Origin of the sequence: Flavobacterium algoriphilum (assembly GCF_048158655.1) — a bacterium.
In the GTDB taxonomy this organism is placed as follows: domain Bacteria; phylum Bacteroidota; class Bacteroidia; order Flavobacteriales; family Flavobacteriaceae; genus Flavobacterium; species Flavobacterium algoriphilum.
Genome location: NZ_JBLNKY010000006.1, coordinates 173,015 through 230,685, shown reverse-complemented (window position 1 = coordinate 230,685; position 57,671 = coordinate 173,015). Strand labels below are relative to the sequence as shown.

Here is a 57,671-nt window from a genome sequence, read left to right as displayed (position 1 = left end):
CGTTTCGCATCGGCAATTGTGAAAATATCCGGATAGGTTGAATTAATATAATTGATTGTTTTTTGCAACGACATCCACCCTTTTATTCCATAGGCTTCATAAAAAGCAGTATTGGGCTTGTAAGCTACGGCTAAATCGTGGGTAGCATCAATTATCGCTTTATTAAATTCGAAAATAGGATCTTCCAGTTCTAATAAATGGGGTGGAATTTTATTTAAATCAACATCGAGTCCTACCGCTAGGAATGATTTCTTGATTTTGATTTGGTCGATAAGTTGTTGTGTAGTCATTATTTAAATTATGAGCTGCAAATTTATGAAAAAAACCCCAAAAGGACTGGCGGTTTTATAACTTAAAAATAAGTGAATATACTATATTTTACTGCAATTCATTTTTTTTAAATCGGTACTGCAATAGATTGACAGAACAGATGCTGAAATAGTATTTTCGCCTCAAAAGAACTTGATTCTTAAATAAATAAGAGTAACTTATCTAATAAAAATGAATTTATATAACAAATAAAACCAAAAGATATACCATCTTTGCAGTATTAATCTAACAAAATATAAACCATGAAAAAAATTATTTTATCAGCAACTTTAATTGCGACTACGATTTTGTTTGCAAACCCAAAAGAAAAAAAGGAGCCAACAACAATTTCACAACAACAAAAAATTAAAATTAGCAAAACAACAAATAAAACGGTGTATTTCTGGGAAATAAACACACCAACTGGTTATGCAAGTGGTTATACTTTTTCTGAAGCTAAAGCAAAAAAAGCAATACAATTAATGGCAACAAATGACATAGTAACCTATAGAATTATTGAAGCCTATAAAAGTTTATAAAAAAAGACCATGCTAGATTAGGTAGCATGGTCTTTTTTCTTTTTATTCCAAAATCTATTTTCTTTAAAAAACTTCGCTTGCTTCTTTCAATTTTTCCATGTTGTTTACTAACGCTAACTCATCAACAATTTTCTGAATGTCACCATTCATGATGTTTCCTAAATCATATAACGTCAAACCGACACGGTGATCCGTTACACGACCTTGTGCGTAATTGTAGGTACGAATTTTAGCAGATCGGTCACCAGAACTTACCTGAGACGTACGTGTTGTTGCATCTTCCGCTTGTTTTTTAGCTAATTCCTGTTCGTATAAACGGGAACGTAAAACGCCAAATGCCTTGTCTTTATTTTTATGTTGTGATTTTTGATCCTGACATTGCGCCACCAATCCGGTTGGAATGTGCGTCAAACGAACCGCTGATTTGGTTGTATTTACCGATTGTCCACCTGGTCCTGACGAACAGAAGAAATCCACACGTACATCATTCATATCAATTTGAACATCAAATTCCTCTGCTTCCGGCAATACCATAACAGTCGCTGCTGATGTGTGAACACGTCCCTGCGTTTCCGTTTGCGGTACACGTTGTACCCGGTGAACGCCCGCTTCAAACTTCAAGGTTCCGTAAACATCCTCACCGGTAACTTCAAAAATCACCTCTTTGAAACCACCCGAAGTTCCTTCGTTCATATCCACAACAGATGTTCTCCAACCTCTGTTTTCACAATATTTCGTGTACATACGGAATAAATCCCCTGCAAAAATACTCGCTTCATCCCCACCCGTTCCGGCACGAATCTCCACCATTACATTCTTTGCATCTTCCGGGTCTTTAGGAATCAACATAAATTTGATTTCTTCCTCTAATTCCGGCAATCTTTCTTTCGCTTCATCAAGTTGCATTTTGGCCATTTCGGTCATATCTGCATCACTGTTATCCGCAATTATTTCGTTTGCTTCATCCATATTTGCCATGAGAAGCACGTATTCATCGCGCTTTTCAGCCAAAGCTTTCAAAGTTTTATACTCTTGATTCAATTGCACATAACGCTTCTGATCCGAGATTACATCCGGCTGAATAATCAAATCCGATATCTCATCGAAACGTTGTTTTACTATTTGAAGTCTATCTAACATTTTCTTAGTCCTTTATTTAGAGTGCAAAATTACGAAAAAAGTATTCAGTTTGCAAGGTTCGTTTTTGGTGTATTCCTTGCTGCGAAAAACTTTTACCTACATAAGAGATAGCTTCATCAGCAAGAACACAAAAAACACTTAAAAAACTTGAATTTTCAAACCTTACACATTAAACTTTTTCAGAAGCTATTCCTGCTATCCGCTTTATCTTTTCCTTGCTAAAGAAGCAAGAAAAAGGATGCCGCTGCTATCAGGGCTAGGGCATTTTATTTAAAATTGCGTTTTGAGGTTTCCCGTAAAGTTCTTCACATAAAAGGAATTAATTTTGGGAGATAATTATTTCAGTTGTCACTTATGGTATTTAAAAAATGTACATTTGATAACAATCAAGTACGAAACAAAACATCAATTATTCACCAAAAATAAGTAGTAATAATATAAATAATAACGTATTAAATTACTTGTAATTATTATAAAAATATCTCAAAACATCATGAATGAAATCCAAAAGCTTAGAATTAAAAGCGCTATGATATTTTATGAACTTGAAAGTTCATTAGGAAATTATGTTATAGAAAATGAAATTTTAGATAATATTTCTGATAAAAGTAAAAAATCAATATTAAAAAGAGACATTCAAAACTACAAAGGATCAAATGACGACATATCATTTTTAGTAGAGTCTAGTTACTTAGACGAGGTATTCAATTTGGCAATTGACGTTACCGCAGGAACATCGCTAAATAAGCATATGATTGATTTAAAAGACTTATGTACATATTTAGGAATTTTTGATATTCGTAACGCAATAAGCCATCCTAACAGGCCTTTTCCTGATTCTTATTGGTTTAAATCGGCTACGATAGCTAGCGACCCTTTAATTGAAAAATTAGGATTAGAAAAAGTTAGACAAGCATTAAATGCCGCGCTAGCTGAAAACCTACATTCACCTCCGGAGGATTGGTACAATGATGTAAAATGGGCTATTCCTAATAATTTACCAAATTCATTTGACCACGAAATAACAGGCCTTTTAGGTAGAGATAAGGAATTTAAAGACTTATATTCAACTATCTCTAAAGTAAGAAATAATCTTATTGCTGTTGTCGCTCCTGGTGGAATTGGTAAAACAGCATTAATTCTTCAATTTTTGAAAGAATTAAGCCTCACACCCACATTTAGTAAACAAATCAGTTCGATAGTTTTTTGCACACTCAAAAATGAAAGACTTACTGCAGATGGAATCGAACAAATTGAAGCTATCAACGGAATTGACCAAATAAAGGAATCTCTTTTATTAGATTTAAATATTTTATATGACAATTTTAACTTTGTTTCCTTCGATGACGCGTGTGACAAACTAGAAAACGAAAAAGTTTTAATTTGTATTGACAACCTTGAAACTCTTTTAATGAATTCACAAAATGAATTCATAGATTTTAATCAATCATTACCTCAACAATGGCGTGTAATAGTTACATCTAGAATATCCGTTGATTCTGCAACAACAGTTCCATTAGAACCCTTAGTAAAAAGGCACGCTATTAACTTAGCAAGAAACTACTTTAGAAAGCGAGGTGTGCAAAATACTGAACAACTAACACTTGAAAACATTGCAGAAATGGCAAATAATAATCCATTAGCAATAAGATTAACAATTGACTTATTCAACAAAGGTGTAGATATTTCAAAATCAATTAACCAATCGCAAAAAAACATAGCTTTATTTTCCTATAAAAATTTAATAGAATCACTAAATCAGAACTCTATTGCAATTCTTGAAGCAACATACATTTTAACTGAATCTACAAAAGTAGAACTTACTGAATTTTTACATTTTAGCAATGAAGAGGTCTCTGAATCAATAAACGAACTTTCAAAAACTAGTTTAATTTTTAGAGCAACTAATGACTTTGGCATCGAATCATATAAATTAAGTGATTCAATTAGAGACCTATTACTAATTAATCCCAAAAACATAGAAGTAAGATCTAAAATATCTGAAAGTTTAAAAAAATTAAAGGAAAAAATTCAACTTCAAAAATCAAGAGACGAACAATCAGGAATAACAGAATTCGAAGAAAATTATATTGAAGATCGAACTGATAGATCAACCTTTGCACTAATTGTTGATTTAAACAAATATTTTACAACAACAAAAAACCACAACGAGCTATCTAGCTTAAAAACACGCTTCACTGATTTACTTGGTTATAATTCTAAAGACAATCAATTAAAATACCACTATTCTCGTGTTTTAAAAGAACTTTCAGATAAGCCAGGTGAGTTAAAAGTACTTGAACAATCACAATTAATCAATCCTAATTCTCCAAGAACTATAATAGCAATTGGCAAGCATCACTTTTATAATGGCGACTATCCCATTGCTATTGAGGTATTTAATCAACTACTTGAAAAAAAGTATGATAATCCAAATATTTCATCTCGTAGTTTTAGCCATACACTTACAAAATTAAATCTACTTTGTTTATTGTATTTAAATAAATATGACAAAATTCTTGAAATTACCAAAAATTGGGAAACCGAACAAAATTGGCGAACAATTTATGGAACGTATAGAGCTTCAACATACAAAAGACAATCGGAGCAACTTAAAGGCAACTTAACTAAAAGAGAACTGGTAATTTCTAATTCACTTGATACATTTGACCTGCTTTTCAGAGACAAAGATTACCCAATATTTGCATGTATAGAAGCAAATAAAATAATAAAAGAATTTGATTTTGTTTTAAATAATGATTATTCACAATCAATTACTTCCAAATATGCAACATTTATTTCAAAACATTATTTCAATATAATATCACAATTAAGAGGAGAAAGTATAGAGTCAAAAGAATCAAAAGAACTTCTAGATAAAATCTATAATGCTAATATAATTTCAAACCCGTTACATTCAGTAGGATGGTATTCTGAAAAACACATCACAACTTATGATCAAGAACATATAAATGAATTGATTTCAGAGGGCTACATCATTGTCGAAGTATATAATATACCCGAAAAAGATAAAGGTTTATCAAACTTTATCTTTGCAAAAGACAATAATGAAAACCAGTTCTTTTTAGTTGTGGCTAATTACAAAGGCGGTTGGAATGGTTGGGGATTTATCGAAATCGGAACAAAATTAGCCATTAAACATAACATCGCCCCTTATGAGAATGAGAAAGCAACACCAGCAACTGAAATTGTCGAAATTGATCAATATTTAATTTAACAAAAAAACGCTACCACACGAATCCTTTCGTGTGGTTCGCATAGTAAAAACAAGATTTCTAAATCTGCTACCCCGCTGGCGCGAGCGTCCCGTTCGTGAACACAAACATAAGCACATACATTATAAATTCTAAACGGCATGAGCAGGACGCTCGCGCTAGCATTTGAACACCCCGATCGCTCTGATATGCACAATCGTTCGCGCAGTCTTGCAAACTTTGACCCGACCTCTCTAATATCCAGAATCGCTCGCCCCGATCGGTCGGATATCTACACCCCGCTGGCGCGAGCGTCCCGCTCGTGAACTCAAACAAAAGTAAAGACACTATAAATTGTAATGGGCACGAGCGGGACGCTCGCGCTAGCCTTTACTGAAAAACACTGTGATCGATACCCCGATCGCTCTGATATGCACAATCGTTAGCGCATTCTATGATAAAAAACAAGTAAAAATTTAAAAATTAACAGGCAAATTTATATGTATTTATGTAGGGAGTTTGTCTGTTAATTACAGAGAAAACCCGATCGCTCGGATATCTATAATAGTTAGCCCCAGATCGCTCGGATATTAACAATTGATAGCGCAGAATTGCATTCTGTGCCCATAAACAAGGGCAGTTAAAACAAGTCAGAAAGTTATAAAAACATCCGATCGCTTAGATATCCACAATCGTTAGCGCAGTTTTGCAAACTGTGCCCACAACAATGAGCAAGTAAAATAATAGACCAACTGGATGGGATTGCTTCGTTCCTCGCAATGACTTAATCCTACCCGTTCCCCCGCTGGCGCGAGCGTCCCGCTCGTGAAGTCAAACAAAAGTAAAGACACTATAAATTGTAATGGGCACGAGCGGGACGCTCGCGCTAGCCTTTACTGAAAAACACTGTGATCGATACCCCGATCGCTCTGATATGCACAATCGTTAGCGCACTTTTGCAAACTGTGCCCACAAAGGAAGCAAATAAAATAATAGATAAACTGCAAAGGATTGCTATGTTCCTCGCAACGACTTAAACAAGTTGCTCGGAAATAAACCCGATCGCTCTTGTAACCACAATCGTTAGCGCAGTTTTGCAAACTATGCCAACAACGAGAAGGAAATAAACAATTGATAAACTAAGTGAGATTGCTTTGTTCCTCGCAATGACTTAAGCAAACTGGTATAAGCTTTCTCCTCACGAACGTAAACAGATGAAAATGCATTAGTATTGGTATTTCGCATTATTAAAGCGCTTGTTTTGGCTTTTGCTGATCTTTTTTTTTCGTTATTATGGAAGTAAAACGAAATCTTTAGCCCTGATGGTAGCGGCATCCTCGAAGCGTAGCGCAGAGATACAGCGGACAGCAGGACGATTCGTTCTTGAAAAGACTATTAGTTCTGCTCCTTAAAAAACAACGCTCCTACCCGTTTATAACTCCTATTGATTTCATTTTAATACCCGATTGCTCGGATATCCACAATCATTGCCGTAATTTTGCAAACTGTGCACACAACGAGCAGCAAATAATAGGAATGAGATTATGTCGTTCCTCGCAATGACTTAATTCAGTCGCCCACAAATAAAACCATCTAAAATGAAAAAGATTCTTATTATATTTTCAATAGTTACATTCTTTGTTTCTTGTAAAGAAACAACTAGCAAAAAAGCGGCTGAAGTTAAAAATCAACAAGTTGACAGCACAGCAAATCAAGTGATAGAAGTTGCTGCGTTCAAAGGGCAACAAGTTACCGGAGTCACACTTACTGATGCCGGGCGTATTTTTGTAAACTTTCCGAGATGGAGAAAAGGGGTTGATGATTCCGTCGTGGAAATAACAAATACGACCGTTCAAAAAAGCTATCCCGATGAAAATTGGAATTCTTGGGAGATTGGACAGCCAGTTGTGGCCAACAAATTTGTTGGAGTGCAATCAGTAGTTGCCTTTGAAAACCAATTATATGTTTTAGACACCAGAAGCCAATTATTCGAAAATGTATTGGATGCGCCTCGTCTTTTTGTTTTTGATCTAACAACTGATAAATTAGTTAAAACCTATATTTTAGATAAAAACAGCTACCACCCTGATTCTTATATCAACGATCTTAGGATAGATAAAAAAAGTCAAAAAATCTATCTTACTGACTCAGGAAACTCTGGTATTGTCATCATAGACATTAAATCAGGTCGTTCCAGAAGAGTTTTAGACAACCACAAATCAACAGCTGCCGAACAAAACTTTTTAACATTTGGAGATAAAAAATGGAAAAATACCATTCATTCTGATGGAATAGCCTTAGACACTGTAAACGACCGACTTTATTTTCATGCCCTTACAGGATACAGCCTCTATTCAATTGCAACAAATATGCTTGACTCTAAAGATGAAAAAAGCATGGAAGAAAGTGTTCGATTTGAGGCAAAAACTGCCGCACCAGACGGCATGCTATTTGACGACAACGGCAATTTATATTTTGCCGATTTAGAAAATAATAAAATCCAGTATCGAAAACCAGATGGCAGTATTCACACTTTGGTAGAAGGTGATAAAATAAAATGGGCAGATACATTTAGTATATTTAACAACTACTTGTATTTTACAAACTCAAGAATAAATGAGGTTACAGCTGATATTTCAAATTTGACTTTTACTTTAAACAAAATCAAATTAGCCAAATAATAAAAAAAGTTTCTTAACAAATAAAGCATTTGTAACGGATACAAAGTTTACCGATTTGAAACAATCGTTTATAGTTTCAATCTATGATATAAAATGGGTTTTATTTTTCGGACCCATTTTTTTTATCAAAAAAAATAAGTTTCACAACTTTCACTACTTACAATGGCACAGCAATAGTTGTGCAAAAATGGAATTGAATGTCAACAGCAAAAAAAGATGCCAATCGCTTCGAGATCCACAGTCGTCAGCGCAGTATTACTTCGCCCGATCGCTCGGATATTCACAATCGTTAGCGCAGAATTGCATTCTGTCCCCATAAACGAGGGTAGTATTATAAATGGTAAATAGCGTCATGCCACATAAATTCGGATGAATAAACGTGGGTTTACATATTGTAGAGATTACATGCAAGTTATCTCCAACTTCTCATCCAATCCTCTCATCCAATCCTCTCATTTGCACTTAAAGCGCAGTAAACATTGACTTTGTAAATTTAAAAAAAGCAGAATAAAGCACTTAAAACAATAAATACTCGTTTACTTGAAAGCCATGTTTTCAACTAAGAGCTAACCTCTAATGGTTGCTAGCAAATCATGTGGATAACCTAAAGAAACGGCACTTAGCTCATCTAGTTTTATAATATGATCAGCAGTTAATTGAATAGATGTCGCTTTTAATCCCTCATTAAAATGATGAATTGTACGTGCTCCAACTATTGGAAAGGCTCCTTTCGATAAAACCCAAGCTAAGGCAACTTGGCCAGGAGTAGCATCAAGTTCTTCTGCAATGATAAAAAGTTGATCCAAAATTGTTTTTGTATTCTCATTTTCTTGGTAACCAGAAGTTGAAGTAAGAGTTATGCGTCCAGTTTCACCTTTTCTGTACTTTCCTGTCAGCAAGCCACCTGCTAACGGTGAATAGGTCATTGTACCTAAACCAAATTGTGCAGCCATAGGTATAAATTCACGATCTGCAGTACGCTGTAATAAGTTATATTCAATCTGAATCGCAGTTAATTTTGTTGAACTGGCGACAGTGGCCGCTTTCCATGCAGGGAAGTTTGCTAAACCTGTATATAAAACTTTTCCGCTATATACCAAATCTTCCAAGCCTCTTACAATTTCATCAAGCGGCGTTACGCCATCATCAAAATGCGGCATATAAATATCAATGTAATCTGTCTTTAGTCGTTTCAAGCTTGATTCTATTGCTTGCCGCATCGCTTTTCGATGATTTCCAAAATTACTGATTTTTGGATCTGCTTCACTACTTCGTGTGTATTTGGTACAGATAATGAAGTTATTGCGTTGATTTTCAATAAATTTACCGACCACTTCTTCGGATTCGCCAAGTTGGTATTGATCGGATGTATCTATAAAATTCCCTCCTGCATCTGCATAAGCAGTTAATATTTCCTTGGCTTCCTCGGGATTTGTTCCGAAACCCATTCTCGTTCCAAAATTGGCTGTTCCTAATATAATCTCACTGGAATATAGACCTGTGCTTGTTCCAAATAACTTATGTTTCATAATATTCTGATTTTTATAATGCAAAATTAACGATAGCTACTAAAACATACAAGTACGGCTAAATTTAGCTATATTCAGAATTACATTTTTATAGCCTATATTTGATAATTAATTTAATTTGTGATGTACAAAATAAATACCAGTTTCTCTTGATTGTGCGCTGCATTTATTTATGGAAATAAGTAATGGGAAATGGAACATTAGCTTGGTTTGGTGTGTTTATTCAGGAATAAAGCGCCCTGGTAAACTGCAGCGAAAAATGCATAAAGCATCTCGAAGGGTTTTGGATACACAACTAAATCAGTTAATAAATCATGGTATTCTAACGAAAATCACTTATGATGAACGTCTTTTAAAAGTCGAATATGAACTGACCCTTTTCGGAAAAACAGTAATCTTTGTGGTCACGGATTGCAAATCCCCATAAACGAGGGCAGATAAAACAGGTCAGAAAGTTATAAAAACATTAAAAAACCAAACTGATGAAATTACTACTTACAACCTTAATTTTAATATTCAATCTGACTATATTCGCGCAATCGAATGCATTTATTGGTGATTACAATTCTACTTTTAGCACCGAAGTAGATCATTTAATTGAATATAAATTGACCTTACACCAAGATGGAACATTTTTATTTCATTCCTATTCTAAAATCAAAAACGGATTCCTACCTGAAGTAAATAAATACGGAAAAGGAAAATGGACTGCGAAAGACAACGTAATTACTTTTTCTTCGAACAAACAAGAAGACTTTGATGAAAAATACACATTGAATTTTAAAAATTCCAAGGCGAGATTTGTCGCTAAAAATCCTAGAGATAAAAGTGACCGCATCATCAAGACCAAACTTACATTTGTAGAGTTCGAAATTCCCTGGGTGCAAAGACTGGATTTTTTTAAAATATAAATAGGCAGTACAAATCCCCTACTAGCATTCGTTTGCGACGACTGCCAATTGTATTTTTTTATTTGATCTTTAAATAATTTCAAAAAATGAGTTGCAGCACTCCAGATTCATAAAAAAAAGTCCCCGCTGGCGGGAGCGTCCCGCTCGTAAAGGTAATCAGAATCATCTATCCATTCATTTTTCGTTGTAGACACAAGACACTATTGTGTTCACGAGCGAGACGCTCGCGCTAGCCTAAAAACAGGGAAAATAAAACTCAAGTTACAGAAAATGGAAAATAAATTGAAAATAAATTTATGATTGAACAATATTAAGATAATCCCAATGGTGCCCCCTTTGCAACGAGTACCAATTTTAATTTAGAGCACAATTATAGCGTTTTCAACGCGGTTTTTTAATACTTTTATAAAACCAAAACCTCCTTTATTTTTTAAAAGTTAATAAAAATGAATCCCAAAGTTGATGATTTTATAAGCAAGGCCAAAAAATGGCAGCCCGAAATAGAGCAATTGCGACTTTTGCTGCTCGATTGCGGACTAATCGAAGAGTTTAAGTGGCGAAATCCTTGTTACACTTTTCAAAGAAATAACGTTGCTCTTATAGGTAGTTTTAAAGAATACTGTGCGCTTAGTTTTTTCAAAGGGACTTTGTTACAAGACAGCAATGGACTTCTAAGTAAACCGGGAGAAAACAGTCAGGCCATGCGCTTCTTTAAGTTTACGAATTTGGAAGAAATCACAGAACTGAAATCCATCATAAAAAACTATATTTATGAAGCCATTGAAATTGAAAAAGCGGGCTTGAAAGTAATTTTCAAAAGCAATACAGCACTTGAATTGATAAAAGAATTGCAAATTGCTTTAGACAAAAACCTTTCTTTAAAAATAGCTTTTAAAGCCTTAACACCGGGACGACAACGAGCCTACAATCTGTATTTTTCGGCTGCCAAACAATCCAAAACTCGGGAAACGAGAATAGAAAATTACATTCCACGAATTCTTGACGGAAAAGGATTCAACGATTGCATTTGTGGGTTGTCTAAAAAAATGCCCAACTGCGACGGTTCACACAAATACATTCGAGGAGAAAATAAATAACAAGCTACAGCATTTTTTGATTTGGTAATTCTGAAAAGGGAACGGAATCAATAGCGCTGATGGAAGCGGCATCCTCGCAGCGTAGCGCAGATATACAGCGGACAGCTGGACCGTTCGTCCCTGAAAAAACCATTCGTTCTGCTCCTAAAAAATAGCAACCCCCACCCGTTCATAACTCCTACCGATTTCTTTTTAATACCAATTTCTAAATTCCTAATTTGCGCCCTTAAATTAGAAGGAGAAAATGAAGGTCTGTATTGCCGAAAAACCAAGTGTAGCCCGCGAAATCGCATCCGTTTTAGGAGCTAATACCAAACACGATGGGTATTACGAAGGCAATGGCTATGCTGTAACCTATACCTTTGGACATTTATGTACCTTAAAAGAACCTAACGATTACAAACCCCACTGGAAAAGTTGGGATTTGAACAACCTGCCTATGCTTCCCGAGAAATTTGAAACCAAAGTGGTCGGAAATTCGGGTATTCAAAAGCAATTCAAAATCATAAAAAGCCTGTTTGACAAAGCGGAATTGGTCATCAACTGCGGGGATGCCGGGCAAGAGGGAGAACTCATTCAGCGCTGGGTGATGAACGAAGCCCAGTACAAAGGCGAAGTAAAACGCTTGTGGATCTCATCACTAACCACCGAAGCCATCAAAGAAGGTTTTGAAAACTTGAAACCATCCGCCAACTACGATAATTTATACTACGCCGGATTTTCCAGAGCTATTGGCGACTGGTTGCTGGGTATGAATGCCACGCGTTTGTACACCGTAAAACATGGCGGATACAAGCAAGTATTGTCTATCGGAAGGGTACAAACCCCAACCTTGGCCATGGTCGTGGACCGATTTAAGGAAATTGAAAATTTTAAACCGCAACCGTATTGGGAGTTGCAAACGGTATATCGAGAGACGCTTTTTAGTTACGAGGAAGGACGTTTTTTGAAGAAAGAAGATGGCGAAATTTTGGCCCAAAAAGTCAAAGAAAGTGATTTCGAAATAGTTTCTGTCGAAAAAAAGAATGGCAATGAGTTTGCACCTAAACTGTTTGATTTAACAGGCTTACAAGTGTATTGCAATACCAAGTTTGGCTTTACGGCAGATGAAACGCTTAAAATTGTCCAGACTTTGTACGAACAAAAAGTAGTCACGTATCCCAGAGTCGACACCACGTTTTTGCCGAATGATATTTATCCAAAAGTGGCTGGTATCCTGCAAAATTTAACCAATTATGCCGCGTTGACGCAACCACTTTTAGGAAAAAAGATTAAAAAATCGACCAAAGTTTTCAATGACAAGAAAGTAACCGATCACCATGCGATTATTCCAACGGGGATTCAAAGCAATTTACAATACAATCAGCAACAGGTGTATGACATAATTACCAAGCGTTTTATTGCCGTTTTTTATGACGATTGTTTGGTTGCCAATACCACCGTAATCGGGAAAGCCGCCGATTTAGCTTTCAAAACCACCGGAAAAGAAATCTTAAAAAAAGGCTTTCGAATAGTCTTCGAAGACCCAAACGCCAGAGAAAAAGAAGCCGATATATTACCCAGTTTTGTTGTAGGCGAAAAAGGGCCACACGAACCCTCGTTTCTAGAAAAGGAAACCAAGCCACCCAACCAGTATACGGAAGCCACTTTATTGCGCGCCATGGAAACTGCGGGCAAACAGGTGGACGATGAAGATTTACGCGAATTGATGAAAGAAAACGGTATTGGGCGTCCATCCACACGAGCTAATATTATCGAAACGCTGTTTAAACGCCAATACATTGTTCGGAACAAGAAACAGGTATTGCCAACGCCAACGGGAATTCAGCTGATTGATACCATTCAAAATGATTTGGTAAAGTCGGCTGAACTTACGGGTTCCTGGGAAAAGCAGTTGAAAGATATTGAAAAAGGAATCTTTACCGCCAGTTCGTTTATTCGTAACATGAAACGCATGGTAGAAGCCTTGGTGTATGAAGTACGAAGCGAAACCAGAGGCGCCAATATTTCGCATGTAGGAAGCGTTCAAAAAGTAGTGGCTAAAGTTGAGAAAAAGAAAGCGGCAGGAATTTTGGCGGAAGCCTGTCCGAAATGTAAAAAAGCGACACTCATCAAAGGAAAATCTTCTTATGGGTGTGGCGATTATAAAGCAGGTTGCACATTTCTATTGCCCTACACTTTTGCGGAGAAAAAAATATCCGAGAACCAATACTTGCGATTGCTCCAAAAAGGATCTACCGTAAACTTGAAAGATTTTAAAACCGATTCCGGTGTTGTGGAAGGTTTGCTTCGGTTTGATGAGAATTTCCAGCTCAAATTAGAACCTAAGAAAACGGAGGCGAAAGCCATTCCAGACGAATTAGCCTGTCCAAAATGTAAAAAAGGAACGGTTCTTAAGGGAAAAACCGCTTATGGTTGCAGTAACTATAAATTGGGATGTGATTTCAAAATTACTTTTGAGGTGGTCAGAGCAAAATTAAAAGATCAAAAACCGACTAAAGAATTGGTTTATACTATTTTGAAAGAAAGCGGAAATAATTGCTAATTTCTGATTTGGGTTAAATAAATTAGTAGATTGTCAATTTAAGAGATCTATACTATCTGAAATGCTTCGCCAGTTCGCTATCGCTCGGGTCAAAAATCGTTAATCTAAAATCAAAAATCTTTCTATTCTATTTTTTCATACTTTAGCTTTTCAAAATAAACTCAATATTTACACCAATGTTTCAAAAAACGACTCTTATACTGCTTTTGTTAGCTCTTGTTTCTTGCAAAAATTCTGATTCAAACAAAATTGAAAAAATCAAAGCAGCAAGTTGGCTTTTGGGTAATTGGGAAAACAAATCAGCAGATGGCAATCTAACGGAAAATTGGAAAAAAGTAAACGATAGTACTTTTCAAGCACAATCCTATTACATTAAAGAGAAAGATACGTTACATTTTGAAGCTATCACATTACAACAAAAAGGAGAAGAGTTGACTTATAATACAGCCGTAAAAGGACAAAACGAGGACAAACCGGTTTCTTTTAAATTGACAACTGGAACCGAGAAACAATTGGTTTTTGAAAATCCAAAACACGACTATCCTCAAAAAATCAGCTACACCCAAATTACTCCTGATAGTTTGGTGGCTAAAATTTCGGGAATGCAACAAGGAAAACCAAGTTCTGAACAGTTTTCGATGAAAAAGACCAAATAAAACATACCATTTCATATTGAAATCACAACCTTACTCTAGAAAAGCAAGGTTTTTTTATGCCTAAAATAATGAAAATCATCTTGTTAAAATATTATTTTTAATTAGTCTAAATAATACTTGTTACATAAAAATTAAATTTTATTTTTGCTTTATTCTTATTTGTTCTAAATAAGCATTAACTCATTTAATTTTTAACCATGAACTATTTAAAACAACGAATACCTCAATTTATTTTTCTCTCTTGTTTATTACTACTTTCTATACCCACCGCATTTGCCCAAAACGCCGGTAGTGTAAAAGGAACCATTTTGACTAGCGACAACAAACCAGCCGAAGGAGTTTCAGTTTCTATAAAAGGAGTTAACAAAAATACTATTGCGGATAACAATGGAACTTTTATACTAAAAAACATATCCGAAGGGGTACATAATCTAAAAATTACTTTGGTTGGGTATAATGACTTGGAGCAAGAGGTAAAAATTACTACTGGAGAAATTACTACCGTAACATTAAAACTTACCTTATCAAACAATGAGTTGAACCAAGTGGTTGTTTTAAGTAACAAAAGTGCTTTCAAAACCAATCGTGTTTCCTCAACACTTCGCTTGCAATCGCCTATTATTGAGATTCCGCAAAACATACAAGTTATAACAGGAAAACTTATTCAAGACCAACAAATTTTTGATATGCTGGAAGGGGTGACCCGCAATGTCAGTGGCGCAACAAGAGTGGAACACTGGGATAATTATGCCAATATTACAATGAGGGGCAGTCAAGTGGCCGCTTTTAGAAACGGTATGAATGTCAGTTCCACTTGGGGCCCACTTACCGAAGATATGAGTATGGTGGAACGTATTGAATTTGTAAAAGGTCCTGCAGGATTTATGCTCGCAAACGGCAACCCGAGCGGTTTTTATAATGTTGTCACCAAAAAACCAAGCGGACGAACCAAAGGCGAAGCAAGCCTAACGCTGGGAAGTTTTGATCGGTATAGAGGTACCATGGATTTTGACGGAAAACTGACCAAAAACGGAAAATTATTGTATCGCATCAATGTAATGGGCGAAAAGAAACAAAGTTATCGTGATTTTGATTTTAATGATCGCTACACATTTGCTCCTGTATTTAAATATTTGGCAACCGATAAAACAGCCATTACACTGGAATACACGCAGCAATTTTCCAAAGTAAATGCAGTAGGCGCCAATTATGTTTTTTCACACCGAGGATATGCTGATTTACCAAGAAGTTTTTCTACATCAGAAGCTAATTTAGATCCTACAAAAATGACAGAAAGAAATATTCTTGCCATTTTAGATCATAAAATAAGTGATAAATGGAAGTTTACTGCTCAAACATCCTATCTTAATTACCAACAAGAAGGAATGTCATTATGGCCCACTGGCTTTGACCCAACCAACGATGCAATTCTTAAACGTGCTGGGGGAAATTGGGATATTTTAGGAAAAATATATGTTGGACAAGCTTTTGTAAATGGTGAAGCTACAACAGGATCAGTTACCCACAAAATACTATCGGGATTGGATTTAAGTGACAAAACATTTTTTCATGACTGGTCACAATATTTTACTATGCCAGATTTAGACATCTACAATCCGGTACATGGAACACTGGCTGCTTCCCCTACTTTCGACAGAAGTAAAAGACTGGAAGATAGAGGCGTAAAATACCAGAACAGTTACAAAGCACTCTATGTACAGGACGAATTGGGTTTCTTTGACAATAAACTTAGATTAACATTGGCAGGAAGATATACGATACTTAAAGCGTATAATGTTTACTCTGGTGGGACCAAAAATGAAAAATTCACACCAAGAGTTGGTTTGAGTTATTCTATTGATAAAAACACGGCTGCCTATTTTGTAAACGACCAATCTTTTAAAGAGAACTACGGTACGAACTGGCAAGGCCAATCTTTTAAACCTGAAACTGGGGGAAATATAGAATTTGGTTTAAAAAGAGACTGGTTGAACGGAAAATGGAATTCAGTTGTTTCGGTTTACCAAATCACCAAAAATAATGTACTGACATTAGATCCCGAACATTCCTCCGGAACGCAACAATTCAGTAGAGAAAGCGGACAACAAAAAACAAAAGGTTTTGAGGTCGATATTAGAGGCGAAATCTTCAAAAACTTAGACCTTATTGTTAACTACGCCTTTACTGAAGGAAAAACAACCAAAGATACTGATCAATCACTTGTGGGAACTCAAGTTGCAGGAACTACAAGACACATCCAAAATGCCTGGTTGAATTATAAAATAGATCGAGGAACGCTAAATGGAGTTGGTTTTTCATTAGGATACCAATACCAAGTAAAAAGAGCACCATGGTATATTTCGCCTGATAATAGTGGCATGCTTCCAGACTATTTCCGATTGGACGGAGGAGTTACATACCAAAAAAACAAAATAGCAGTCAACCTTGTTGTCAATAATATCTTGAACAAATACTTGTATTCTGGAGGATATTATAGCTATAGCGATATGTATTACTGGCAAGCAGAAGCGGGAACCAACATGCGCTTATCTGTTGCGTATAAATTTTAGAGTTAGTTTGTTTAACTAAACTCCTCATTTCGGTGGGGAGTTTTATCCATTTTTAATGAAAAATAATTTAAAAAAAGGAATTGGAAAAATACACTTATGGCTTGGTTTATCATCGGGCATAATCGTTTTTATAATTGCCTTAACCGGTTGTTTGTATGCTTTTCAAGAAGAAATACAAAATATCACTGAAGAATATCGCTTTGTAAAAGAGCAGGATGTTGCTTTTTTACCTCCATCAAAATTAGCTGTAATTGCTCAAAAAGAACTTCCTGATAAACTGCTTCATGCGATAAAATACTACGAAAAAAATAATGCGGCTGAAGCTGAATTTTTTCATTATGAACCCACCTATTACTATACAATTTTTATAAACCCGTATACAGGACAAGTTTTAAAAACAGTAAACAATGAGGAAGGGTTCTTTCCTTTTATATTGGACGGGCATTTCTACCTTTGGTTGCCTCATGAAATTGGGCAAACAGTTGCAGCGTCGGCGACATTAGTATTTCTGCTACTGCTAGTTTCGGGTTTAATCCTTTGGTACCCAAAAAACAAGAATGCAGCCAAACAACGCTTTTGGTTCAAATGGAAAAAAGGCACAAAGTGGAAAAGAAAAAATTATGATTTACACAACATCACCGGTTTTTATGTACTAATCATCGGAATTATTTTCGCTATTACGGGTTTAGTATGGGGATTTCAATGGTTTGCCTACTCCTATTATAAAGTATCCGGCGGTGAAAAATCGTTACTATATGAAGAACCGCTTTCGAAAATAAATGCAAAAGCAACTACTCCTACAATCGCAAACCCATTGGATAAAATCTGGTATCAAATGCAAAAAGAATATCCCCAGGCGGAATCCATTGAAATACATCCGCCAGAAAAAGCTACTTCTCCAATAGCTGCCAATGCTAATTCGGACAAAGGAACCTATTGGAAAATAGATTACCGTTATTTTGATCAATACAGCTTGAAAGAAATAAATGTTTCCCATGTGTGGGGCAGACAGAAAGATGCTAAAATTGCTGATAACCTGATGAAAATGAATTATGACATTCACACCGGAGCAATAGTAGGTTTACCGGGGAAAATATTCGCGTTCCTAGTTAGTTTATTTATTGCAAGCTTACCAATTTCTGGATTTTACATTTGGTGGGGACGAAATAAAAAAAAGAAAAATACAACAACTTCCCCAGTTTAAAACAATATAAAAAAGCATAATTAAAGAATTTAAGTAATGGCATTAAACCTTTCCGTTATTTTTATATCTAAATAAAATAATTGAAAAATCAGTAGTGCTTTTTTGAATTAAAATATGGCAGATAGGCAAAAAAAATACAATAAAATTTTCTCTTTATTAGGATAAATAATAATTGGTATTATACTATTTCTTTTTACATTTGCGTTATTTTTATTTATTCTAAATAATCAAGGTTAAATAAACCCACGTACCCTATTAATAAGAACCTTTATAAAATATTTATGAAACAGCATCTTTTTATTTCTTTGGCCTTAGTCGCTTCTTTATTTGTTAGTGCGCAGCAAAAAAACAAACTTTTGGAGCAGTCTTTTTGGAAAACAGCCCCAGATGTCAACGCAGTTAAAGCTGAAATAGCAAAAGGAAACAGCCCGTCAACATCTACCGCAAATGCTTTTGATGCAACCGTTATGGCAATTAATAATGATGCGCCTGTAGCCACTATAAAGTTTTTATTAGAACAACCCGGAAACGAAGTCACTAAATCTACACACGATAACCGCATTTATTTACACTGGGCTGCTAATAAAGGAAATATAGAAATCATAAAATACCTGATAGCTAAAGGATCAGACATAAACTTAGAAGACAGCCAAGGAACAACCCCAATTACATTTGCAGCCAATAGTGGTCAAAACAATACCGCTGTTTACGAGACTTTTTTTAAAGCTGGAATAGACCCTAATAAAAAATACAGAGACGGAGTAAACCTGTTGCTTATGGCTATCCCTTTTGACAAAGATGGTACACTTTCTACCTATTTTGTTTCGAAAGGATTGTCCCTTGCAGCTATTGATTCCGATGGTAATACTGCCTTTAATTATGCTGCAAGAACTGGTAACGTAACACTTTTAAAAACGCTATTAGAAAAAGGAGTAAAATACAATGATAATGCGCTAATTATTGCCGCACAAGGTTCCCGTAGAGAAGCAAATAATATTGAAACTTACAAATACTTGGTAGAGGAATTAAAAATTAAACCTACCGCAACGAGCAAAACAGGAGAAACTGTACTTCATTTTCTAGTCAGTAAACCAAAACAAACTGAAATCATCAATTACTTTTTAGCCAAAGGAGTAGACGCCAATAAAGCCGATAACGAAGGGAATACTCCATTAATGGTTGCTGCCGCATCCAGAGAAACTGCAGCACTAGAACTGTTATTGCCAATTGTAAAAAATAACAATCCGCAAAATAGCAAAGGAGAGTCGGCATTGACAATGGCTGTAAAGTCAGGAACTCCGGAAGCCATAACACTTCTTTTGAGTAAAGGTGCTGCTGTCAACGTTGAAGACAAAGATGGAAACAACTTGGGATATTACTTAATACAGTCGTACAGACCGCAAATGGTAATGGGGAGTGGACCAGAAGCGGCTAATGCACCAAAACAACATCCTTTTGCTGCTAAAATAAAATTGCTTCAGGATAAAGGATTAAATTTAGCCACTCCTCAAAAAGACGGCAGTACGCTATACCACTTCGCAGTAGCCAAAAATGATTTAACTTTACTGAAAAAAATTGCCGATTTAAACATCGATGTAAACACAAAAAACAAAAATGGTTTAACAGCGTTGCACAAAGCAGCGATGATTTCTAAAGACGCAACCATCTTAAAATACTTAGTGTCTATCGGTGCCAAAAAAGACATTAGCACCGATTTTGACGAAAGTGTTTACGCCTTGGCAAAAGAAAATGAGTCTTTAACAAAAAATAACGTATCTCTAGAATTTTTAAAATAATATTATGACGTCAATACTAAAAATAGGCCTAACAGGTGCGTTACTATGCCTTTTATCTTTCCAAGCTGCTGCACAAAACAGTAAATACAAATGTATGCTCCAAATGTCCAACTATATGGGAGAAGGCGCTTATATTGTGGTTTCACTTGTAAACGCCAAAGGCGAATATGACAAAACGCTGTATGTAATGGGTGACGATAAAAAATGGTACAAAACCCTTAAAGAATGGCATAAATATTATTCTAAAAAACCTTCGGATATCAGTGCCAAAACAGGAGCTTCAGTAACTGGCGGTGACCGCAGTATAACCACCATAGAAATTGAAGATGCTAAAATCAATAAAGGGTATAAATTGCGTTTTGAAACAGCAGTAGAAGATCATAAATATTATACCGCTGATTTAGAAATTCCTCTTACCACCCAAGGAATTGCTGCAAAAACAGAAGGCAAAGGGTATATTCGCTACGTAAGATTAAGCAAAATATAAAATAAACGGCTTTTGCATTAAACCATATAAGTCATATAAACTTTTACAAAACGTAAAATTTATATGACTTATATGTTAAAATTTATTATAAATGACTCTTTCTTTTTGGCGTTACTCACACTTGGCTTTGGCTGTATTTTCTGCTGCATTTTTAGTGTTGGCATCCTTAACTGGTGTCATACTCGCAGTTGATGCGATACAGCAGAAAACACCGCCTTACCGAGTGGAAAATTTTGAAAAAATAACGCTGGGAGAAACCTTGCTTGTATTAAAAAAAGCCTATCCTGAAATAACGGAATTAAGTGTTGACCACAATCAATTTGTGACCCTGCAAGGTATCGATCAGGAAGATAATGATGTCAATGCCTATATTAATCCCAAAACCGGAAAAATAATAGGCACACCCGTAAAAAAAAGTGACTTTATCCAATGGACTACGGCGCTCCACCGTTCTTTATTTCTTAAAGAAACCGGGCGTTTTTTTGTTGGTTTTATTTCCTTTTTATTAGTATTGATTTCCATTTCGGGTTTCGCATTGGTTCTTAACAGGCAAAGAGGCCTTCGCAATTTCTTTTCTAAAGTCATCAAAGACTATTTTGCTCAATATTATCATGTTGTATTGGGTAGATTAGCATTAATTCCCATTCTGATAATTGCCCTTTCCGGAACGTATTTAACCATGGAAAAGTTCAACTTTTTCATCGAAAAAACAGATAAAGAAGAAAACACCGAAATGGCAGCAACCACCTCTGTTTCAAAAAAAGATACTGATTCGTCTGTATTTAAAAATACGCTTCTGGCTGATGTTCAAAAAATTGAATTTCCTTTTTCGGATGATCCAGAGGAATATTATAGCATTACATTAAAAGACCGAGAAATCGAAGTCAACCAAATCTCGGGTGCTATTGTAAGTGAAACCCCTTTCCCGATGCAAACTTTAGTATCGGATTTAAGTCTTGATTTGCATACTGGGAGAGCAAGTATTTTATGGGCGATTATTTTAGCAATAGCGAGTTTAAACATTCTGTTTTTTATCTACTCCGGTTTTGCCATGACGTTAAAGCGAAGATCGAGCCGCATTAAAAACAAACACAAAGCCGATGATAGCAAATTCATTTTGTTAGTAGGATCAGAGAATGGCAGTTCACTTCGATTTGCCAATGCCATTCATAAACAATTGCTTGCTTACGGACAAAGTGCTTACATTACTCAGCTTAATAATTATGCTGTTTTTCCAAAAGCAGAACATTTTATCGTATTTACTTCAACCCACGGACTGGGAGACCCTCCTTCTAATGGAAGTAAATTTATAGCACTGATAAACAAAACCGAACAAAAGCAAAAAATCAATGTTTCGGTGGTAGGTTTTGGTTCAAAGGCGTATCCTGATTTTTGTGGTTTTGCCCGTGAAATAGATATCTTATTGGCAAAACAGAGTTGGGCGGAACGCTTTTTAGAATTACAAACCGTAAATGACAAATCGGCTGAAGAATTTGTAGGTTGGGTAAAATTATGGCGTACCAAAACAGGAATTCCTCTTTCCTCCACCCCATCAGTATACAATCATGTTCCAAAAGGGTTGCAAAAATTGATGGTACTTGATAAAACTGCCATTTCTGATACGGAACATACTTTTTTACTCACATTACGAGCTAATATGAGCGCTAAATTTACGTCGGGTGACCTCTTGGCTATTTATCCTGCAAATGACACACGAGAACGCCTCTACTCTATCGGAAATCACAACGGCAACATACAATTAGTGGTAAAACTGCATCCTTCTGGTTTGGGTTCAGGCTATTTATATGATGTTGAACCCGGTTCGATTATAAAAGCAAGAATCCTCAAGAACGCTGCTTTTCACTTCCCGAAAAAGGCATCCAAAGTGGCGCTAATTTCAAATGGAACCGGTATTGCGCCCTTCCTGGGAATGATGGAACAAAATAAGAAAAAAACAGCCATTCATCTGTATTGTGGTTTTCGAAAAGTAACTGAAACTGTTTTAGGCCATGAAAAATTTGCTGCTGAAATGATTCAAAAACAGCAGCTTAAAAGTTTTCATGTGGCTTTATCTCGCGAAACGAACCATCATTATGTAATGGATCTAATCAAACGAGATGCTGATTTTTTCATGGATTTGCTGACACAAGAAGGCGTGATAATGATTTGCGGTTCGCTTGCAATGCAAAAGGACGTGGAATTTGCCCTTAATGAATTATGTTTTGCAAGAGCAACTATGGGAATTGCAGACTATAAAGCTAATGGACAAGTGCTGACGGATTGTTATTAAGTCCTCTCCGAAGCAGAAGGAGCCAAAACTGGATAAAATAATAATCATTAATGTTTTATATAAACATATGGATTGGTTATTGCTCTGCGTGAGTGATGGCAGTGGAGCTCTTTTTTAGGAGAGGCTTTTTTTGCCTCTCCTAAAAAAGCTGGAACGTACAGCACGACCCGAAGTTTTTACGGAGGGTCACGCCCAAATTATTTTAACACTGAATTTTATGTCTACAAAATACTTCTTTTTGCTGATTGCGATACTTTTTGTGAGTCATGGAAGTTTTGCACAAATCGTACGAAAAAGAACCACCTTACTTATGGGCGGTCGATTTGACATTACCCTTGTAGCAAAGGATTCATTATCGGCAGAACAAAACATAGACGCTGTTATTGCAGAAATTACACGAATCGAAAATTTGATATCCGACTGGAAACCGGATTCACAAGTATCTGAAGTGAACCAAAATGCGGGTATTCGGCCAGTGAAAGTGGATAAAAAAGTTTTTGAATTAACGCAAAGAGCGATTCGGTTTTCTGTAGTGACCGATGGCGGTTTTGACATCAGTTTTGCGGCAATGGATAAAATCTGGAAATTTGACGGTTCCATGACGGCTATGCCTTCGGCTGAAGCCATTCAGAAATCGGTTGAAAAAGTGGGCTATAAAAATATAATTTTGGATAGTGTTCAATCCACCATTTTCCTGAAACTAAAAGGGATGAAAATTGGATTTGGCGCATTAGGAGAAGGGTATGCCACCGATAAATGCCGGGATATGATGCTTGCAAAAGGGATTAAAGCCGGGATTATAAACGGATCAGGAGATATGAGTACTTGGGGAAAACAGCCTAACGGGAACCCTTGGAATATCGGTATTACGAATCCTTTTCATCCTGAAAAATTTTTAGCTGTCGTTCCATTACAACAAGATGCTGTAACCACTTCGGGCAGTTATGAAAAATTTGTTGTTTTTAAGGGCAAACGCTATTCACATATCATTAATCCGGCAACGGGTTATCCAGCTACAGGCTTATGTAGTGTGACCGTTTTTGGACCTAATGCAGAAACGGCAAACGGCTTGAGTACTTCGTTAATGGTTTTAGGAAAAAAAGCAGGACTGCTTCTGCTCAATAAATACCCAGATTATAGTTGTTTAATGATTACAGACGATGGAAAAGTAGTGAAATCAAAAAACTTCCGAATTAAAAAATTTAAGGCGCGGCTTTAATTACTGTCTCCTTTAAATTGTCACAAAGACACACTAGAAAAGCCATTATCAAAAAAGCCCATTTCATACTTAAGATTTCAGAAATAAATTTAACCATTGGCGGTGCAAAAAACCCAAGATATCCAATAGTAGAAATAGAGGTAAGTACATTGCCATTACTCAAGCCTTTTGATTTTCCAGCGATACTAAAAATCAATGGAACTACTCAGGAAACACCTATCCAAATCCTGAAACGAAAAAAACACTGTGTTTGCTACTCTATCCTTTGGGGGAATTCCTTCCATTTTTAAAATAGTTTACAATCATTTTAGGGAATAGTTCAATTTATTTCGAGTGCATAATTAAGTTTTTTTAAGCCGTTTTTATAGTAAATACTATAACCTAGAGTTTTAAACTTAAACTGCAAATAAGAGAATACAGGCACCAAAAAGTTAGGTCACAGTGCCAGAGTATAGCTTATTGCTTTAACAAAAATTAACATAAAAGATTTTCAAACTCTTTTTATAGCCATAATTTCAAAATTTATAGACTCAAAATAATAACATTACCGATAAAAAGACCAAAAACAGAAAGCATTCTACAAAAAAAATTGTTTTATTAAAACATAAAAAACTGAAATACAATTAGTTAAATACATGTTGAAATTTTATTAATATTTAATCTAAATAAGTTTTGTTAATTGAAATGTGGGTTTTATATTTGCATCGTTATTTTTAATTATTCCAAATAAACAATCATGAAATATATTTTACTCCCAACATTAACCTTATTATTTAGTTTATCCTGCTTAGCACAAGGATCAGCAAATGCTTCTGATGATGAAACTATATTTTCAGGATTTGACACTATAAAAAACAAAAGGGGACGAGTTCTTAAAGAAGTTATTATAACGCAAAACCAACAGAAAAAACCTGTTTCTGCTTTGAGATCAGGTTTAAAACCAATGGACACTCCGCAAAGCGCACAAGTTATTGGTGCTGAAATCATTGAGCAACAACAAGCTATTCGTTTAAGTGATGTAATAAAAAATGCCAATGGTGTTTATGTAGGCTCCGCACGTGGTGGTGCACAGGAATCATTATGGTCAAGGGGATATGATATGTCTGCCAACAATATGTTCAAAAATGGGTTTCGTTATAATGCAGGTTCTATCCCAGAAGTATCTTCTTTAGAAAAAGTAGAATTTCTAAAAGGAGGTTCCGCTTTATTATTTGGCAATGTAGCTCCGGGAGGAATCTTAAATTTGGTTACTAAAACACCAAAATTTACACAAGGTGGTCAACTGTCAATGCAAATAGGAAGCTTTGCATTTTACAAACCAGCTATTGATTTTTACGGACCAATAAACAAATCTATCGCTTATAGATTTAATGCTTCTTACGAAAATTCAGAAAGCTTTAGAGATTTTGTAAAAAACGACCGTCTTTATATCAACCCCTCTTTCCTTTTTAATGTAAGTGATAAAACTCAAATTACAGTACAAGGAGATTATCTAAGTGCAGATTGGACTCCTGATTTTGGCACCGGAATTATTGGTAAAACCATTTTAGATATTCCGCGCAACAAATATTTTGGAGCACTTTGGTCAACAGGAAACACAAAATCAGCCAGTGCTTCGGTATTATTCAATCACGATTTTAATGACAACTGGAAATTAGGCTTCAATTCCTCTTTTCAATCATACCGCAGAACTCAAAAATCTACGGCACAGTTAAACACGATTGATGTCAATGGAAATTGGAAACGTGGTCTAACACAAGCTGACGTTGCCGAAAAAATATTTGCAGATCAATTGAGCTTGCAAGGAACTTTCAATACAGGAAGTATTAAGCACCAAATATTCACAGGAATTGATTATGAAAATTCTTCTGCACCAAGTTACACTTTTGGTTTTTATTCCACACCAACAGCTACAACAGCTATTACTACCGAAAGTACTACTATAAATCTATTTGCGTATGATTATAGCACACAAAGCCTAAATATACCATACCCGACCAGAGCAACCCAACTAGCTAATACCAATACGGAACGTTTAGGTGTATATGCGCAAGATTTGATTTCGGTTACCGATTATATCAAGGTTTTAGCAGGAGTTCGTTGGTCTTGGCAAGAAAGTGATGTTACGACCTCCAAAGAAGTAATAACAAAAGTTAATGGAGTTGATACCATCACAACTACGCTTGAAAATGCTATTCCTGCAACAGGAACCAAAACCATAAACAGAGCCTATTCTCCAAAAGCAGGTTTGGTAATTCAACCTAATAAAGATTTGTCTTTGTTTGCCAGTTATTCAAACTCTTTTACTCCTAACACAGGAACAACTGTAGATTTAAAACCATTAGACCCTTCTATCATAGACCAATACGAAATAGGTATCAAAAAAGATTTCTGGAAAGGCATTTTGAGTACCAATGTAACTGTATATCAAATTCAAAACAACAATTTGGCTCAAACAGTTCAATTTGGAGCAGATGGTATTTCACCAAACGTAAACACCAATTTAAAAGAATTGGTAGGAGGTACAAAAGGTAAAGGTATAGAAATAGATATTACTGCTAGACCAGTTCTAGGTTTAAACATCAATGCAGGATATAGCTTTAATGAAACCAAAATTTCAAAATCTTCTGGAACAAGCGGGAGTCTTGTAGTGGGAGATCTTTTAGCAAGAACTCCTAAGCATACTGCCAATTTAAGCTTTTTCTACAAATTACCTAGTGGAGTATTAAAAGGACTAACTTTTGGAGCTATCGGAAGCTATATTGGTAACCGTACAGGGGGGTGGAATGACCGTTATGTATGGACAGAAAACAAACCTGCAACTACTCCAAAAAAATATACTGTAACTATCGAAGACCGAGATATTCCACTACAAGGATACACTACTATTGATGCTTCTCTCGGCTACGATTGGGAAAACGTATCGATTTTGTGCAAAGTATCTAACATTACAGATAAATTGAATTATACTGTACACGAAAATTACAGTGTGAACCCAATTGCACCTCGTCAAGTAATGGTAAGCTTAAAATACAAGTTATAATTTAAAAATTTCTGTTTAGTTTAATTTCTCTAAAACTTTTTCTGTCTCTTTCATTTTTTGAAAAGCAGAAAAAGTTTTTTGATTTTAACAACCTCAAAGTGTTTCTATAAACTAATATTCCTTTATTAAATTAGAAATAGCATAACGTGAAATCCTATCTTTTTTAAAGAACTCATATCAGGAGTAATTACCAAAGCTCAAAACAAGGAAAGGGTATTTGATTGGAAGAATTTATACCATATTTAGTTAAAAAAAAATAATTTACTTTTGATTACAAATAAATAGGAACCAATTATTTTGGAAGAAATAGAAGTTGGCGAGAAAAATTTTTAAAACATATTAGATTTCGTTGAAAAGCGAATCAAAATAAAAGAATAAAAATATACTTGTAACAACAGTCAGGAGTACTGTAGCTTTATTAAAATTGTCATTTTCAACGTATTTTCATTTAAATAACCATAAATCATAAAAATCAATCTATTATTGAATAAAAAAAAAATAAAAAATAAAAAAAATGGAACATAAATCAAAATCAATTCGGCCTTTCATTGGAGCTAAAAACTATGAGTTATCCCTTAATTTTTATAGAGACCTAGGTTTTCAAGAAAGCATTTTATCATCTGATATGTCCTATTTCGATACGGATGGATTAGGCTTTTATTTACAAAATGCTTATGTTAAAGATTGGATAGATAATACTATGGTTTTTATGGAAGTAGCTAATGTCAAACAATTTTGGACTGAATTATTTAAATTAAAACTTACCTCTAAATATGATACTGTCAGATTATCGCCAATCCTTGAATTAGAATGGGGAAAAGAATGTTTCTTACACGATCCTTCAGGAATTCTGTGGCATTTTGGAGAATTCAACACCAAATAACTTTGCCATTTTTTGAGATAAGGTAAATAACCAAGATTAACAATTACACTAAAATTAAGTATAAACAAATCGTTAAAAAACTCAGTTGATTAAAATTCCGTTCTTCTCAAGTAGTTCAAAAAGAATGATACTTTGATTTGGATCATATTTCTCAATCCCACTTTGATACCATTTCTCTATCATATCGATTTGATGTGAGGTATAGCCATCATCATCTATAGGTAAGCCAAGCAAACCTGCAATAAGAAAATCTTCTAAGATTTTGTCAGTAACAATACGTTGGGGAATTCCTTCGCTAACATATCCGTTCATTCTTTCATAATCCAATCTGCCAGAACTAAATCCAGCGATAAAAGCATCATTTTTTTTTCCGGCGTTAAATTGCTGAAATGGATTCAAACCCATTGAATATCCTTTAAGATAATCTTCTCTATAAGCCGGACTAAATATTTTTTTCATTTCTTATTAATGTGGTATTTAAAAATTATATGCCAAACATATTAACAATATGTCAGTAAATACACAAAAATCGTTTAAAGGAAGAAAAACTCTTTAAAACACAGTCATAGTTCCGTTTGTCGATAAAATATTGCTTCGTGTATAACACAAAATCTTCTGTGTTTTTTTCAGGAAATAGATTATTTCTCTTCCTGTCACAAAAAATTCTTACCCTTTAATTGTAATGATTATTTCATTGTTTTGAGGAACCATTAATTATTTACATAAAATATCAAGCCAACACCAATTTCAGAATGTTTATACCGTCAAAACAATGACACTTTGAATTAACTAATGATAAAAATTTGTGATCTAGAAGTATCTCAACTATTCCTTTTCAAAGAACAATCCTACTTAGGTCGCTGTAATGTAGTTTATAAAGATCACGGTATTGTGTTTTATGAATTGAGCGATGAACAACGCATGATGTAGCAACAGTATGAAAAGCAATTGCCGCAGCTTTCAATCCTACTAAAATTAACTATGGAGCTTATAATGATACATTATCGCATCTACACATGCATATTGTTCCAAAATGTAAAGATGAATATGGTTTTGGAAGTGTTTTTGAAATGAATCCACAAAAAACACTGTTTTCTGATGCCGAATATACTGAGGTAATAGAAAAAATAAAAGCTGGATTATAACAAATGTAAATTCTTTAAATTAGATTTCGCTTGCAGTGGCTTTTAAGATTAACACCAATATTTGCCTTGTCTTTTTATCCTATATTTGTAAAACTAAAGATTCTATTATAGAAAAGCTCTTGATTACAAAAGAGATAAACGTTTACATTGCTTAATAAAATTAATTAAATGAATAAATTGATACTCTTAATTGGAGCTTTATTATTAGCCTTTACATCTTGTTCAGAAAATAAAACTGAAACCCCAACTAAAGAAAAGCCACTGCTCAAAACAATACAAGAGATTAACCCCTCAAATGGCACTACGACAACATTTACGTATGCAGGAGATAAAATTACCCAGGCTACAGCTGGTCTTTACATGGGAGTTTATAAAATTATTTATACCTACACAGGAGATTTAATTACCCAGGAAGATGGTTATATAAATAATGTACTTTATGTTAGTACCGAATATACGTATGAAAATAGTAAGCTAAAAACTGTTATTTATAAAGAAACAAATAGTGGAACTATTTCTCCAGCGATGAATCTAAATAAATTAGTTTACACATACGTATCTGAAAATAGTGTAGATATTGATATCTATACGTATTCTAACAACAATTGGGAATTAAAATTTACTAAAGCAAAAATTTATTTTAGTGCTGGAAACATTATAAAAAGAGAGCAATTCACTGGTAATGGAGGAGTTTCATCTATTCGTTACGAATATGACAATACCCCTAATATCTATAAAAACATAATGGGATTCGATAAATTATTTTTCACAAGTTCTTTTACAAATACTTTTAATAGGCACTTTAACATTCAAGATATTAGTAACACTAATAATATAATACATACCGAATCAGACCACTATAAATACAATCATAATTCAGAGGGCTATCCAGTGGAAAAGCACAGTTATTACACTGACACTGCTTATCTTATCGAAAAAACATATTCTTATTATTAATATCCCACTAAATGTAAAATCCCAGTCCTGAAATTTCAGAATTGGGATTTTATATTTCAAAAAAAGAATCTAATCTTTATTTTAATCCAGCCAAACTGTGCTTGATGGTTTCAATTTTAGATAAAGCATCAGCTTCTTTTTGTCTTTCGTTTGCCAAAACTTTCTCCGGCGCACCAGCCACAAATTTCTCGTTCGCCAGTTTGTTTTGAACGGATTTCAAGAAACCTTGCGTATACACCAACTCGGCAGTCAATTTAGCAATTTCTTCCTCCACATTGATATTTCCGGTAATTGGAATGAAATACTCATTTGATTTTACACGGAAAGACAATGCGCCTTCCACTTTATCCGAAACATATTCTAACGAAGTGATATTCCCTAATTTAGTCACCACCGAATCAAAATAAGTGGATGCTTTATCATGGTTCACAATTTTTAATTCAATCGTATCTTTGAACGGAATATTCTTGTCTTTACGAATTGTTCTAATTCCTGAAATCACATCAATAGTATTCTCGAAATCAGTAATTAAACCCGCATTAAAAGATTTCAATTCTGGCCAAGTCGAAACGATCAACGCATCTTCCGTAGTTCTTTCGGCAAGAATTTGCCAGATTTCCTCTGTCAAGAACGGCATAAACGGGTGCAATAATTTCATGTTATTTTCAAGCATCTCTATCGCTTTCGCAAAAGTTACGCTGTCAATTGGCTGTTGGTAACCCGGTTTTATCATTTCGAGAAACCAAGAACAAAAATCATCCCAAACCAATTTATAAATTCCCATTAAAGCATCGGAAATTCTATATTTTTCAAAATTGTCTTCAATTTCTAAAAGTGTTTGTTGCAATTTGGCTTCATACCATTCAATCGCTACTTTTGAAGATTCCGGTTGCGGAATAGCATCCGAAACTTCCCAACCTTTTATCAGTTTGAAGGCATTCCAAATTTTATTGGTAAACGCTTTTCCTTGGTTACACAATTCTTCATCAAACATAATATCATTTCCTGCAGAAGCGCTTAAAAGTAATCCTACACGAACACCATCGGCACCAAATTTCTCGATTAAATCCAAAGGATCAGGAGAATTCCCTAATGATTTAGACATTTTACGTCTTTGCTTGTCCCGAACCAAACCTGTCAAATACACATTTGTAAATGGTTTTTTTCCTGTATATTCATAACCCGCAATAATCATTCTCGCTACCCAAAAAAACAAAATATCCGGACCCGTTACTAAATCATTGGTTGGATAATAGTATTTAAAATCTTCACTCTCCGGATCCATAATTCCTCCAAAAACAGACATTGGCCACAACCAAGAAGAAAACCAAGTGTCAAGAGCATCAACATCCTGAGTTAAGTCTGAAGTTGTAAGTAGTACGTTACCGGTTCTTTCTTTAGCCAAAACTAAAGCTTCTTCGATAGATTCAGCAACTACGAAATCTTCTTTTCCATCACCATAGAAATAGGCTGGAATTTGTTGTCCCCACCATAATTGACGAGAAATATTCCAGTCACGAATGTTATTCAACCAATGTGCGTACGTATTATTAAAACGTGCTGGATGCAGTTTAATATCACCATCAACTAAAACAGATTGGATTGCTGGTTTTACCAAATCTTCCATTTTCAAGAACCATTGGTCTGATAAACGCGGTTCGATAACTGCTTTGGTTCTTTCAGAAGTTCCTACTTTATTCAGATGAATTTCAGTTTTGGCCAAAGCCCCGATAGTTTCTAATTCTTTGGCAATACCTTCACGTACTACAAAACGATCTTTTCCTTGATAATGCAATCCAAAACTATTTAAAGTAGCATCTTCGTTGAAAATATCAATAATCTTCAGATTGTGCTTCTCGCCTAGCGCTTTGTCATTCATATCATGGGCAGGAGTTACTTTCAAGCAACCTGTTCCAAATTCGATGTCAACATATTCATCTTCAATAATAGGAATTACTCTTCCGCAAATAGGAACAACCGCTTTTTTGCCTTTCAAATGAGTGAAACGTTCGTCATTTGGATTAATACAAATCGCAGTATCTCCAAAAATAGTTTCCGGACGTGTGGTAGCAATCGTCAGAAAGTCTTCACTTCCTTCAATTTTATATTTTAGGAAATACAATTTCCCTTGTTGTTCTTCATAAATTACTTCCTCGTCAGACAAAGTAGTTTTAGCTTCAGGATCCCAGTTTACCATTCGGTATCCTCTATATATCAAACCTTTATTATATAAATCTACGAAAGAACGAATTACAGAAGCTGACATATCAGGATCCATCGTAAACTTGGTTCGTTCCCAATCACAAGAAGCTCCTATTTTTTTTAATTGGTCTAAAATTACGCCCCCATATTTGTCAGTCCATTCCCAAGCGTGAGCCAAAAATTCTTCACGAGTTAAATCATTTTTATTGATTCCTTCTGCTTTTAATTTCGCTACAACTTTAGCTTCAGTCGCTATAGAAGCATGATCTGTTCCAGGGACCCAACAAGCGTTAAATCCTTTGAGACGCGCTCTTCTAATTAAGACATCTTGTATGGTATTATTTAACATGTGTCCCATATGTAAAACTCCAGTGACATTAGGTGGTGGAATTACAATGGTATATGGCGTTCGATGGTCTGGTTCCGAATGGAAATAATTATTCTTCATCCAGTAATCATACCACTTATTCTCAATGGTTTTGGCGTCAAATTGTGCAGGAATTGTCATTTTATTGTGGATTCGTTTAATCGTTAATTCGATTGTTTGTTTGTTTAGTTAAACGAATAACCAAATCAACAAATAACCTTTTAAAATTTGGTCTAATTTTTGTAATTCTAATTGAGAGCAAAAGTAAATAATTAAGTAGACTATAAAAAGAGAAATAAAAATTTGTGCATTAATTAAAACAAAGTACATTTACTTAACAGAATCAAATAAAAATGAAAATGAAAAAAATAATTACTTTAATAGCAATAGTATTTGTAAGCTGCTTGGGTTTTGCACAATCTGGAGCTAAAATTGATTTTGCGGCTAAAGACAATACCATTGATTACGGGAAGATTTCGAAGGGAAATGATAACGGGATAAGAATATTTGAGTTTACAAATACAGGAGACGCACCCTTAATTATTACCAATGTTTTATCTACCTGTGGATGCACCGTTCCGACAAAACCCGAAGGGCCGATTATGCCTGGGAAAACTGGAAAAATTGAAATTAAATACAATATGACTCTAGGACCAATACGTAAAACTATCACTGTAGAATCTAACGCAGTAAATTATGAGGATGGCAGAGTGGCGCTAAAAATTAAAGGAGAAGTCATTGCCAATTAAACTTTTAAAATAACAGTAAGCGCTTTTTGAAATCATTCAAAAAGCGCTTTTTTTTTATAAAATATTTTGTAACTGAAATTTAATTTTATGAATTTGTCCCTCTCTTTCAATTTCTAATGTAATCCATTTTTCTTCTTCTGATTTAAAGAGAGAATTAATTTCCTGCAAAGAATATTTATAACCGGGATTTTTATTAATTGAAATAATTATGTCCCCTTTTTGCAAACCGCTATTCGCTGCAGGTGAATTTTTTCTAACGTTAGTAATTTCATACACGGGTTTTAAATTAAATTTATATTTAAAATCGCTAGTATTATTTAATTTAAAAGGATTATCTGTTGACACGACCGTAGGCACAGTCTCAAGAGGTACTGTCTCTTGCACCCATTGTAACCCATTATGCTGTATTTCAACTCCGCTTTTATTATAATTAAACGGCGAGTTATATTCTCTATTTTTCTTTAAATACAAAAAACCATTTGTGTAATCAAAAACAACTATAAATCTTCTTAAAATTTCACTTCCAACAGAACCTACTCTTCCTGAAACCATTTTTACATTCCGTATTGAACTGGAATCCGGGAAAGCAGCAATAGGATTATGAAATTCAAACGCTGCTATTTTAAATTTTGAAATTCGGGCCCTTTTCCCTTCAATATCTCCACTAAATCCTTTGCCCAAATAATCCTCAAAACTTTTAGAAGGAACTTTTATTACTCTAGAACGATTTTCAAAAAGCCAAATTGCATCACTGTTGCCAATATCAATTAATAATTTTGCAGGAAGCGCAACGGAATCTATAGTTACGGTACTGACTATGTACGGTTTGAGTCTTTCTATTGAAATAGCAACCTTGTCAAATTTTTTTTGTGTTTTTTTTCTATTTTTTTCAATATTCCGATTAACAATTATTCTTTTTTTATCATAATTGATTTCAACCAAATTATTTCTAAAAAATTGATATCCAATAATTCCGTTCACTGGAATTCCCACATGAGAAGACAAATTAAAATCATCATCCAAAACTATATACAATAAGTATTTTTTTGCCTTTAATGCTCCTATTTCTAAGACATTATTAGTCGATTTTAATCCTTCGATGGCATCTTCACTTCCTAAACCGCGCAAAGTGATTTTTTCGACATTAGAAAATTTAATTTCTTTTTTATCTTCCAAACTAAACAGAATAGTTTCTTCAACACCCGAATCTAACAAAAAAAATAATTCTACCCCGTTAACCTTGATGGGAATAAAAATTAAATTATTAATAAATTTGAATGGAATAGTCACTTTATCAACCTTTTCACTAAATTCAAAGCCATCTTGCGCTAAAATAGTCAAGGGGCTCAAAAGAAAAAAAAATAAAATAATTGCCTTTTTCATCAAAAATTATTTCTATAAAGTTACTAAAAATACAACATAATTATGTGTTTTTAACACCAAATAGACGTACTAATTGCAGTAAATTTGGAAAAAAATTCGCAAATTTGCATTTCAATAATTAAATCATGCCAGAAATATCAAACAGAGGCAAACAAATGCCCGAATCACCAATACGAAAATTGGCTCCTTTTGCTGAAATCGCTAAGAAAAAAGGCCATAAAGTATATCATTTAAACATTGGTCAACCCGATATAAAAAGTCCAGAAGCGGCCATTAAAGCCATTAAAAATATTGATTTAACAATTATTGAATATGGTCCTTCAGCTGGTTATGAAAGTTATAGAAAAAAATTAGCGCAGTTTTATACCAATCAAGATGTAAAAGTATCTTTTGAAGACATCATGATAACTACTGGTGGATCTGAGGCACTTTTATTTGCGTTGGGAAGTATCATGGATCAGGGAGATGAAATCATCATTCCAGAACCCTTTTATGCTAATTATAGTGCTTTTTCAGCAGAGTCCGGTGCTACGGTAGTTCCGGTAAATTCTGTTTTTGAAAGTGGTTTTACATTACCTCCAATAGAAGACTTTGAAAAACTAATTACTTCAAAGACCAAAGCAATTTTAATTTGTAATCCAAGTAACCCTACTGGTTATTTATATTCTGAATCAGAAATTTTGCAATTGGGAAAACTAGCCAAACAATACGATTTGTTCCTTATTGCGGATGAAGTATACAGGGAATTTATATATGATGAAGACATTCATTATTCGGTAATGAATCTTGAAGGACTGGAACAAAATGTTATCATGATCGATTCAGTATCCAAGCGATACAGTATGTGTGGTGCTAGAATTGGCTGCATGGTTACCAAAAATAAAGAAGTAATTTCAGCAGCCATGAAATTTGCCCAAGCTCGTTTGTGTCCCCCAACGATTGAACAAATAGCTTGTGAAGCAGCCATTGATACTCCTAAAAGTTATTTTGACGAAGTAATCTCAGAATATAAAGAACGTAGAGATACCTTAATTTCTGAATTAAATAAAATCGAAGGCGTAATCGTTACCAAGCCTAAAGCCGCTTTTTACTGTATTGCGCAACTTCCTGTAGATAATACAGATCATTTTGCACAATGGCTTTTGGAAAGCTACGAGTTGGATGGTGAAACCGTTATGGTTGCTCCTGCTGCCGGCTTTTACTCGACACCAGGAATGGGACTAAACCAAGTGCGCATCGCTTATGTTCTTAAAAAAGAAGACCTAATTAGCGCCGTTCGCATCCTAAAAGAAGCAATTCCAGTTTATAATTCGACTCGATTAAAAAAATTAATTGAAGCATAATAATTAAAAAATACTTTTTGTTATTCTGATAACCAAAAGCTTTTAAACCGTTTACAAAAAGGCAGTAACCAAAAAGTTATTGCCTTTGTTTTTTTGAAACAATTAGAAAATCCTGCTTTGCCGATGATTGCTATAAAGTCATCATTAAATAGTATAAACGATAGAAATTCTTTAGTTTTTATTAATTATCTTTACTGCTTAAATTTACATACCCAATATAATAGTACCTTTTTGATGATAAATAACGAAGAATTTCAAGACGAAATAGGAAATAATCATATTAGTACAAGTGCAAAAAATCCATTAAGAGAAGATGCATTTGCTATTTCAGATGAAGAAAAAATAGAAAGAATTAAAAAAGATGTCGAAAATATTCTGATTACACTTGGAATGGATTTGACTGATGACAGCATGAAAGGAACTCCAAATCGTGTTGCTAAAATGTTTGTAAAAGAAATCTTTGGAGGATTGAATCCAACAAGAAAGCCAAAAGCATCTACTTTTGACAACAATTACAAATACGGCGAAATGTTAGTCGAAAAAAACATAACTCTTTATTCTACTTGTGAACATCATTTATTACCTATTATAGGAAGAGCTCACGTAGCTTATATTTCTAATGGAAGAGTAATTGGGCTTTCTAAAATGAATAGAATTGTAGAATATTATTCGAAAAGACCACAGGTTCAAGAGCGTTTAACGATGCAAATTGTTCAAGAATTACAAATGGCATTAGGTACTGAAGATGTCGCTTGTGTGATTGATGCCAAACATCTTTGCGTGAATTCAAGAGGAATTAGCGATATTGAAAGTAGCACGGTTACATCTGAATTTGGAGGGAAATTTAAAGATGTCCAAACTCGTAGAGAATTTTTGGATTATATTAAATTAGAGACGAAGTTCTAAAATACAAATAAATTCTATTTAACCGATAAAAACACTAGCCCTGATGGAAGCGGTATCCTTTTTATGGTTTTTTTAGCCAGAAAAAGATATAGCGTACAGCGGGAAAAGCTCCAAAAAAACTACAAATGCCATTATATAAAAGTCAAACTCTAAAAATATACAATTCTCTTTCAGGAGAAAAAGAAACATTCACACCTATTCATGAAGGCAATGTTGGAATGTATGTTTGCGGACCAACGGTTTACAGCAATGTACATCTTGGTAATGTGAGAACATTCATGTCCTTTGATGTTATATTTAGGTATTTTTTGCATCTGGATTATAAAGTGCGTTACGTTCGTAATATTACTGATGTAGGACATATTGTAGATGATGTGGATGAAGGAGAGGATAAAATTGCAAAAAAAGCACGTTTGGAGCAATTGGAACCGATGGAAGTAGTACAGCGTTACACGGTGGATTTCCATGATATTTTGAATGCCTTTAACTTTTTACCGCCAAGTATTGAACCAACCGCAACGGGTCATATTATTGAGCAAATTGAAATTATCAAGACTATAATCGACAAAGGAATTGGCTATGAAGCCAATGGATCTGTTTATTTTGATGTGGTTAAATTCAATGAAACCAATCATTATGGCAGATTAAGCGGGCGAAATATTGAAGATATGCTTGCAAATACCAGAGATCTTGACGGACAAAGCGACAAAAGAAATCCGCAGGATTTTGCGCTTTGGAAAAAAGCAGAACCACAGCATATTATGCGTTGGCCTTCGCCTTGGAGCGATGGTTTCCCGGGGTGGCACCTGGAATGTACCGCCATGAGTACCAAATATTTAGGAAATCATTTTGATATTCACGGAGGTGGAATGGACTTAAAATTTCCCCATCATGAATGTGAAATTGCTCAAAATGAAGCTTGTACAGGACAAACGCCTGTAAATTATTGGCTACATGCCAATATGCTGACATTAAACGGTAAAAAAATGGCTAAATCTACGGGGAATAATATTTTGCCTAGAGAAATATTGACTGGAGAAAATAGTATTTTAAGCAAAGCTTTTTCAGCATCAGTGGCGCGTTTCTTTATGTTACAAGCACATTATAGAAGTATTCTTGATTTCTCTGATGATGCTATTGTAGCAGCTGAAAAAGGACACAAGAGATTAATGGAGGCAATAGATGCTGCAAAAGATTTAAACGCCAGTCCAAACTCTTCAATCGACATTACTGCATGGAAACAGTCCTGTTATGATGCTATGAATGATGATTTTAACACACCTATTCTAATCGCACAATTATTTGAAGGCGTTCGTTTTATCAATCTATTAAAAGAAGGAAAAGAAACCCTAACCCTTGAAGAGTTAAAAACATTTACCCGCGCAATTAATGGGTTTGTATTTGATGTTCTAGGATTGAAAGAGGAGAAAGTTTCCGACAGTAATAATGATAAGTTAGAAGGCACTGTAAATCTTTTAATTGAAATGCGAAAACAAGCCAGAGACAATAAAAACTTCGCATTGTCTGATCAGATTAGGGATCAATTGATTGCTTTAGGCATTCAATTGAAAGACGGAAAAGAAGGTACTACTTTTAGCATCTAGACAACAGATTTCAGAGGACAGATTAAAATATTGAATAACAAATATTGAATGTTGAAGTTTTAAATCCGAATACCAAAATCATGCTATCAAGAATCCTTATTTTTCCATTTGTATTTCTTGTTCGGTTTTACCAAACCGCTATATCCCCTTTTACTCCTTCAGCTTGTAGATTTCAGCCTACCTGTTCTTCCTATATGATAATAGCGCTACAAACACATGGGTTATTTTATGGAGGCTTTTTAGGTATGAAAAGAATTTTAAGCTGTCATCCTTGGGGAAAAAGTGGTTACGATCCTGTTCCTGAAAAAAAATGCAATCATAAACATTAACTTTATATAAGTACTATTTTTACTTTAAATATATATTTTTACACTTCATAAAAAACAATATTAAATGACACACGCTTTGAACATAGTTTGGAATCCATCTGAAGGTATTGATTTAGGTTTTTTCGTAATACGTTATTATAGCCTAATGTTTGTAATCGCTTTTGGATTAGGGTGGTATATCATGAAAAATATTTTTGAACGGGAAGGCGAATCCATAGAAAAATTAGATTCTCTTTTCATTTGGACTGTCCTTGCAACATTGATTGGAGCTCGATTAGGTCATGTTTTATTTTATGATTGGGAATATTTTCGCAATCACTTACTGGAAATATTTTTGCCTTTCCGATTTTCACCTAAGTTTGAATTCACAGGTTTTCAGGGTTTAGCGAGTCATGGAGCTGCAATATCAATAATCATTGCAATGTATTTTTACAGCAAAAACATATTAAAAAGACCCCAATTGTGGATTTTAGACAGAGTTGTTATTCCAGTTGCAAGTGGAGCAATATTTGTGAGACTAGGAAATTTTTTCAATTCGGAAATTGTAGGTAAAGAAACTACGTCTGCATTTGGGATACGTTTTCTACGCGATAAATTTAGTCCTGCAGATGCTGTTAACGCTACTCAAATATCTGAACCGAAGGCTGCTTATCATGCTATAGTAGCGGATCCAAAGTTTGCAGCTTTATTAGAACAAGTTCCTACTAAACATCCTACTCAATTATATGAAGCATTTTGCTATATTTTTGTATTTGCCATATTATTTTTCATGTATTGGAAAACTGAAGCAAGACTTAAATCTGGCTATTTATTTGGTATGTTTTTAGTGTTGCTTTTTTCAGTACGCATTGTTGTAGAATCTGTAAAAGAAAGTCAGGGCGGTTTTGAAAATGATCTGGGTTTACTTTCTACAGGACAATGGCTAAGCATTCCTTTTATTCTAATAGGATTGTATTTCGTTTTTACTGCCGAAAAGCATGTTAAAGTAGAACATTAAGCCTATAAATAAACACTAAACAAAAAAGCTTCTAAATTAGAAGCTTTTTTGTTTTATCTTTTTAAAGAAAAATGAGATTTAAATTTTTTAGGAATATCTTGTTCAAGATAATCAACGGTAAACCAATAATCATTGGCCGGCATTGGCTGCCCAATATAAGTTCCATCCCAACCTAAACCACTTGGTTTAATTTCTTTCAAAAGTTTACCATAACGATCAAATATTAGAATTTTAGAACTCGTCTGATCTAGTAAACTAAAAATATTCCAAGTATCATTATAACTATCATTGTTAGGTGTAAAAAATTTAGGATAATCAATTACCAAAACATTATTTCCAGTAATTGGAAAACCACAACCATTCTTATCTTGTACAGTAATAGAATGCGTTCCTAAGGAAACGTACTCAAAAACAGGACTTTCCTGAAACGGGCCATCATCCAATTGATATAAATATTCACCAGTCGCCGTAGCATTAATCGTTACAATTTGATTTGCGGAAAATGCCTGTGTAACCGTCCAATCTACTTTTACTAGAGTAGATTGGTTAACAGTGACATTAATAGTTTTTGATGCTGCACATTGATTTGGATTTGGAGTAAATACATAAGCCCCGCTCGTAATATTATTAATAATTGCTGGTGACCAACTTCCAGTAATTCCATTAGGAGATCTATTAGACAAAAGAGGTGCAGTACTTCCGGAACAAATTGATAAATCAATAAAATTAAGCAGAATGAGTGGGTTAACCGTAACGGCTACTGTTTGTGTAGTTGCACATTGCGTTGTGTTTGGTGTAAAAACATAACTTCCACTTGTTGTATTATTAATTGTCGTAGGAGACCAAGTACCACTTATCCCATTTGGAGATGTAGAACGTAATACTGGCGCTGTAGTTCCGGTACAAAAAGCAGCTATGGCCGCAAAGTTTGGTGTTGTTTTTGGTGTTACAACGACACGTAAGGTTTGAGTTGTTGCACATTGATTCGCGTTTGGTGTAAATAAATAATTTCCACTAGTCGTATTGCTGATTAGGGATGGTGACCAAGTACCAACTATACCATTTGGAGACGTGTTAGACAAAAGAGGAGCAGTAGTTCCACTACAAAAAGATGGAATACCACCAAAATTAGGCGTCACAACTGGCACAATATTTATAGAAGCAGTAGTTCGTGTCGCTGAAACACATTGGCCTGTATTAGGTGTAAAAGTATACGTTACTGGACCTAAAACTGCCGTATTAACAGTAGCTGGACTCCAAATACCAGTAATCGCAGGAGAATTGTTAGAATTTGTTGGTAAAATTGGTGCTGTAGCATTTTGACATACAGTGGTCGTAATAGTTGTAAAGGTTGGCGTTACCAATGGTACTACTGTTACCGGTAGCGTTTGCGTTGTAGCACAAGGAAATAATAATGTATTTGGAGTAAATACATAACTTCCGCTGGTTGTATTATTTATTATAGCTGGAGACCAAGTTCCAGTGATACCGTTTGGAGATGTAGGAGGTAAAATAGGTGCAACAGTTCCCGAACAAAATTGAGCTATCGCAGGGAAATTGGGTGTTGTCGTTGAACTCCCACAAGGCACACTACAAATTATAGTTTGTGATGGGACACATGGAAATGTTGCTGCCGATAATGTTAGCGTTGCAGATTGCCCAGGCAACATCCCAAAAACTTGTTGATGTGATAATGTTGTATTTCCTGTAAAAATAGGACCTCCCTCAATTGAGTATGAATAATTATACGAATTATTATTAATTAAAGGATTATTTGCCCAATCAAACATAACTGAGCTATTTCTGTCAGCTGGCAAAATTTGTGAAGGATCACACCTAAAAACTAGAATAGCTGCTCCATTATCGGCCACCACAATTACATCAATTTTAGAACGGGTGCTTTCAATACCACTCACAGTTTCACTTACATAATATGAGGTTGTCCCTACAGCAGTAGTCAAAGGGGTTGGTGCTATTGAAGAAGCCGTTCCACCTGTTGCATTAGTCCCATACCAATTTAAAGTTCCTCCAGCCGAAGGGGTAGCTGTCAATGGTACTGCAGCACTATTTTGACAATAATAAACTGGCGTCTTAACAGTTGGCGGGGAAGCAACGATATTTGGATTAATATATATTAGAACACCATATTTTAAAGCACTCTTCTCATCAATTCCAACACTACTTCTTTCATGGATACTATCCCTATTCTTAGCATAAAGACTAATATTAGACAAATTAGTAATCAAAAGAATAAACACTAAAGACTTGATAAATTTTTTCATTATTTATAAGTTTTAATTTACTGCAAAAAGAAAATAATTTTAATAGCAATATTTAATAAAAATATAAAATTTGAAACTTTCAAAATATAACCCCCCGATTAAAATACATTTTTCAGAAATGACTTAAAATACATTAAAAGAAAAATTACACCTTAAAAAAAACAATAAAAATAAAAACCAAATTCCACATTGAAAGTATTAAACCCAAGGTTTAAGCTTTAAATTCCTCCATTGGAAACATGACCAATATTTGAAATTAACTAAAATGTTATTTTGTTAATTATTAAAGAAAATCCTAAAGCTAAAACATCTGAAAAAACAAAATCTTTTGAAAGTCGCTCCGTTTCATAACCGATAATCATAGGCCCAATACTTAATAAGTATATACTAAAAAAAATTGAAATTGGCTTTCTCATAATAAAACCTAAATTCAAAACGTATTCCTTTACATTTCTCAAATTAGAAAACTTTGTCGTTTTTCTATGTAATTTCGATTATCCGGATGTATGAAATAAACATTCAAAAGCTGATGTGTAGCTAGATTGATTTCTGGCTTAATAGTTCATAGTCAAAATTCTTTCCAAATTTCAAAGCATAATAGAACTGAAGTCTATAATAGTTATTTGTGTGTGAGAAATCATTGCTTTTTATTTCATTTCGAAATTCATAATGAAAACCAAGTTTCATTTTATGATCTATATTTTGAGCATAAAAGAGGTTACGACTAAAAATAATAATTAAAATAAAAAAAGTTCTTTTATACATAAAAAGATGTTTTATTTTTAATCGCTACCCTATTCTTAAACTATAAGATAAAATTAGTCATTTGAAACTAGCCCACCAATTTTATCCAAAAAAAAAGATCCAACTTTCGTTGGATCTTTCCTTAGTTATAAAAACATAAACATTAAGCTTCTACTAAGTGTTGTGTTTCGATTATTTTTTTGTCTTCTCTTGAAATTGTATCTACCAATACTGGTGTTGCGATGAACAATGATGAATAAGTTCCTACAATAATACCTACTAACATTGCAAAGATGAATCCTCTAATAGATTCTCCTCCAAAAATGAACATGATTAATAATACTCCGATCATTGTTAAAGAAGTATTGATCGTTCTAGACATCGTTGAATTAATTGATTTATTTACAATTTCTCCAAAATTACCTTTAGTTTTTCCATCTAAAAATTCACGAACCCTGTCAAATACAATAACGGTATCATTCATCGAGTACCCAATAACTGTAAGAATCGCAGCGATAAAATGTTGGTCGATTTCCATACCAAAAGGCATAAATTTATAACACAAAGAGTAAATCCCTAATACGAAAATAACATCATGCGCTACAGCAGCAATAGCTCCTAAACCATATTGCCATTTTCTAAAACTGATAAACAAATATAAAAAGACAATTAGCATAGCTCCAAGAACCGCCCAATATGCATTTGTTTTAATGTCTTCAGCTACAGTTGGGCCAACTTTTGAAGCTTGTAAAATACCTAATTTTTTACCATCATAAGCATTTACAAATTTATCGTAAGTTAAACCTGTAGCGTAATGCACTTTTAAATTATCATACAACAACTTATTTACTTCCTCATCAGCTTGTGTTCCGTGCTCTTGTACTTTATATTTAGTAGTGATTTTTAATTGGTTATCATTACCAAATATTTTTACTTCTGCACTTCCTTCAAATACTTTTGCCAATTCCGCTTTTACTATTTCAGCACTAACTGGTTTTTCGAAACGTACTTGAAAAGTTCTACCTCCAACGAAATCTACACCTTGATCTAAACCATTTGTAAATAAAGAAACAAAACTAATAACAACAACAATACTTGAGAACAAATAAGTCCATTTTTTAACACCTAAGAAATCAAAATGGAAGTTAGTAAAGAAGTTTTTAGAAAAATTAGTTACAAACGATAAGTCATTTTTACCAGCAATATTCTTGTCTATAAAAATTCTTGCAATAAATATAGAAGTAAATAAAGAGGTAATAATACCGATAAGTAAAGTTGTTGCAAAACCTTTAATTGGCCCTGAACCAAAAATAAACAATACAGTACCAATTAAAATGTGCGTAACGTTTGCATCTACAATAGAACGCATTGCACCTTTCCAACTGTAAGAAGCAATTACTGCTTCACCCAATGTTTTTCCAGCTCGTAATTCTTCTTTAGCTCTTTCATAGATAATAATATTTGCATCAACTGCCGTACCCATCGTTAAAACGATACCGGCAATACCAGGCAATGTTAATACAGCACCTAAACTTGCTAAAATTCCGAATAAGAACAGTAAGTTAACGGCCAATGCAATATTAGCATACCAACCTGCTTTTCCATAATAAACGATCATCCAAAGTGATACTAAAAGCAATCCTACAAGTGCAGATGTTGTTCCGTTATCAATTGCTTCTTGACCTAAGGATGGCCCTACTACTTCTGATTGAACGATATCTGCAGCAGCTGGTAATTTCCCTGCTCTTAAAACATTCGCTAAATCTTTAGTCTCTGTAACATCAAAAGTTCCTGAAATTTCAGATCTACCTCCAGAAATTGGACCACTGGAAACACCCGGAGCTGAATATACAATATCATCCAGAACAATAGCAATATTGCTTTTTTGTGTATAGGCTCTACCCGTTAATTCTTCCCAAGCTTTAGCACCTTGGTTATTCATTTGCATAGAAACAGCTGGTTTTCCTGATTGATCAAAAGTATCTTTTGCATCAGTCACAACTCCACCACCCATTGCAGGAACATTGTCTCTATTACCTTTCAAAGCATATAATTCAACTGCATCAATGTCTTTTGCTTTAGCATCTTTAATAGTAGTTGGTTTACCCCATACAAATTTCGCATAACGTTGGTCCCCAGCTAATAAAATTCTAATATCAGCTCTTTTTAAATATCCATTTACAATAGCAGTATCTTTTGGTGAGAAAAGACCTAAAACCGGCCCTCCACCTTGACCAATAATTTTATCCAATAAAGGATTATTTCCTTTCGTTGTAGTTGCTGAATCTTTTGCGTCAGTTAACAAAGCGCTCAAAGAATCTTTTGCAACAGTTTTAACAGCAACTTTATTAATTTCAGTTTTTTTCAATGACTCATTTGCCGCCATTAAGAAATTCCCAATTTCTTCAATTTTATACGTTTCCCAAAACTCTAATTGAGCAGTACTTTGTAATAATTTTTTAATTCTGTCTACATCTTTAGCTCCAGGAAGTTCCACAAGGATTCTTCCAGATTCTCCTAATTTTTGAATATTAGGTTGTGTAACACCAAATTTATCAATACGTTTTCTTAGTACACCAAAAGCACTTTCTACAGATTCATCAACTTTTCTTTTGATTACTTTTTGAACTTGTGCATCAGTCATCTGAAAATCTACTCCACCCTCACCTTGCAAACTTCTGTTTGCAAAAATATCAGGAGAAGCTAATTTTACAGTTCCTTTTGAATTTGCTTCAAAAGCATCAAAAAACTTATCCAAATACGATTTGTTTCCTTGTAAATCTGCAGTAGCATCAGCCAAAGATTTATTGAAAACTGGATTTTTAGAATTATTAGATAATCCTTTCAATATATCTTTAACCGAGATTTGAAGTATTACATTGATACCTCCTTCTAAGTCAAGACCTTTATTGATTTGCTTATCACTTACTTCATTAAAAGTAAAATTAGTAAATCCAAGATTAAATACTTTTTCTTTACCGATAGAATCTAAATATTTAACTTCTTTCTCAGGATTCCCACCAGCAAAAGATTTTGCATCATTTTTTACTTTGCTTGCAACAAAAGTGAAAGAAAGTTGGTAAATACTTACCAATGCAAATAGAATTGCGAAAAATTTAATAAGTCCTTTATTCTGCATTATTACTAAAAATTAATTATTTTTTATTTATTTATTTTTGTTTTAAACCTTATAGAATAGTCCCTTCCATCGTTTTTTGCAACCAAAAAAGAATATCAGGAATTACATCATTTTTTTTAAACCGAGCAAATATATAATTAACGTTAAGATTAACCAATTTATTTATTGATTAATCTCAAAAAAAAGACTGCAAAAGTGCAGTCTTCTCTCTTTTATAATTAAAATATTATGCTAAAATCGATTTTAAGGCATCATTCATTTGTCTAACTGCATCAGCACTTTTAGCAAATAATGCTTTTTCTTGCTCATTTAGTGTAATGTCAAGAATTTCTTCCACTCCATTTTTACCAATAATACATGGCACACCTATACAAATATCATTTTGACCATATTCTCCTTCGACAAAAACAGAACAAGCGATCATTTTCTTTTGATCATTCAAAATACTATCTACCAAATAAGCAACTGAAGCTCCTGGAGCATACCAAGCAGAAGTTCCTAAAAGACCTGTAAGTGTAGCTCCACCTACCATGGTATCGGCAGCTACTTTTTGCAATACCTCTTCCGAAAGAAATTCAGTTACCGGAATTCCATTATAAGATGCCAAACGCGTTAAAGGAATCATAGTCGTATCACCATGACCACCTATGACCATAGCTGAAATATCATTTGCAGGTTTGTCTAAAGCCAAAGATAAATACGTTCTAAAACGAGAGCTATCCAATGCTCCACCCATACCTATAATTCTGTTTTTAGGCACTCCTGTAGATTTCAAAGCCAAATAAGTCATTGTATCCATCGGATTAGAAACTACCACAATAATAGTATCTGGCGAATGTTTCAATACGTTTTCAGCAACAGTTTTCACAATTCCCGCGTTAATCCCTATTAGTTCTTCACGAGTCATTCCTGGTTTTCTTGGAATTCCGGATGTAATTACCACTACATCGCTTCCTGCTGTTTTAGAATAATCGTTAGTAACACCTGATACTTTGGTATTAAAACCAGTATTTGTCGCACATTGCATAATATCCAAAGCTTTACCTTCTGCAAAACCTTCTCTAATATCCAATAATACGACTTCGCTAGCAATTCCTCTATAAGAAATTACATCTGCACAGGTTGCACCTACATTTCCTGCCCCTATAATTGTAACTTTCATATTCTTATGTTTATTTGGTTATTTGATTAATCGTTGAATTGATTAAACATATAACCAAATAAACGAATAAACTTTTTAATTAAGCATCAATATTAGCGTAAACTGCATTTTTTTCAATAAATTCTCTTCTTGGTGGCACTTCATCACCCATTAACATGGAGAATACTCTGTCAGCTTCGGCCAAACTATCAATAGTTACCTGACGTAAAGTCCTAAAACTTGGATCCATTGTGGTTTCCCATAATTGTTCCGCGTTCATCTCTCCAAGACCTTTATAACGTTGAATTCCTGCGCTTCCGCCCATTCTTGCATTCGCCTGATCACGTTGTACGTCATTCCAAGCGTATTCTTTCTTATTTCCTTTTTTAACTAAATATAAAGGTGGTGCGGCAATATATACATGCCCTTCTTCGATTAATTCTTTCATAAATCTAAAGAAGAACGTCAAAATTAAAGTAGAAATATGACTACCATCGACATCGGCATCACACATAATAATTACTTTATGGTAGCGTAATTTTTCTATATTCAATGCTTTACTATCCTCGGCAGTTCCAATTGTAACTCCAAGAGCAGTAAAAATATTTCGAATCTCTTCGTTTTCAAAAACCTTGTGAACCATTGCTTTTTCTACATTCAAAATCTTACCACGTAATGGCAAAATAGCTTGAAATGCACGATCACGACCTTGTTTTGCAGTACCACCTGCCGAATCTCCCTCCACAAGATACACTTCACATTTTGCAGGATCCTGTTCTGAACAATCCGAAAGTTTTCCCGGCAATCCACCGCCACCCATTACGGTTTTACGCTGAACCATTTCACGTGCTTTTTTGGCTGCGTGACGTGCTTGAGCTGCAAGAATTACTTTTTGAACAATGATTCTAGCATCATTTGGATTTTCTTCCAAATAAGCTTCAATCATATCTCCAACAGCCTGACTTACTGGCGAAACAACTTCTCTATTTCCTAATTTAGTTTTGGTTTGCCCTTCAAATTGAGGTTCCGCAACTTTTACAGAAATAATTGCTGTCAATCCTTCACGGAAGTCATCTCCTGAAATATCAAATTTAAGTTTATCCAACATTCCAGAAGCATCTGCATATTTTTTTAACGATCTGGTAAGACCAGTTCTAAAACCTTGCAAGTGCGTTCCCCCTTCGTGGGTATTAATATTATTTACATAAGAAAAAATATTTTCCGTGTAGCTTGTATTGTAAATCAATGCCACCTCAACTGGAATTTCTCCTTTGTCATTATCCATGGAAATAACATGAGCTATAATTGGCTCACGATTTCCATCTAAATACCGGATATACTCTTTAAGACCTTCTGTAGAGTGGAAAATTTCAGAAACAAAATTTCCGTCTTTATCTTTTTCTCTTTTATCAGTAAATGTAATTGTAATTCCTTTGTTCAAGTATGACAACTCACGCATACGAGCTGATAAAGTATCGTAAGAAAACTCAGTAGTTTGAGTAAAAATAGTTTCGTCTGGGTAAAAAGTAACAATCGTCCCCCTTTTTGTAGTTACTCCAATTTGTTTTACCGGATATAGTGCTTTTCCTTTTTCATATTCTTGCTCATACACTTTTCCATCACTACTATGAACAGTGGCTCTCAAATGGTTTGACAATGCATTTACCACCGAAACCCCAACACCGTGAAGTCCTCCAGAAACCTTATATGAATCCTTATCAAATTTCCCTCCGGCACCAATTTTGGTCATTACAACCTCCAGAGCTGAAACGCCTTCTTTTTTATGAATTCCAACGGGAATACCACGTCCATTATCTTCAACAGAAACAGACCCATCTTCATTTATATCAACTACTATTGTATCACAATGGCCTCCCATTGCCTCATCGATAGAGTTATCTACTACTTCATAAACTAAATGATGCAGTCCTCGAACACCTACATCTCCAATATACATAGATGGACGCATTCTTACATGCTCCATTCCTTCTAATGCTTGAATACTATCTGCTGAATAATTGTCCTTCTTGATTTCTTCGCTCATATATTTTATTCTAAAAATGTAATTTTGTCTAACACGCAAATATATAAAAACGCAAATTATATTACCGTTAAAATCACTTATTAAGCAGTTAAGTTATTAACATTTTGTTGATTTTTAAGATAAAAAAAACGCTCTCGTAATGGAGAACGTTTTGATATTTGTAAAATCTAAAAGCTATTTTAGACCCATAAACAATTTTATGCTTTTATATACGCATCATCATGTACACTTGCAACGGCCCTTCCTGAAGGATCATTCATATTTTTGAACGCTTCATCCCATTCCAAAGCAATTTTTGTACTACAAGCCACACTGGCCTCTTGCGGCACACATAATGCTGCGGCATCACTTGGAAAATGCTCATGAAATATAGAACGATAGTAATATTCTTCTTTTGAAGTTGGCGTTTGCAAAGGAAACCTGTATTTAGCATTTGCTAACTGCTCATCTGAAACTTCTACAGCCACAACTTCTTTCAAAGTATCAATCCAACTGTAACCAACTCCATCGCTAAATTGTTCTTTTTGCCTCCAAGCTACACTTGGTGGTAACATATCTTCAAAAGCTTTACGAACCACCCATTTTTCCATTGGATGCTCTTTGTTTATCATTTTATCTTGTGGGTTGATTCTCATGGCCACATCCATAAACTCTTTGTCTAAAAATGGCACACGCCCTTCAATTCCCCATGCTGCTAAACTTTTGTTTGCACGCAAACAGTCATACATGTGCAATTTACCTAATTTACGTACGTTCTCTTCATGGAATTCTCTTGCATTTGGCGCTTTGTGAAAGTATAAATAACCTCCAAAAAGTTCATCCGCTCCTTCACCTGACAATACCATTTTAATACCCATTGATTTAATAACTCGTGCCATTAACCACATAGGCGTTGAGGCTCTAATCGTAGTAACATCATACGTTTCTAGGTTATAAATAACATCTTTAACAGCATCCAAACCTTCTTGAATAGTGAATTTTATTTCGTGGTGAATGGTTCCAATATGATCCGCAACTATTTGAGCTGCAGCTAAATCGGGAGAGCCATCTAATCCTACCGAAAAAGAGTGCAATTGAGGATACCAAGCATCGGCAACATCACCAGATTCTATTCTTTTTTGTGCATATTTTTTGGCTACAGCCGAAGTAATAGAAGAATCTAAACCTCCAGAAAGCAATACTCCATAAGGCACATCGCTCATCAATTGTCTGTGAACCGCCGCCTCCAGCGCTACTTTAATTTCGTCAATGCTGGTTACGTTGTCTTTTACAGCATCATAATCAACCCATTCTCTTTTGTACCATTGTACAAATTCTCCGTCTTTGCTTGACATATAATGTCCCGGAGGAAACAATTCGATTTTTGTACAATATCCTTCTAATGCTTTCAATTCTGAAGCAACATAGAATGTTCCGTGTTGATCCCAACCAATGTACAGTGGAATAATTCCCATGTGGTCACGGGCAACAAAATACTCATCTTTTTCTACATCATAAATAGCAAATCCAAAAATCCCGTTCATTTCATCTATAAAATGAGGTCCTTTTTCTTTGTAAAGTGCTAAAATAACTTCACAGTCACTTTCAGTTTGAAAGTTATATTTTCCTTCAAATTGTTTACGCAATTCTCTGTGGTTATAAATTTCACCATTTGCTGCTAAAACAAGTTGTTTATCTTCACTAAATAAAGGTTGTTTTCCTGAAGCTGGATCCACAATCGCCAAACGCTCATGAGACAAAATAGCTTTTTCATTACTAAAAATTCCACTCCAGTCCGGTCCACGGTGACGGATAATTTTAGACATTTCTAATACTTGCGGTCTTAAAACTTCCGCTTTTTGTTTTAAATCAAAGGCACATACTATTCCGCACATAACTATATATTTTTATTATTTTATTTATTTTGATGGGGCAAAGATGCAACAACAGTTACATTCCTAAAACACAAATAGCTATTTTAGTTTTAAATTTAAAGTAAATACTGAATTATACACTTAAAATGTAATTAAAATATAACCAAAACAGTTTTCAATGTTTATGGTTGTAAAATAGAAACGAAGTTAACCCAGATGAAAGTAACACAGATTTAACTGATTTTTATTTAATTTCCTCAATCAAGTACTTCGTAGTATTAATTTCGAAAGTAAACCCCACTTTATTTCCCATTAGTTTATTTCCCAAAGGCGATTGCGGTGATAATGCGATAATATTGATTCCCTCCATATTGATTTTTGGAAGTGCCAAACTCACGTATAAATAAATCCCGTTGGCTTTTACTAAACTGCCAACAATAATTGTTTCGGCAATCGTAGTGGCATCGATTTTGTCTAAAACAGCTTTTTGAGTTAACACCTCTCTGAGTTTGGTATTGAGTTTCTCCTGCTCAATATGCATCATAGACAAGGCTGTTTCGTGTTTATCTCCGGCAGAACCTTTAGCATCATTCTTAGAATCTTCGGTGAGTGCCACTATCATGTCTTTGAAAACATCGATTCGATCCTGCACTAATTGCATATAATGCGTATGTATTTTTTGTTTGAAAGTCATAGGATTTTGCCATTAAGGCGCGAAGTTTTTGAATACAAAAGTTATTATTATTATTATTATTATTATTATTGTTGTTGCGTTTCGGCTCCCACCAATTCGGGGAGGGCTGGGGTCGCGACTAAAAATCAAATTTATAATTCGCTCCTAAAATCACTTGAAAACCTTGAACCGGATAATTCAACCATTTTTCATAGGCTTTATTGGTAATATTATTGGCTTTTAGAAAAGCAGTAAATCTTTCATTGTATTTGAATCCAACGTTAGCATTCAAATCAAAATAAGATTTCAGTACAATTGGATTTTGACTTGGAGCAACTATATAAACTATATCCTTATTCGTTTTATAATCCTTACGTTCCCCTACATAAAACACATTGACACCAGCAAACCATTTTTTAGTTATAGCAAAATCGATGTTTGAATTCACTTTTATTTTTGGCAAATTCCAAGCTTCACTTTCTAAATCATTGGTATAACTGCTAAAAGTTCCATTGATTCCAAAAGTCACATTTTGTGAAAAATCAGCTTTTAATTCTCCATAAAAACTCAATGTTCTCATATCGTCATAAACCACTTGAAAGGAATTTCCAAAAGCGTAATTCTGATTTGTAGCATTCTCATTGTAATCATTGCTTTTAAACAACGCTTTATTTCTTTCATTTACATACGACCCTTTAATATTATAACTTACATTGTTAGTTATTTTCCCTTTTAATCCGGCAAAAATATCGTACTGCTTGTCTGTTGGCGCAATATTTAATGTTGGCGATAGAAACGGATTTTCATTGACAAAATCCATATAAGAGTTTTGTTCCAAGTTTCCTTCGGCTCCACTGTAGAAAATCATCAAATCTCCAACAACTTTGTAGGAAGCATTGATTTGTGGGTAAACAAAAAAGTTGTTATTGCTCTTTTCATTATCCAAACTATAAAACAATCCAACTCCAATATTCAGTGTCCAATCATCCTCTTGCATTACAAAACTTGGTACAACACCAAAATTAGTAAAACCGTATTTCACAGGTTGAGTATTCGTATTTGAATAGTTTTTCTTAAAGCTTCCGCCAACATAATCAACAATTAAATCTGTTTTTACAGCGCTTTCCATCACATCAAATTTCACTATTGGCTTAGCATAAAATCTATTTTCAGAGGATTCAAAAAGATCCGAAAAATGATTAAATTTAACACTCATTTTATTTAAAATACGCTCGTTAAAATCTATCTTTCCTCCAAGTGATATTGTATTATACGTTTGTTGTGGGTTGATTCCATTAATCAAAATTGCTCTATCCTGAGGCGTCGAAGCAGCACCAAAATCAGTTGGTAATCCGTACCAATTATAAATTTGATTTTGATAGCCCAAATCTAAATCCCATGCAACCTCTTGTCGATTTGATCCGTATGTTAAATCAATCGCACTATCATAAAAACGATCCTCTAACGCTACCCCTTTAATACCCCCTTGTGACGAATGATGACGAAACATGCCTCCAACATAATCTGTACTGTTCAGATCCTGATTTACGAATAATTCTCCAATGAAGGTTCCGTAATTCCCCACTCCTAAAGTAGCATAATTCTTAAACAAATGTTCCTTTTTTTCTTTCTCCACCCCTTCTGCCTTTCCTTTAGACGGTGTAAAAGTTGAGGCTACTGGAAAAGAGAAAATGGTGTATTTTATCGTTTCTTTTTTAGCATTCCCTTCCTCTTCAAGTGCAGGCGTCTCTTTTACTTTGAAAGCATCCGAAATTGTTGGCGTATAAGGCTTCACAACATTTACCGTTTCGGTTCCTATCTGTTCTTTTTTCTGTGCGAACGAAAATTGAAAGAGAAAGAAGAACAAAATCCCCAACCCAACGCTACCCGAAGGAAAAGGAGCCGAAAATGTTGATACCGTATTTGTAAATGATTTTATGTTTCTATTTTTAAATGCCATGTTTTATTTTTTTACTTCTATTCTATTTAACTTCTAACTCTGAACCTTGCAATTTATACTTCCCATTCGCCTTTTGCAATGAATTGCGTTTTCCCACCAATCTTTATGTCAAAATGATTTTCCGTTAGTTTTCCGTCAAAATAAATTCGAGATGATCTATTAATAAAATCGCCCTGATGATTGACAATCTGAATTTCTGAGGAATGGTATTTTAAAAGAAAAGCCTGTAAGCAGGTACTCGCACTTCCTGTTGCTGCATCTTCAACAAGTTGATTATTTTCGATACAAAGCATTCTGCTAATGAGTTTTGCCTCCTCTAAACAATAAAAATAGAACGCTCTGTGACTGGTTTTGCAGTGTGCATGCAACCATTCATTCATTTTAACCTTGTCAAGAATTAAATGCTCTAATGCTTTTTTATTTTTGATAGGAACAATTATAAAAGCACTTCCAGTGCTAACTTCCTGAATGGAAAATTCATCATCAAAATCAGCAGTGCTTAAATTACTGAAGGATAAAAAATCTTCTGCTGAAAAAGTATCCAAAAACTCTGGTTGAGCCGCCTGCAACCATACCAGATCTCCCGATTGATGAACTGGAATTTTACCAACTGGAACTGACAATGTAATCTTTTCAGGTTGATTTTCAAATATCTTATTCATCAAAACCCAAGAAGTTCCTATGATTGGATGTCCCGCAAACTTCATTTCATGTTCCGGAGTAAAAATTCTGATTTCTGCAACGCTATTTTCAAGCTCAAGCTTAGTTACAAAGGTGCTTTCCGCAAAGTTGATTTCACGGGCAATTTTTTGCATCTGCTCAGCGCTTAAGGCATCACCCCCTAAAAAAACAGCCAGTTGATTGCCTGCGTATTTTTTCTCGGCAAAAACATCAACGATGTAAAAAGGTATATTCATTCCGTTTCTTTTTTGGCTCTCAATTATTTTAAAATTATATGCCGTTTTTTTATTTTCTAAATCCAAATTTCCAACTAAATTATTTGATAATTGATGAATTTGTTTTAGATTCTTCAGATTTAATAGCGTCCAATTCTGTTTGTGCTTCCGAAACAACAGCTGGAAAATCAGTGAAATTTTGAATTACGTTTTCTAAAATATAGGTTGCTTGATAACTGTCTTTTAATCCATAGAAGTTTTTCGCCATTAAGACTAATCCTTTGGCCCCAAAATATTTATAACTCGAATAATTCTTCGCTAATTTTTGAACCGCAACATTTGATACTTCAAATTTTTCCTCTTTATTTTTAAAGTAAGCGTCATAATACAACGCTTCAGCAGCCAATTCTCCTTTGGCAATTGTCATTAGTTTTGCGTAAGCAGTTCGGGCTTTTTCTTCATCACCCGTTTCAATTGCGGCGCGGGCGATTATGATTTGCGCATCACTTTTTACATTATCATCTGTTTTAGGATTCATTAAAACCTTCTCCGCATAAATAACTGAATTTGGATAATCTTTCTTGTCGTAATACGACTTCATCAAATTCGATTGTGCAAATGTTTTATTCTGAGAAATATCCGCTTCATTTTCTAAACGAGATAATACCGGTATTGCTTTATCATAGTCTTTATTTTTAAGGAAAATTTGAGCCAATCGCGATAAAGATTGTTCCGTATATTCGCTTCTGGATTGTGCTATTACAAATTCATAATTAGCAATAGACTTGCTTTCTGACCCATCAGAAAAATAAGATTGCGCTAAGTAATAATTAGCCTGCAAAGCATGAATCCCTCGTGGGAATTTAGCAACATAACCACTAAATCCAGTGATTGCCTGTTTCGTGTTATTTTGTTGAAATTGTTTTTCAGCAGCTTCATAGGTATCATTATCAAGTTCTGCATCAGTAACTGCGACAAAATCCAAAGTACGCACCCAGTTCGCATATTCATCCACCCTTCCGCTATCTACATAAATCAATCGAGCAGTTGCAACAGCTTCTAATGCTTCTGGAGATTTAGGAAAATCAGCTGCTACTTTTTTAAATTTCACCAATGCTTGTTCGTCTTTATCTGAATTGTAATACACTAAACCTTGACGCAAAATTGCTCTGGAAGTAAAAGAACCTCTTTTGAATTCCGTATTTAATCGGTCGTATGTCTTTACCGCAAGATCCGTTTTATTCTCGGCTACATATGTATTTCCAAGTTCAAAAAGGGCGTCGTCTCTGTATTCTGATTTTGGATATAATTGTAAAAAAGCGTTTAACTCCTCTATTTTCTTATCATTTTTAGCAATAAATCCGTAACAAATTGCTTTTTGGAAATAGGCATAATCCGCATCTACACTTTTGGATTCTATGACTTTTACATACGCATCCATCGCTGCTCCGTATTTTGAAGTTACAAAACGACAATCTGCTAAACGCAAATAGGAATCATTCAAACGCACTTTATCGTCTTTCACTTTTTCTATTTGACTTTGAAAATAATTCCCTGCTTGATCGTACTCTTTCAATTTGAAATACGTGTAAGCAATATTGTAATTACTGTTTTTATATTCTGGTGTTGTTGCAGCTTGGGATGAAGCTATAAATTGTTTAAAACTCGACAAAGCACTTTTGAAATCATTCAAAACATACTCTGTTTCTCCTTTCCAGAAAGTGGCTCTGGCAGTAAAAACAGCATCTCTTTGTTCATTAATAGATCTCGAAAACATTTTCAGAGCTTCCTCATAATTCCCATCAGTATATAATTCCAAACCTCTATAAAAAAGCACTTTTTGATACGCTAATTTATTTTCTGGCGATTTGTTTCTTTCCAATAAGACTAAAGCTTCTTTGTAATTTTTAGAAGAAATATAAGAATCAATCAACAATTTCTCAACCTCTGAACGGCTTGCATTATCGGGATATTTATTCAGGAAAGCTTGTAAAACTGCGGGTACACTCTGATAGGAATTTCCTAATTCATAACTCAATTTCGCATAATTTAAACTCGCATCTTCTTGAATAGCGGCATCAAAATTCATTTCTGAAGCATTTTTAAAAGCATTTAAAGCTTGTTGCTTTTTATCCGTATTCAGGTAACTTTCTCCCAAATGGTAATATGCATTTTGCGCCACAAAATCTTTTCCACCAATAATTTTATTAAACTGAGAAATGGCATTTTCGTAGTCTTTTTGTTTGTAATACGCATAGCCTAATTGGTAAAAATCGGTATTATTCCATCTTCCTTTTTTCCCTTTATAGGCTACCAAATAGGGAATTGCAGTGTCGTATTTTTTTAAATTAAAATAGCTTTCGCCAATGATTTTATTCAACTCTGATTTTTCAGCAGGATTTGATTTAGCCATGGCTTTTCCACCTAAATCAATTGCTTTTTGAAAATCCCCCAACTTAAAGTTCATATCCGCTTGGTAATATGAAAGTTTCTCTTTGTATTTTTCTTCGCCTGAAACTTCATCAAAATATTTTGTCGCTTGTTTGTAATCGTCTCCTTCATAAGCCATGAATCCCAAATAATATTTAGCCTGAGAACCATATTCAGCAGAATTAACCACTTTATTAAAATAGACTGTTGCTTCTTTTTTCTTTTTAGAATTAAAAAAACTATAGGCTTTCTGGAAATTAAATTTATCTCGGTCTTTAGCGCTTAATTGGCTTTCATCCACTTTATCAAACCATTGTAAGGCTTGCGGATAGTTCCCTTGATCAAAATGATAATGAGCCACTTCTATATACGCCTGATTCTGTTTTACGCTTGTTGGATAATCCGAAACAAAT

General features: G+C 34.4%; 40 protein-coding genes (2 of these 40 running past the window's edge). 25 read left to right on the top strand and 15 right to left on the bottom strand.

Annotated elements, in window-relative coordinates; translation table 11 throughout:
• A protein-coding gene (pyrF, locus tag ACM55G_RS11980) for an orotidine-5'-phosphate decarboxylase (protein ID WP_416844174.1) crosses the window boundary here: on the bottom strand, window positions 1-290 show its beginning. The gene continues 568 nt to the left of window position 1, outside the view; the window shows 290 of its 858 coding nt (coding positions 1-290); the start codon lies at window positions 288-290; the stop codon falls past the left edge of the window.
• Window positions 291-572: 282 nt separating this feature from the next.
• Between pyrF and ACM55G_RS11975 the strand changes: the two genes are divergently transcribed.
• Window positions 573-848, top strand: a complete 276-nt coding sequence (locus ACM55G_RS11975; protein ID WP_416844173.1) for a hypothetical protein — start codon at window positions 573-575, stop codon at window positions 846-848.
• A gap of 63 nt (window positions 849-911) precedes the next feature.
• Here ACM55G_RS11975 and prfA read toward each other — a convergent pair whose 3' ends face one another.
• A complete protein-coding gene (gene prfA, locus ACM55G_RS11970; RefSeq protein WP_379859166.1) occupies window positions 912-1,988 on the bottom strand; it encodes a peptide chain release factor 1 in 1,077 nt (358 codons plus the stop codon).
• Window positions 1,989-2,481: 493 nt separating this feature from the next.
• On the opposite strand from prfA, the gene ACM55G_RS11965 reads away from it, so the two are divergent.
• Both ACM55G_RS11965 and ACM55G_RS11960 read left to right on the top strand, forming a co-directional pair.
• On the top strand, window positions 2,482-5,226 hold the full coding sequence (locus tag ACM55G_RS11965) for a hypothetical protein (protein WP_416844172.1): 2,745 nt from the start codon (window positions 2,482-2,484) through the stop codon (window positions 5,224-5,226).
• Window positions 5,227-6,801: 1,575 nt separating this feature from the next.
• Window positions 6,802-7,884 (top strand): L-dopachrome tautomerase-related protein, encoded by a 1,083-nt coding sequence (locus tag ACM55G_RS11960; RefSeq protein WP_416844171.1) that lies wholly within the window; start codon window positions 6,802-6,804, stop codon window positions 7,882-7,884.
• A 566-nt stretch (window positions 7,885-8,450) separates the two neighbouring features.
• On the opposite strand, the gene ACM55G_RS11955 is transcribed toward ACM55G_RS11960, so the two are convergent.
• A complete protein-coding gene (locus ACM55G_RS11955; RefSeq protein ID WP_416844170.1) occupies window positions 8,451-9,413 on the bottom strand; it encodes an aldo/keto reductase in 963 nt (320 codons plus the stop codon).
• 172 nt (window positions 9,414-9,585) lie between these two features.
• Between ACM55G_RS11955 and ACM55G_RS11950 the strand changes: the two genes are divergently transcribed.
• From ACM55G_RS11950 to ACM55G_RS11885, 14 genes are all read left to right on the top strand, one after another.
• Window positions 9,586-9,840, top strand: coding sequence for a winged helix-turn-helix transcriptional regulator (locus ACM55G_RS11950; RefSeq protein WP_416844168.1), 255 nt, complete (start codon window positions 9,586-9,588; stop codon window positions 9,838-9,840).
• Between the two features lie 55 nt (window positions 9,841-9,895).
• Window positions 9,896-10,324, top strand: coding sequence for a hypothetical protein (locus ACM55G_RS11945; protein WP_416844167.1), 429 nt, complete (start codon window positions 9,896-9,898; stop codon window positions 10,322-10,324).
• Between the two features lie 446 nt (window positions 10,325-10,770).
• A complete protein-coding gene (locus tag ACM55G_RS11940) occupies window positions 10,771-11,421 on the top strand; it encodes a DUF1801 domain-containing protein (RefSeq protein WP_416844165.1) in 651 nt (216 codons plus the stop codon).
• A gap of 244 nt (window positions 11,422-11,665) precedes the next feature.
• Entirely contained in the window at window positions 11,666-13,966 is a 2,301-nt protein-coding gene (locus tag ACM55G_RS11935) for a DNA topoisomerase 3 (protein WP_416844164.1), read from the top strand.
• Between the two features lie 176 nt (window positions 13,967-14,142).
• Window positions 14,143-14,622 carry a DUF6265 family protein gene (locus ACM55G_RS11930; protein WP_416844163.1) on the top strand — a complete coding sequence of 160 codons (480 nt, stop codon included), beginning with the start codon at window positions 14,143-14,145 and terminating at the stop codon, window positions 14,620-14,622.
• A 197-nt stretch (window positions 14,623-14,819) separates the two neighbouring features.
• Window positions 14,820-17,192 (top strand): TonB-dependent siderophore receptor, encoded by a 2,373-nt coding sequence (locus ACM55G_RS11925; RefSeq protein WP_416844162.1) that lies wholly within the window; start codon window positions 14,820-14,822, stop codon window positions 17,190-17,192.
• A 55-nt stretch (window positions 17,193-17,247) separates the two neighbouring features.
• Window positions 17,248-18,396: a PepSY-associated TM helix domain-containing protein gene (locus ACM55G_RS11920; RefSeq protein ID WP_416844160.1), complete on the top strand. Its 1,149-nt coding sequence runs from the start codon at window positions 17,248-17,250 to the stop codon at window positions 18,394-18,396.
• A 281-nt stretch (window positions 18,397-18,677) separates the two neighbouring features.
• Window positions 18,678-20,192: an ankyrin repeat domain-containing protein gene (locus tag ACM55G_RS11915; protein ID WP_416844159.1), complete on the top strand. Its 1,515-nt coding sequence runs from the start codon at window positions 18,678-18,680 to the stop codon at window positions 20,190-20,192.
• Between the two features lie 4 nt (window positions 20,193-20,196).
• Window positions 20,197-20,679, top strand: coding sequence for a DUF2271 domain-containing protein (locus ACM55G_RS11910; protein WP_416844157.1), 483 nt, complete (start codon window positions 20,197-20,199; stop codon window positions 20,677-20,679).
• A gap of 91 nt (window positions 20,680-20,770) precedes the next feature.
• On the top strand, window positions 20,771-22,969 hold the full coding sequence (locus ACM55G_RS11905) for a PepSY domain-containing protein (RefSeq protein ID WP_416844155.1): 2,199 nt from the start codon (window positions 20,771-20,773) through the stop codon (window positions 22,967-22,969).
• A 217-nt stretch (window positions 22,970-23,186) separates the two neighbouring features.
• Complete coding sequence (locus ACM55G_RS11900) at window positions 23,187-24,188, top strand: FAD:protein FMN transferase (protein ID WP_416844154.1); 1,002 nt, start codon at window positions 23,187-23,189, stop codon at window positions 24,186-24,188.
• 17 nt (window positions 24,189-24,205) lie between these two features.
• Window positions 24,206-24,478 carry a hypothetical protein gene (locus ACM55G_RS11895; RefSeq protein ID WP_416844153.1) on the top strand — a complete coding sequence of 91 codons (273 nt, stop codon included), beginning with the start codon at window positions 24,206-24,208 and terminating at the stop codon, window positions 24,476-24,478.
• Between the two features lie 446 nt (window positions 24,479-24,924).
• Window positions 24,925-27,231, top strand: a complete 2,307-nt coding sequence (locus ACM55G_RS11890; protein ID WP_416844151.1) for a TonB-dependent siderophore receptor — start codon at window positions 24,925-24,927, stop codon at window positions 27,229-27,231.
• A gap of 514 nt (window positions 27,232-27,745) precedes the next feature.
• The gene (locus ACM55G_RS11885; protein WP_416844150.1) at window positions 27,746-28,114 is read left to right on the top strand and encodes a VOC family protein; all 369 of its coding nucleotides are present in this window, start codon (window positions 27,746-27,748) and stop codon (window positions 28,112-28,114) included.
• 81 nt (window positions 28,115-28,195) lie between these two features.
• On the opposite strand, the gene ACM55G_RS11880 is transcribed toward ACM55G_RS11885, so the two are convergent.
• Complete coding sequence (locus ACM55G_RS11880; protein WP_416844148.1) at window positions 28,196-28,519, bottom strand: hypothetical protein; 324 nt, start codon at window positions 28,517-28,519, stop codon at window positions 28,196-28,198.
• Between the two features lie 611 nt (window positions 28,520-29,130).
• Here ACM55G_RS11880 and ACM55G_RS11875 point away from each other — a divergent pair.
• Together ACM55G_RS11875 and ACM55G_RS11870 are read left to right on the top strand one after the other, a co-directional pair.
• Window positions 29,131-29,259, top strand: a complete 129-nt coding sequence (locus ACM55G_RS11875; RefSeq protein ID WP_416844147.1) for a hypothetical protein — start codon at window positions 29,131-29,133, stop codon at window positions 29,257-29,259.
• A gap of 168 nt (window positions 29,260-29,427) precedes the next feature.
• On the top strand, window positions 29,428-30,216 hold the full coding sequence (locus ACM55G_RS11870; protein ID WP_416844146.1) for a hypothetical protein: 789 nt from the start codon (window positions 29,428-29,430) through the stop codon (window positions 30,214-30,216).
• A 76-nt stretch (window positions 30,217-30,292) separates the two neighbouring features.
• Here ACM55G_RS11870 and ACM55G_RS11865 read toward each other — a convergent pair whose 3' ends face one another.
• A complete protein-coding gene (locus ACM55G_RS11865; protein WP_416844145.1) occupies window positions 30,293-32,926 on the bottom strand; it encodes a valine--tRNA ligase in 2,634 nt (877 codons plus the stop codon).
• Between the two features lie 218 nt (window positions 32,927-33,144).
• Between ACM55G_RS11865 and ACM55G_RS11860 the strand changes: the two genes are divergently transcribed.
• Entirely contained in the window at window positions 33,145-33,534 is a 390-nt protein-coding gene (locus ACM55G_RS11860) for a DUF1573 domain-containing protein (protein ID WP_416844144.1), read from the top strand.
• 54 nt (window positions 33,535-33,588) lie between these two features.
• Here ACM55G_RS11860 and ACM55G_RS11855 read toward each other — a convergent pair whose 3' ends face one another.
• Window positions 33,589-34,917 carry a PDZ domain-containing protein gene (locus ACM55G_RS11855; RefSeq protein WP_416844143.1) on the bottom strand — a complete coding sequence of 443 codons (1,329 nt, stop codon included), beginning with the start codon at window positions 34,915-34,917 and terminating at the stop codon, window positions 33,589-33,591.
• A gap of 125 nt (window positions 34,918-35,042) precedes the next feature.
• On the opposite strand from ACM55G_RS11855, the gene ACM55G_RS11850 reads away from it, so the two are divergent.
• The 5 genes from ACM55G_RS11850 to lgt all read left to right on the top strand — a co-directional run bounded on the left by ACM55G_RS11850 (window position 35,043) and on the right by lgt (window position 40,096).
• Complete coding sequence (locus ACM55G_RS11850) at window positions 35,043-36,260, top strand: pyridoxal phosphate-dependent aminotransferase (RefSeq protein WP_416844142.1); 1,218 nt, start codon at window positions 35,043-35,045, stop codon at window positions 36,258-36,260.
• Between the two features lie 234 nt (window positions 36,261-36,494).
• Complete coding sequence (gene folE, locus ACM55G_RS11845; RefSeq protein WP_416844141.1) at window positions 36,495-37,166, top strand: GTP cyclohydrolase I FolE; 672 nt, start codon at window positions 36,495-36,497, stop codon at window positions 37,164-37,166.
• 125 nt (window positions 37,167-37,291) lie between these two features.
• Complete coding sequence (gene cysS / locus ACM55G_RS11840; RefSeq protein WP_416844140.1) at window positions 37,292-38,770, top strand: cysteine--tRNA ligase; 1,479 nt, start codon at window positions 37,292-37,294, stop codon at window positions 38,768-38,770.
• Window positions 38,771-38,850: 80 nt separating this feature from the next.
• Window positions 38,851-39,099 carry a membrane protein insertion efficiency factor YidD gene (gene yidD / locus ACM55G_RS11835; RefSeq protein WP_416844139.1) on the top strand — a complete coding sequence of 83 codons (249 nt, stop codon included), beginning with the start codon at window positions 38,851-38,853 and terminating at the stop codon, window positions 39,097-39,099.
• Window positions 39,100-39,163: 64 nt separating this feature from the next.
• Entirely contained in the window at window positions 39,164-40,096 is a 933-nt protein-coding gene (lgt, locus tag ACM55G_RS11830; protein WP_416844137.1) for a prolipoprotein diacylglyceryl transferase, read from the top strand.
• 53 nt (window positions 40,097-40,149) lie between these two features.
• On the opposite strand, the gene ACM55G_RS11825 is transcribed toward lgt, so the two are convergent.
• From ACM55G_RS11825 to ACM55G_RS11785, 9 genes are all read right to left on the bottom strand, one after another.
• Window positions 40,150-42,378 carry a T9SS type B sorting domain-containing protein gene (locus ACM55G_RS11825; RefSeq protein WP_416844135.1) on the bottom strand — a complete coding sequence of 743 codons (2,229 nt, stop codon included), beginning with the start codon at window positions 42,376-42,378 and terminating at the stop codon, window positions 40,150-40,152.
• 907 nt (window positions 42,379-43,285) lie between these two features.
• Window positions 43,286-46,261 (bottom strand): protein translocase subunit SecDF, encoded by a 2,976-nt coding sequence (gene secDF, locus ACM55G_RS11820; protein WP_416844134.1) that lies wholly within the window; start codon window positions 46,259-46,261, stop codon window positions 43,286-43,288.
• Window positions 46,262-46,487: 226 nt separating this feature from the next.
• Window positions 46,488-47,423 (bottom strand): malate dehydrogenase, encoded by a 936-nt coding sequence (mdh, locus tag ACM55G_RS11815; RefSeq protein ID WP_416844133.1) that lies wholly within the window; start codon window positions 47,421-47,423, stop codon window positions 46,488-46,490.
• Between the two features lie 79 nt (window positions 47,424-47,502).
• The gene (gene gyrB / locus ACM55G_RS11810) at window positions 47,503-49,446 is read right to left on the bottom strand and encodes a DNA topoisomerase (ATP-hydrolyzing) subunit B (protein WP_416844132.1); all 1,944 of its coding nucleotides are present in this window, start codon (window positions 49,444-49,446) and stop codon (window positions 47,503-47,505) included.
• 197 nt (window positions 49,447-49,643) lie between these two features.
• Window positions 49,644-51,320, bottom strand: a complete 1,677-nt coding sequence (gene asnB, locus ACM55G_RS11805) for an asparagine synthase B (protein ID WP_416844131.1) — start codon at window positions 51,318-51,320, stop codon at window positions 49,644-49,646.
• Between the two features lie 223 nt (window positions 51,321-51,543).
• Window positions 51,544-51,993 carry a hypothetical protein gene (locus tag ACM55G_RS11800; RefSeq protein WP_416844130.1) on the bottom strand — a complete coding sequence of 150 codons (450 nt, stop codon included), beginning with the start codon at window positions 51,991-51,993 and terminating at the stop codon, window positions 51,544-51,546.
• Window positions 51,994-52,111: 118 nt separating this feature from the next.
• The gene (locus ACM55G_RS11795; protein ID WP_416844129.1) at window positions 52,112-53,932 is read right to left on the bottom strand and encodes a TonB-dependent receptor; all 1,821 of its coding nucleotides are present in this window, start codon (window positions 53,930-53,932) and stop codon (window positions 52,112-52,114) included.
• Between the two features lie 53 nt (window positions 53,933-53,985).
• Entirely contained in the window at window positions 53,986-54,849 is an 864-nt protein-coding gene (locus tag ACM55G_RS11790) for a PhzF family phenazine biosynthesis protein (RefSeq protein WP_416844128.1), read from the bottom strand.
• 79 nt (window positions 54,850-54,928) lie between these two features.
• Window positions 54,929-57,671, bottom strand: partial view of a tetratricopeptide repeat protein gene (locus tag ACM55G_RS11785; RefSeq protein ID WP_416844127.1) — the 3' portion only. It continues 272 nt past the right edge of the window; the window shows 2,743 of its 3,015 coding nt (coding positions 273-3,015); its start codon lies beyond the right edge, outside the window; its stop codon occupies window positions 54,929-54,931.

Excerpts from the sequence above, each read along its gene's own strand:
- ACM55G_RS11975 (WP_416844173.1), top strand. The coding sequence starts at position 573 with ATGAAAAAAATTATTTTATCAGCAACTTTAATTGCGACTACGATTTTG.
- prfA (WP_379859166.1), bottom strand. The coding sequence starts at position 1,988 with ATGTTAGATAGACTTCAAATAGTAAAACAACGTTTCGATGAGATATCG.
- ACM55G_RS11965 (WP_416844172.1), top strand. The coding sequence starts at position 2,482 with ATGAATGAAATCCAAAAGCTTAGAATTAAAAGCGCTATGATATTTTAT.
- ACM55G_RS11960 (WP_416844171.1), top strand. The coding sequence starts at position 6,802 with ATGAAAAAGATTCTTATTATATTTTCAATAGTTACATTCTTTGTTTCT.
- ACM55G_RS11955 (WP_416844170.1), bottom strand. The coding sequence starts at position 9,413 with ATGAAACATAAGTTATTTGGAACAAGCACAGGTCTATATTCCAGTGAG.
- ACM55G_RS11950 (WP_416844168.1), top strand. The coding sequence starts at position 9,586 with ATGGAAATAAGTAATGGGAAATGGAACATTAGCTTGGTTTGGTGTGTT.
- ACM55G_RS11945 (WP_416844167.1), top strand. The coding sequence starts at position 9,896 with ATGAAATTACTACTTACAACCTTAATTTTAATATTCAATCTGACTATA.
- ACM55G_RS11940 (WP_416844165.1), top strand. The coding sequence starts at position 10,771 with ATGAATCCCAAAGTTGATGATTTTATAAGCAAGGCCAAAAAATGGCAG.
- ACM55G_RS11935 (WP_416844164.1), top strand. The coding sequence starts at position 11,666 with ATGAAGGTCTGTATTGCCGAAAAACCAAGTGTAGCCCGCGAAATCGCA.
- ACM55G_RS11930 (WP_416844163.1), top strand. The coding sequence starts at position 14,143 with ATGTTTCAAAAAACGACTCTTATACTGCTTTTGTTAGCTCTTGTTTCT.
- ACM55G_RS11925 (WP_416844162.1), top strand. The coding sequence starts at position 14,820 with ATGAACTATTTAAAACAACGAATACCTCAATTTATTTTTCTCTCTTGT.
- ACM55G_RS11920 (WP_416844160.1), top strand. The coding sequence starts at position 17,248 with ATGAAAAATAATTTAAAAAAAGGAATTGGAAAAATACACTTATGGCTT.
- ACM55G_RS11915 (WP_416844159.1), top strand. The coding sequence starts at position 18,678 with ATGAAACAGCATCTTTTTATTTCTTTGGCCTTAGTCGCTTCTTTATTT.
- ACM55G_RS11910 (WP_416844157.1), top strand. The coding sequence starts at position 20,197 with ATGACGTCAATACTAAAAATAGGCCTAACAGGTGCGTTACTATGCCTT.
- ACM55G_RS11905 (WP_416844155.1), top strand. The coding sequence starts at position 20,771 with ATGACTCTTTCTTTTTGGCGTTACTCACACTTGGCTTTGGCTGTATTT.
- ACM55G_RS11900 (WP_416844154.1), top strand. The coding sequence starts at position 23,187 with ATGTCTACAAAATACTTCTTTTTGCTGATTGCGATACTTTTTGTGAGT.
- ACM55G_RS11890 (WP_416844151.1), top strand. The coding sequence starts at position 24,925 with ATGAAATATATTTTACTCCCAACATTAACCTTATTATTTAGTTTATCC.
- ACM55G_RS11885 (WP_416844150.1), top strand. The coding sequence starts at position 27,746 with ATGGAACATAAATCAAAATCAATTCGGCCTTTCATTGGAGCTAAAAAC.
- ACM55G_RS11880 (WP_416844148.1), bottom strand. The coding sequence starts at position 28,519 with ATGGGTTTGAATCCATTTCAGCAATTTAACGCCGGAAAAAAAAATGAT.
- ACM55G_RS11875 (WP_416844147.1), top strand. The coding sequence starts at position 29,131 with ATGCATATTGTTCCAAAATGTAAAGATGAATATGGTTTTGGAAGTGTT.
- ACM55G_RS11870 (WP_416844146.1), top strand. The coding sequence starts at position 29,428 with ATGAATAAATTGATACTCTTAATTGGAGCTTTATTATTAGCCTTTACA.
- ACM55G_RS11865 (WP_416844145.1), bottom strand. The coding sequence starts at position 32,926 with ATGACAATTCCTGCACAATTTGACGCCAAAACCATTGAGAATAAGTGG.
- ACM55G_RS11860 (WP_416844144.1), top strand. The coding sequence starts at position 33,145 with ATGAAAAAAATAATTACTTTAATAGCAATAGTATTTGTAAGCTGCTTG.
- ACM55G_RS11855 (WP_416844143.1), bottom strand. The coding sequence starts at position 34,917 with ATGAAAAAGGCAATTATTTTATTTTTTTTTCTTTTGAGCCCCTTGACT.
- ACM55G_RS11850 (WP_416844142.1), top strand. The coding sequence starts at position 35,043 with ATGCCAGAAATATCAAACAGAGGCAAACAAATGCCCGAATCACCAATA.
- folE (WP_416844141.1), top strand. The coding sequence starts at position 36,495 with ATGATAAATAACGAAGAATTTCAAGACGAAATAGGAAATAATCATATT.
- cysS (WP_416844140.1), top strand. The coding sequence starts at position 37,292 with ATGCCATTATATAAAAGTCAAACTCTAAAAATATACAATTCTCTTTCA.
- yidD (WP_416844139.1), top strand. The coding sequence starts at position 38,851 with ATGCTATCAAGAATCCTTATTTTTCCATTTGTATTTCTTGTTCGGTTT.
- lgt (WP_416844137.1), top strand. The coding sequence starts at position 39,164 with ATGACACACGCTTTGAACATAGTTTGGAATCCATCTGAAGGTATTGAT.
- ACM55G_RS11825 (WP_416844135.1), bottom strand. The coding sequence starts at position 42,378 with ATGAAAAAATTTATCAAGTCTTTAGTGTTTATTCTTTTGATTACTAAT.
- secDF (WP_416844134.1), bottom strand. The coding sequence starts at position 46,261 with ATGCAGAATAAAGGACTTATTAAATTTTTCGCAATTCTATTTGCATTG.
- mdh (WP_416844133.1), bottom strand. The coding sequence starts at position 47,423 with ATGAAAGTTACAATTATAGGGGCAGGAAATGTAGGTGCAACCTGTGCA.
- gyrB (WP_416844132.1), bottom strand. The coding sequence starts at position 49,446 with ATGAGCGAAGAAATCAAGAAGGACAATTATTCAGCAGATAGTATTCAA.
- asnB (WP_416844131.1), bottom strand. The coding sequence starts at position 51,320 with ATGTGCGGAATAGTATGTGCCTTTGATTTAAAACAAAAAGCGGAAGTT.
- ACM55G_RS11800 (WP_416844130.1), bottom strand. The coding sequence starts at position 51,993 with ATGACTTTCAAACAAAAAATACATACGCATTATATGCAATTAGTGCAG.
- ACM55G_RS11795 (WP_416844129.1), bottom strand. The coding sequence starts at position 53,932 with ATGGCATTTAAAAATAGAAACATAAAATCATTTACAAATACGGTATCA.
- ACM55G_RS11790 (WP_416844128.1), bottom strand. The coding sequence starts at position 54,849 with ATGAATATACCTTTTTACATCGTTGATGTTTTTGCCGAGAAAAAATAC.